A 57671-nucleotide genomic window follows, 5' to 3' on the forward strand; every position below is an offset into this window, starting at 1 on the left:
ATAATCAAAGCAATCACAGCAATTGCTGCCAAAATGTAAAACTTGTACATCTCCCAATAATCGGATGCTTCTAGTTTTACTTCTTTATTATTCATGATGTCGTTAATAACATCTTCTTTTTTAGCTGTATTTACAACTTCAATTTCATACGGTGGAGTTTTCAAAATCTCGTCTCCTACTTTAAATTCGAGTTCCGGAATGGTGTATTTTCCTTCTTCAAAAACGGCAAATTCAATATGCCTTTCATAGGAATTATCGTCGGTAGAAATGCTGTCTTTTATTTCTTCAAAATGAAAAGGTAAAAGCTCATTTTCTTGTGCCGCTTGAATTTTTTGACCATTCAGAAATTTAATTTTAATCACAAAATGGTCGGTTTCTCCCAACGCCAACATTTTTTTTTGCAGATTTGAAGTAATCATCTGCGAAAACGATAGCGACGAAATAAGTATAGATAGTATGAAAAGTAATTTTTTCAATGTTTTTTCTTTAATATTTTTGAACCGAAGTTCCACGATTTTTTTATTTAAAAAATTTATTTTTTCTGAAAATATTGATAGAGCATTTTCGAATAATCATCACCAGTTTTCATATTCATAAAACCTGCTGAAGCATCAGCAAAATCTTCTGTCAATTGTTTCAGTTTTTGTTTTTGAGCTTCAGCAAAAGTGTATCTCCACCTTGCATTAGAAGTATTTACATAGATTTCTTTTCCGGTTTCTGCATCTTTTAGCAAAGCATATCCCACATCCGGAATTTCATTATCTTTTTCATCAAAAACTCGAATTCCCAACAATTGATGTTTTTTGGAAGCTACCGCCAACATTTTAGAATCATAATCATCTTCAAAATCCGACAAAACAAATACGAGAGATTTTCTTTTAAAAACTCCCATCATATAATGAAGTGCGCCATCTAATTTTGCTTCGGAAGGCACATAATCTGCCATCAAAATACTAGAAATAATCGAAAGAACATGCTTTCTTCCTTTTTGTGGCGGAATCACTTTGTACACTTTGTCGGCATAAAGAACCAACCCCACTTTATCATTATTTCCAGCTGCGGAAAAGCCTAAACTTGCGGCAATTTCTGCTACATATTCTCTTTTCAGCTGATTTTTAGTTCCGTAATTCATCGAATTGGAAATATCAACCATAATCATCATCGTCAATTCACGCTCTTCCTCCATCACCTTTACAAAAGGTTCTTGAAAACGGGCGGTTTTGTTCCAGTCGATTCTTCGGATTTCGTCTCCAAACTGATATTGTCTTACCTCAGAAAACGTCATTCCCTGACCTTTAAAAGCAGAGTGATATTGCCCCATCAAAGAAGATTCTGTCTTTTTGCGGGTGCGAATTTCAATCTGTTTTACTTTTTTTACAATATCTTTTACTTGCATAATTTCAAATGTAACAATATAGCAATCTACCAATATAACAATCTAAAAATTAGTAAATTGTTAAACTGTTACATTGCTACATTAAACTTAAGGTGCTTGAATTTTCGCTAAAATTCTGTTGATGATTTCTTCGGTGGTAATTTCTTCTGCTTCTGCTTCAAAAGTTAGCCCGATTCTGTGTCTTAAAACATCTTGTGCTAAAGCTTTCACATCTTCAGGAATCACAAAAGCTCTTCCTTTCAAAAATGCATACGCTCTGGAAGCAATTGCCAAATTGATAGATGCTCTCGGTGAAGCTCCAAAACTGATGTAATTTTTAAGCTCAGACAAACCATATTTTTCAGGAAAACGGGTAGCAAAAACCATATCCAGAATATATTTTTCAATTTTCTCGTCGAGATAAATTTTGTTGACTAACTCTTTCGCTTCAACGATGTTCTGCAAAGAAATTACTGGCCTTACTTCTTGCGATTGCGACGTAGAAACCATTCTCATCACCGCTCTTTCATCCTCAAATTCAGGATAACCGATGGTACATTTTAGCATAAAACGGTCACTTTGCGCTTCAGGTAAAAGGTAAGTTCCTTCCTGATCGATTGGGTTTTGCGTTGCCAAAACAAGGAAAGGCTTCGGAAGCTTCATGGTTTCGTCGCCAATCGTAACTTGCTTTTCTTGCATTACCTCCAAAAGTGCAGATTGTACTTTTGCAGGCGCACGATTAATTTCATCCGCTAAAACGAAATTGGCAAAAACAGGCCCTTTTTTTATAGAAAAATCATTTTCTTTAACATTATAAATCATTGTACCCACAACATCTGCAGGCAAAAGATCGGGGGTAAACTGAATTCTAGAAAACTCACCATGCACCGCATCTGCCAAAGTTTTTATGGCTAAAGTTTTAGCAAGACCCGGAACTCCCTCCAAAAGAACGTGTCCGTTTCCTAAAAGCCCTACCAAAAGACGATCAACCATATATTGCTGACCAATAATTACTTTATTAATTTCTTGTCGGAGAAGCGTGAAAAAATAGTTTTGTTCCTTTACTTTTTCGGTAAGCTGTCGGATGTCTTCCGCTTGATGTATATCTGACATAGGTTTATTAAATAATCGGTAAATTTCTGATAAATACTTGCATTTGCCAACATAAGAAATGCTATTTTTGAGTTAAAGTTTGTTAAATCTACAACTCAAAATATATTAAAAAAGCCTAAACTCTTCGTTAAAAATTGTAGCTTCCACTTTATTAGACTATTTTTGGAGATTAAAATTCTGATACAATGAATTATCATTTTCAGGCGCACAGGCAGGTAAGAAAAAATCTCCTCCAGATTCTACAAGAAACTTCTCATGAAGACCTTCTTTTGATTCCGGATGGTTTTAATAATAACATCTACTGGAACATCGCTCACACAGTGGCTACCCAACAGCTTTTGCATTATTATCTAAGCGGAAACCCATTCCGGATAGATAAATATTGGGTTGAAACCTACAAAAAAGGCACCCTTCCCAATCTTCAAGTTGAAAAATCTGAAGTGGAAGACCTTGAATTTTTGCTCACAGAAACTTCAAAAATTTTAATGAAGGATTTTGATGCAGATTTGTTCTCAGATTACACGCCTTACACAACCAGTTTTGGCCTTGATTTAAAGAACATTCAAGATGCTATTATCTTCAACAATATGCACGAAACGCTTCATTATGGCTACATAATGGCGCAAAAAAGAGCGATTTTAGGAGAAAAATACTAGCAAGTTTAAGGTTTTAGGTTTAAAGTTATGGCAATTATTAATCGATTTGAAGATTTAGATATTTCGAAATTATCAAGGATACTTTGCCAAGATATTTTTGAAATTATCGAAAATACAAACTTAAAAAACAACTTTAAACTGAGTAGCCAAATAGATGGTTCTTCTGGCTCTGTAATGGATAACATTGCGGAAGGTTTCGAACGAAATGGCACAAAAGAGTTTATTAATTTTCTCTCGATAGCAAAAGCTTCCTGTGGAGAAACAAGGTCACAATTATATAGAGTTTTTGATAGAAAATTCATCGATGAACAAAAATTTATTGACCTGAAAGAACAAACAGAATTATTGAGCAAAAAAATTGGCTCATTTATTAATTATTTAAAAAATACAGAAGTAAAAGGAACAAAATTTAAGTAAGAAACAAAACATTTCGAAAACCTTAAACTTTAAACCTTAAACTTTAAACAATTTTATATGAAAGACGATTTTATTTTCGGGCTTCGTCCCGTATTGGAAGCTATTGAAGCCGGAAAAACCATAGACAAAATATTTGTACAAAACGCTTTGCAGGGAGAAATCTATGCAGAATTAAAAGCAGCTTTGGCTAAGAATAAAATTCGTCCGAACTACGTTCCGGTAGAAAAGCTGAACCGTTTTACGAGAAAAAACCACCAAGGTGTTGTTGCGTTTATTTCTGATGTACCTTTTCATAAAATTGAAAACATCGTTCCGCAACTTTTTGAAGAAGGAAAAACGCCTTTCTTATTAATTCTAGACCGTCTTACCGATGTAAGAAATTTCGGAGCAATCTGTAGAACAGCAGAATGTGTGGGGGTTGATGCGGTTATTATTCCAGAAAAAGGAGCCGCACCAATTAATTCTGATGCGATAAAAACTTCTGCAGGAGCACTTTATAACATTAAAATCTGTAAAGAACCGAATCTTGCACATGTTGTAGATTATCTTCAACAAAGTGGTATTTCAGTATTTGCAGCGTCTGAAAAAGCTCAAAAGTTGATTTACGACGTCAACTTTACAGAACCATGCGCAATCGTAATGGGAAATGAAGAAACAGGAATTTCTAAAGAAGTTCTGCACCATTCAGATGAAAAAATAAAACTTCCGATTGAAGGAAAAACACAATCTTTGAACGTTTCTGTTGCTTGTGGAGCGATACTTTATGAAGCTGTAAGGCAGAAATCCATCAAACCAATTCAATAATTTTAAATTTATTACATGAAAAATATAGCAGCATTTGCATTGCTTTCTCTAGCTTTAGTTTCTTGCAAAAAAGAAACAGCAACCATTACAAAAGTAGATCCTAAAACAGGAAAAACCATCACTGTAGAAGTACCTGCAGATTCTGTAAAAACAGTAGAAGCTAATCCTGCAATTAAAGATTCTCTAGGAGTTTTCAAGCAATCTTTCAAACTTAAAAAAGGAGACACCTACCCTCTTACAACATACCAGAGAAACATTTTAACAATGACCGACCCTTCTGGTAAAACACTTAATAAAACTTCTGAATCTACAGACGAAATGACTTTTGTGGTAAATGATGTAAAAGGAAATGTGTACGATATTACCATCAATTTAATTGGTAAAAGAAATTCAGAATCTGGACAAGGAAAAACAGTTTCTATCGATACTAAAGAAGCTGAACCTAAAGAAGAGCAACTAAAAATGTTTTGGATTATCAACAAAGCTTTAATGGGAAATAAACTTCAAATGAAAATGGATAATCATGGGAAAGTAATTTCTATTACAGGTTTTGAACCTATTTTCAAGAAAGTGGAAACTGCTGTTGCAAAAATCGTAAAAGAAAAAGCAGATAGAGACGGACTGATTTCTAGCTTAAAGCAAACATTTAATGAAGCTGTTTTAAAAGAGCAATTCAGTAAAAACCTTATGATTTTACCTAAAAAAGGAGCTAAAATTGGCGAAAAATGGTCATTAAGTGAAAATGCTGATCAAGCGGGAACTGTAAAGGTAACTTCTAATTATCAATTAAAAAGTGTTGGAAACGGGATTGCTGAAATCTCGGTTACTGGAGGAATTCCTAAGAAAACCAACAAGCAAAAACAGGAAGATATGACTCACAGTTTGAGCAGCGAACTTACTCAAAACGGAGTTATCAAATTTGACCAAAACACAGGCTGGATTACCCACCAAAACATCAATATGAAAACCACTCAGATTGAAACAATTTCTAAAGGAAATGAATCTAAATCGATGAAAAGCGTTTCTAATTCTACTGTAATGGTGAATCCTTCGAATAAATAAATTTGAGAATCTTAAAACTTTTTAGAAGATAAGTTTTAAGATTCTTCAGCTTTAAATATCAAGTCAGTCAATATGTCTTTCATAAAATATCTTTTTGAGCTTATTCTCATTACCATCGTGTTATTTTTCGTTTGGAATATTCTGAAGAGAATTTTCTTTAAGTCTTTCTATAAATTTACTGGTTTCAAACCACAGGAAAATGCACAAAGGCAGGAGACAAAAAATTCAGAAAAGAAAAACAATTCGCAAAAACTCAATTGGGATGCAGAAACTGTAGACTATGAAGAGGTTACAGAAACAAAAGAAAAGAGGTAAATTCATCAATATCAAAGATAATAACCATCAATATGGCAAAAAATAAAAACTTAGTTTACATTGCAATTTCAATCGTTGCATTCTTAGTTTTAGCATTTTTATATTCAACTCCTGTTTTTACAGGGAAGCAACTTTTCCAGCATGATATTGTTCAATATCGTGGCGGTGCTAAAGAGCTTATCGACTACCGTGAAAGTTTCGACAAAGAAACCTACTGGAGCGATTCTATGTTTGGCGGAATGCCCACTTACCAAATGGGAAGCCGTTTTGATGGCGACATCATTAAAAAAGTAGACAGCTATTTGAATATTTTACCAAGACCGGTTAATTATCTTTTCTTACTTTTTGCTGGTTTCTTCCTTTTGGGAATGGTTGCCGTTCGAAATTGGAAATATGCACTTATAGGAGCCACATTTTTCGGGCTTTCAACCTATTTCTATATCATTATTGCAGCCGGACACAACGGAAAAGTAAACACCATTGAATATTTTGCGCCTCTTTTAGCAGGAATTTTATTGGTCTATCTCCGAAAAAAATATGTACTTGGTTTTATTGTCACTACGCTATTTTTCGGGCTTCAAGTAGCTGCAAACCATCCGCAAATGACGTATTATTTGTTTTTAGGACTTGGGTTTTTATTCATTTCAGAATTGGTAAGAGCCATTCAGAAGAAAGTTCCGATGAAGCATTTCTTAATTTCTTCAGGAATTGTTGCTGGAGCTTTAGCCATCGGAGTTGGGATGAATTCACAAAGAATCATGGCAAACTCTGAGTACATTAAAGAAACAGTAAGAGGAAAACAAATCTTAAACACAGACTCTCATACTGCCGGAAATTCTGGTATGGATAAAGAAAGCATCTTAAACTGGAGCTACGGAAAGCTTGAAACGTTAAACCTTTTCATTCCAAGATTAATGGGAGGCGGAAGCAACGGACCAGAAAGCGAAAGAATGATGTCTGAAATCCAGGAATTGGTACAGCAAAATGTTACTTCACAAGCTGAAATGGATAGAATTTCTCAAGGTTTCGGTTCAACAACTTATTGGGGAGATCAACCGGGAACTTCAGGACCGGCTTATCAAGGAGCAGTGGTTTGTTTCCTTGCTTTATTAGGCTTTTTCTTTGCTCCAAAAAAATACCGTTACTGGATTTTAGGGGCAACTGTTTTAACTGTTCTTTTAGCATGGGGAAGCAACTTTATGCCACTTTCCGACTTCTTTATCGATTATGTTCCGTTTTACAGCAAATTCAGAGCACCATCTTCTATTTTGGTCGTGGTAGAATTGCTGTTCCCATTAATTGCGATTGTAGGTTTATACAAATTCTTCACAGATACAAAACTAACAGAAGAATACAAAAAGAAAATCTTGTTGTATGTTTCTGGTGGAACTTTAGGTTTGTTATTAATTCTTTTGGTTTTCGGAAAAGGAATTTTAGGTTTTGCTACCGATACAGAAAAGCAATATTTACCTCCTTTCCTACTCGATTATCTTATTTCTGAACGTTACAAAATGTTCAGTGCAGATGCCATTAAAGCCTTAATTTACGTAGCAATTACTGTCGCTGTTTTATTCTTTGGATTAAAGCAAAAACTTAATCAAAACATTGCTCTTTTAATTATTGGAGCTGTGAGTTTGTTTGATTTATGGACGGTAAATAAAAACTACTTAAACGACGATAATTATGTAGATAAAATTTTCGCTGAAAATCCTTTCCAAACTGAAGGAACAGATTATTTAGCTGAAAAAGTGGGCGATAATGCTAATTTACAATCTATTTTAGCTACAATTCCAGTGAACAAAACCTTGGAAACCATCGCTGAAAAAGATCCAAAACATTACAGAGTTTACAATCAAGTTTTGGGTGTAACTAGTGAAACCAATACCTCTTATTTTAGACCATCAATTGGAGGTTATCATGCGGTAAAACTAAGAAGATACGACGATTTACTAAATGAATATATCGTAAAAGCAGACAGTGTAAAAACACCGAAAATCTTAAACCTTCTGAATACAAAATACATGATTTTCGGAAATCCTTCCGAACCTCAAGTTGTACCGAACCCAAGTGCAAACGGAAACGCGTGGTTTGTAAGCGACATTAAATTTGTAAACAACCCGAATGAAGAGATTAAAGCCATTGGTGTAATCGATTCTAAAAAAACAGCCGTTATTAACAAAGACGACAAAAAGTATTTTGAAGGAAAAACAATTCAGCCAGATTCTACAGCTACTATTAATTTAACAAAATATGAAGCCAACGAATTAGAATTTAAATCGACTTCAAAGACGCCTCAATTGGCGGTTTTCTCAGAAATATATTATCCTCATGGTTGGAAAGTTTCTGTTGATGGGAAAGAAGTAGATTACGTAAAGGCAGATTATTTATTGAGAGCTGTTCACGTTCCTGCCGGAAATCACAATATTAAAATGGTTTTCGAGCCAGAAGTTATCGAAAAAGGAAAATGGATTTCTCTTCTTTGCTTCGCGCTGTTTATTATTTTAAGTGGTGTGGGAATTTTTATTTTAAATAAGAAGAATAATAGTTCAATAAAAAATGAAAAATAAAGCAAAAAGATTTTATCTATTTGTAGCTATTCTTGTATCCCAATTTGTATTTTCTCAACAAGATTGGAATACATTTAAATCAACTAATCTGAATTTAGAATTAAAATATCCATCATCTTTAAAAATAATGGATGACGAGATTTTTAATCTTAAATATAAACTTCCCAAAAAACCAGAGATCTGTTTAGCAGATGAAAGTTCAAAAATATCTTTAATTGGAGATATGAGGAATGAATCTGGTACAGACAAAGATTTAAATAATATATTAGAAAGTTCTAAACAACTAATGTTGTCGAAAAGAAGTGATATTAAAATACTTTCGAGCGGAATAAAAACTGTAAATAATAAAAAAATTGCATTTATTAAATTTCATTCTGAAGCCATTGACCAAAAGATATTTAATTACATATTTTTCACTACAATAAATGGAAAAATATTAATGTGCAATTTTAATTGTATTGAGAAAATTCAAAAGGAATGGGAGCCAATTGCAGATGAAATTGTGAATTCAATTATTATTAAATCGTAACGACGCCAGTGTTAAAAAGATAACCAAAAGTATTTATCTTCTGTCTCTTTTGCGGTTAAAATAAAACAACCATGTCTACAGATAAAAAAATCCTTATCATCACCTATTATTGGCCACCTGCAGGTGGTCCTGGTGTACAACGTTGGTTAAAATTTGCGAAATATCTACCCGATTTTGGCTGGAAACCGATTATTTACACACCAGAAAACCCAAGCTATCCTTTGTTGGACGAAAGCTTGATGAAAGATGTTCCCAAAGACATCGAAATGGTAAAAACCAAAATCTGGGAACCCTATCAATTGGCTGAAAAGCTTAATAAAAGCAACAAAAAGTTTAAAGCCGGACAATTTGATGTTGGCAAAAATCAAAGTTGGAAATCTAAACTTTCGATTTGGGTAAGAGGAAATTTTTTCATTCCGGATGCGAGAGTTTTTTGGGTAAAACCATCAACCACTTTCCTTGAAAAATATTTAACAGAAAATAAAATTGATGTTGTGGTTACTTCGGGACCGCCACATTCTATGCACTTAATTGGTTTAAATTTAAAAAAGAAACTTCCTAACCTAAAATGGATTGCCGATTTCCGTGATCCTTGGACAGAAATTTCTTACTATAAACATTTAAAACTTACCAAAAGTTCAGATCAGAAGCATCGTTTTTTAGAAAGTGAAGTCTTCAAAAACGCAGACATTACTTTGGCAACAAGCTATACCGATGCAGAAAATTTCAGAAAAAACGGAGCCAACGCAATTTGCATCACCAATGGTTTTGATGAAAGCGACAACACTAAAACACGACAACTCTCAGACACTCAAACGAGATTCACGTTAAGCTACATCGGTGTTTTAGAACAATTAAGAAACCCTGAAAACCTTTGGAAAGCTTTAAACGATTTGGTAAAAAACAACAGCGATTTTGCTGAAAAATTCAGCTTAAAATTCGTGGGAAGAGTTGATGATAAAATTCTTGAAAACCTCGAAAATTTATCATTAAAAAACCACATCCAAAACTTAGGGTACCTTTCGCATGGAAAGGCAGTTGAAGAAATGTCGAAAACCTCACTTCTTCTCATTACCAATTTCCCAAGTGAAGCTTCTAAAGGAATTATTCCCGGTAAAATTTTCGAATATTTGGCGACAGGAAAGCAAATAATTTCTTTCGGACCAAAAGACGCAGACGTCTCTCGAATTTTAGATGAAACCAATGCAGGACAGCATTTCTCGTATGATGATTCTGAAAAGCTTAAAAAATTTATTCTAGAAAAATTTGAGCTTTGGAAAACAGGAAATCTTGTTGACAATACGGAAAACATTGAACAGTTTTCAAGAAAAAACCTTACTAAGAAACTGTCAGAAATACTGTGAAAATTTCCTTCATGTAAAGACTCCTTTTCATGAAGGAAATTTTTAAATCGTCCATTGATCATTCACAATGGCAACAAGATAATATTTCCCTTGTATTTCTTCGAAAACCAAGCGCAAAACTTTCCAATCCATATAACTATTTTGGGCTGTACCAGGAAGATAATTCTCGGTAAATACATCCTTAACATATATTTTCTCGAGATTATTCTGCGAATTACCTTCCACTAAAAATTTATTGTAAGAAAATCTGCCTTCAGAATAATCATCAGCAAAAACCCATTGACTAAGGTAATTTCGAAGTGTCGCAGTAAATCTGTCTCCACTCCCATCCCTTTCGCCCCAAGTAAAAACCATATCAGAAGAAAGGTATCTATCGAAATCTGCTTTAGTAAAAACCTTATCAGTCTTCACAGTTACGTGCGCATACATAGAAAAACGCACCCCTCGATGAGGGCTTACAAACTTTGAAAGACGTGAATAGTTTCTTTTTTTTAGCAAAAATAAAATGGCATCATTTACTTCTTTCACTTTCTGAACCTCTGTTTTCTCAGCCATTTTTTGAGGCTCTAATGATTTTTTATTTTGAATCTTTTCTTCGCATGAAAAAAGGAAACAGAGAACCAATAACATCAATATTTTTTTCATAATATGTAATCTCTTGAAAGAATTTGAAAAAGACTTAGCAAAAAAAATTCCGAAATGGCAAGATTTTGCATGAATCCTTTTTAATAAAAACTTTTGATTGACTAAATTTGAAAAATGGAAATCTTAGATGTTCTCATTATAGGAGCTGGGCCAATAGGCTTAAACTGTGCTCTGGAAGCCAGAAAAAACAATTTATCTTACCTCATTGTCGAAAAAGGAACCATTGTAAATTCTTTATACAATTATCCTTTATACATGCGTTTTTTTTCGACGGCAGAAAAACTGGAAATTGATGAAATTCCTTTCATTTCAACCGCCCCAAAACCTGGTAGACAAGAAGCTTTAGAATATTATCAAGGAATTGCAAGACAGAAAAATGTAAATATTAATCTTTACGAAAAAGTAGAAAAAATCTCCAAAAACGACGATATTTTCACCGTTGAGACTTCAAAAGCAAACTATTTTGCTAAAAATGTAATTATTTCTACCGGTTTTTATGACATTCCAAATCTTATGAATATCCCGGGTGAAAATTTACCCAAAGTAAAACATTACTACACCGAACCTTATCCTTATGCAAAACAAAAAATTGTAGTGGTAGGTTCCAGTAATTCTGCCGTAGATGCAGCTTTAGAAACGTATAGAAAAGGCGCCGAAGTCACGATGATTATTCGTCATTCTGAAATTTCTAACAGTGTAAAATATTGGGTAAAACCCGACATAGAGAATAGAATTGCAGAAGGAAGTATTACCGCGCATTTTAACGCAGAAATGACTGAAATTAAAGAAAATTCTATCATTTTTAAAGATAAAAACGGAGAAATTCAAGAAATTGAAAACGATTTTGTATTGGCAATGACGGGTTATCTTCCAGATTTTAATTTTTTACAGCAAACCGGAATCGACCTTCAAGGAGATAATTTAAAACCTTTCTACAATGAAGAAACAATGGAAACCAACATCAAAAACCTGTATTTGGCAGGCGTTGTTTGTGGCGGAAAAGACACTCATCTTTGGTTTATTGAAAACTCCAGAATTCATGCAGAAATGATTGTGAAAAATATTCTTTCAAAATAAAAAAAAAGGAAGTTTCTAATGATGGAAACTTCCTTTTTTTGGTTCTTCACCAAAAATTCTGGAATATTAATTTTAAGATTCATTTTTTAATTTTTGATTTCTTGTTCTTTTGCCTTGAAACAAAAGAACCAAAAATTCAAGACCTGGAAACTCGGCTAAAATTCTGAAAAAACTCCTAAAATCTCCAAAACTCGGGCGGAAAGAAAGATTAGGCATTTAACAATTTTTTTGCCGCCACTCAAACAATGGAGATTTTTTAACGGAATTTTTTCAAAATTTTTTAACGCCTCCGTTTCCGATGTCAATTAAAAAATTGATTTCCACACAAAATGTCGAAGAGCTCTTTTTTTTACCTTTCAGAGTCGTTTTCTCGTCCCTTTAACATCCACGGAATAATGTAATAGAAAGCAATCGCTGTAATGGTAAGTACAACTCCTGTTGAGAACCATAAAATGGTAAAACCAAACTTTTCTGCCACGAAAGTTCCCAAAGAAGGCGTAATAATGAAAGACAGCGAAAATGCAATTCCCAAAAGTCCCATATAAGCTCCTTTATTGTGTGTTCCTGAGCGAAGTGAGGTAATCGTTGCCATAAATGGTAAAGCCCAAATTTCCCCCAAACTTAGTAAAGAAATTGAAGCTACTAACAACCAAAGTGAATTCCCTGCAGCCAACATTGCAAAAGCAACGGCACAGAAAAGAGTTCCCAAAAGCATAGTTGTTTTAAGTTTCAAATATCTTTCAGCGATTTGTACCATTATCATTTCCATAACCACAACGATAATTCCGCTAAAACCTAAGATATAACCGATGATTTCGGCGGATAATTTAGCTTCTTGTTTATAAAAAATCGTCAAAGTGTTCAACAATTGAAAGAAACAAACCGAAAACATAAAACACGCTCCCGCAAATAAAATAAATCGTACATCTTTATATGGAGAAACTGCTTTTACATCAGCTTGATTTTTTGCGATGTCTTTGTTTCTGTAACTTCTTTTTCTAAAGAAAAAAACGTACGTTAAACCCGCCAATAAAGCTCCAACAGCATTAGAATAGAAGAGAAAATCGTAGGAAATCGCTGCTAAAATTCCGCCAAGAGCAGGACCAACGGAAAACCCAAGATTCACCGCCATTCGGTTGAGAGAAAACGCTCTGGTAATATTTCCAGGTTTTGCATATTTGGAAACAGCAACAGAATTTGCAGGTCGAAAAGCCTCGCTTATCGAACTTTGTATGAAAATAATGGCTGCTAAACCTGCCTCAGTTTGAAAAAGCGGAATCAAACAAAACATAGGAACGCTTAAGAAAAGACTTAAACTTTGTACTTTAAACTCTCCTATTTTGTCGGTAATCATCCCGCCAAACCAAGAACCGACAACAGAACCAATCCCGAAAAAGCTCAAAACAATCCCCGCACTTTTGATGTCGAAATGCAAATGATCGGTCATATAAACTCCTAAAAATGGCAAAACCATAGAGCCCGATCGATTGATGAGCATTACCGTTGCAAGCATCCAGCTTTCTGGAGACAAACCTCGGAATGAATCGATGTATATTTTTAAAAGTTTCATTTTAGAATTAATTTTAAACACAAATAGCACAAAAATTTTCACACTAAAAACACAAATTTCTTTGTAAAAAATTTAGGCAAAAACTCCTGTATTTGTGGTATTTAAAAACAAAAAACAGGACTTAAAAAAAATTAAGCCCTGTTTGATTTATATTGATATAATTCAATCTTACTCTGGCTTATAAGAGTCTTTTAAAGTCACAGTTCTATTGAATACGAAGTTGGTATCCGTAGAATCTTGATCTTTTGTAAAATAGCCAATTCTCTGGAACTGAAGAGGTTCTCCCACTACAACGTCCTTTAAACTAGGCTCTGCAAACCCTTGAACTGTAGTTACAGACTCTGGATTGATGAAGTTTAGGAAATCTACATCTTTCTCTGCATCTGGTTGCTCTACAGTGAATAATTTGTCGTAATTTCTTACTTCAACAGGAATAGCATGCTTCGCAGAAACCCAATGAATGGTTCCTTTTACCTTTCTTAAACTCTCTTCTGTACCACTTCCCGACTTCGATTTTTCGTCGTAAGTAGCGTAGATTGTTGTGATGTTTCCGTTTTCGTCTTTCTCTACTCTTTCACCTTTGATGATGTATGCAGATTTTAAACGTACTTCACCTCCTAATTTTAGTCTAAAGAATTTATTGTTTGCTTCTTCTTTAAAGTCTTCACGCTCAATATACAGCTCTCTAGAGAACGGAATTTCTCTTGTTCCTGCATTTTCTTGCTCTGGGTTGTTTTCAGTTTCCAACCATTCTTCTTGTCCTTCAGGATAGTTTTCGATGACTAATTTAATAGGATCAACTACCGTCATTACACGTTTTGCAACTTTATTTAAATCTTCACGAACACAGAATTCTAGCAATTGTAATTCGATTAAATTTTCTCTTTTAGCAACTCCTACTTTTTCAATAAAGTTTCTGATAGAAGTTGGTGTAAAACCTTTTCTTCTCATCCCAGAAATGGTAGGCATTCTTGGATCATCCCAACCGTTTACTACGTTTTCAGCAATTAGCCTTTGTAGTTTTCTTTTGGAAGTAATCATATAAGAAACGTTCATTCTCGCAAATTCTCTTTGCTTGTTTTTCACTTTTCCTTCTTCATACACTTGGTCTAAATACCAATTGTACAATGGTCTGTGATTTTCAAACTCTAGAGAACAAAGCGAGTGCGAAATTTGCTCGATATAATCAGATTCACCATGTGCCCAATCGTACATTGGATAAATTTTCCAATCTGTACCTGTTCTGTGGTGAGGTTTGTTCAAAATTCTATACATAACAGGATCACGCATGTTCATATTCGGTGATACCATATCGATTTTTGCACGTAGAGACATTGAACCGCTTTCGAATTCGCCGTTTTTCATTCTTTCGAATAAATCTAAAGATTCTTCAACAGGACGATTTCTGTACGGAGACTCAACTCCCGGTTCTGTAGGATTTTTTCTTTGTTCAGTAATCACTTCAGAAGGTTGCTCGTCTACATATGCTTTTCCTTCTTTAATTAATTGAACTGCCCAATCGTAAAGCTGCTGGAAGTAATCTGATGCGTACAAAACTTTATCCCATTTGAAACCAAGCCATTCAACGTCTTTCATAATAGAATCTACGAATTCCTGCTCTTCTTTTTCAGGGTTCGTATCGTCGAAACGAAGGTTTACGGGAGCATTGTATTTTTCACCCAAACCGAAGTTGATGCAGATCGCTTTAGTATGACCTACATGCAGATAACCGTTTGGTTCAGGCGGAAAACGGAAACGAATCTCTTCTCTTTTGAGACCGTTTGCCAAATCATCTTCGATAATTTGCTCAATAAAATTGAGTGATTTTTTTTCTTCTTCCATTAAAATTCGCTTTAAGCTGTCGATTATTACGACAATTTGCAAATTTAGGAAATTTTAAAGTTCTGTGAAAACAGGAAATTGAATCTTATGAAACAAATATTTAAGGAGAATAAGACTATTAACTAATTTTATAATATACTAAGAAAAACATAATTTATATCATATATTAAATTAACATAATATAGTAGATTATAATTAAAAAAGTATTACTTTTACAGTACGACAACATCACAGAACTAAGACTATGAAAACGATTAAAAAACAATGGGTTATGATTTGGGAGTACCTCAAAAAAGCAATCTTTGTGGAAGATATTGTATAAAAAACACTCTTTTACTCTCTAAAAAACAGCTTTTCTCCTTTCAATTCTAAAGAACTTTCAAAATTATTAGTAAAAAGCCCACCCGTTCCTAAACCTTGAGGCATCTTATTATTTTTCAGAAAAGTATATTGTGCAATGGCATTGAGGCCAATGTTACTTTCTAGCGCAGAGGTAATCCACCACTGTATATTATATTTTTCTGCTAAAGAAATCCATTCGTCTGACCCGGAAAAACCACCAACCAATGCTGGTTTTAAAATAATATATTGTGGCTTAATTTCCTGTAACAGTCTTTCTTTTGTATCGAAATTGATTACCCCAATTAATTCTTCATCTAAAGCAATAGGAGTAGGAGTTTCGGCGCATAACTTTGCCATTTCTTGCCAATTCCCTGCTTTTATGGGCTGTTCAATTGAATGAATATACAAATCTGAAAGTTGTTGCAAAACAATTTTTGCATTTTCTGGAGAAAAACCACCATTGGCATCTACCCGAATTTCCAACTGCTCTGGAGCATACTTCTTTCGTAAATTCTTCAGAATTTCATGTTCAGCTTCCCAGTTTACACCAATTTTAAGTTTAATACAGCTAAAACCGTTTTTTAGTTTTTCATCGATTTGCTCTTCCATAAAAGCAATATCTCCCATCCAGATTAAACCATTGATAATAATTGGAGTCTTTCCGCTCGTAAATTCGCTTGGAAAATAAAGATTTCCTTGATATTTTAAATTTTGAATGGCTTGTTCGTATCCAAACCAAATTGAAGGAAATAAGGTTAGCTCATTTTTAATAGCATCTTTACCTGCATTTATATTCTCACAAAGCCACTTAAGTTTAGTTTCGTAATCTTCATTATCGTCAAAACTTAAACCTCTGAAAATAGCACACTCTCCTATTCCTTTTTTACCTTCATCAAAAATTTCTAGAATAAAGGTTTCTTTTTCATGCAAAACGCCGCGGGAAGTTCCTCCCGGGCGTTTGAATTCTAATAGATATTTAAAATATTCTGCTGTCATTTATTTTACACTATCAATTCTCATAAACTCTTCTGCTTTTTCTACCATTTCGGTACATCCACAGAAGAAAGGAACTCTTTGATGCAGCTCTGTTGGTTCAATTTCAAGAATTCTTCTAAACCCATCTGAAGCTTTAGCACCTGCTTGTTCTGCTAAGAAAGCCATTGGATTACATTCGTACAATAATCTCAACTTACCGTTTGGAGCTTGAGAATATGATGGATAAATATAAATACCTCCTTTCAACATATTTCTATGGAAATCAGCCACAAGAGAACCAATATACCTTGATGTATAAGGGCGATCTCCTTCTTCCATCTGGCAATATTTCAGATATGTTTTTACTCCTTGAGGGAATTTAATATAGTTTCCTTCATTAATAGAATAAATTTTCCCTGTTTTGGGGAATTTCATATTCGGATGAGAAAGATAGTAAGTACCTAAAGAAGGATCTAATGTAAAGCCATTAACCCCATTTCCGGTGGTATAGACAATCATCGTAGAAGAACCGTAAATTACATATCCCGCTGCAATTTGGTTAATCCCTTTCTGTAGGAAATCTTCTTTTTGAACAGGCGTCCCAGGTTCGGTAACTCTTCTGTAAATAGAGAAAATAGTACCTACAGAAACATTCACATCAATATTAGAAGATCCATCAAGAGGGTCAATAAGTACAACATATTTACTTAAATGCCCGTTTTCACCAGCTTGAATATCGATAAAATCATCATTCTCTTCTGATGCAATACCACAAACCACTTCTCTTTGAGATAAGGCTGTAATAAAGATTTCGTTGGCAATCACATCCAGCTTTTGCTGTTCTTCGCCCTGCACGTTTTGATTTCCGGCAGCGCCTGTAATATCAACAATTCCAGCTTTGTTTACTTCTCTGTTTACAATTTTAGAGGCTAATCTAATTGCACTTAAAAGTCTAGAAAACTCTCCGGTAGAGTACTGAAAATCGTCTTGTTTATCAATAATGAACTCACCTAAAGTCTGTAATGACTGCTCTGACATAAATTTTATTTTATAAACTGTTTTGCCAAATTTCGTAAAATTTAAATAAAATATAAAGTAAATGTTAAAAATTTAATTAGAAACTGGTTCTCAACACTTTAAAATAACTTTCTAAAAAAAAACATACTTTTTTTATTAAATTTTACTTAAATTAAATCCCCAAAAAACAACAATACACAATGATTTACTGTCTATTAGCAAAAATGAGTGAAAATCACCTCGCATAGAGAAGCCTTTCATATCTCGATGTAAATTAATAATTTTGACCCCCGGAAAAAACCAATAAACATTTTATCTAACAATTTTATTTTTAACAATTTAATGAAAATTTTCAAGTTTGGTGGTGCATCTGTTAAAGATGCAGACGGCGTAAAAAATGTAGCTGCAGTATTAGAAAGCCAGGGTTTTTCGAAATGTCTGCTTGTAATTTCTGCTATGGGAAAAACAACAAACGAGTTGGAGAAAGTTGTAGAACTTTACTTCAAAAAAGATAACTACCAAGCGGAAATTGAAAAGATAAAACGAAAACACATTGAGATCGCTGAAGGTCTCTTCCCGGAAAATCATGCAGTTTTTGCAGAAATTAATTTGTTTTTCGACGATATTGATTCTTTCTTAAGAAGAAACAAATCTCCAAACTATAACTTTGTTTATGACCAAGTGGTAAGTTGTGGTGAGATGATTTCTACTAAAATTCTAAGCGAATATTTGAACGAAATTCAGTTTACCAATCAATGGTTGGACGCGAGAGACTTTGTAAAAACAGACAATTCTTACAGAGAAGGTGTTGTAGACTGGTCTAGAACCGAAGAATTTATTTCAAATCTAAATAAAGAAATCTGCTACGTTACACAAGGTTTTATTGGGTCAGACGACAATAACTTTACAGTTACTTTAGGAAGAGAAGGTTCAGATTATTCTGCAGCAATTTTCGCATATTGTCTAAATGCAGACGCAATGACAATATGGAAGGACGTTCCGGGTGTGATGACGGGAGATCCAAGAAAATTCAGTGACGTAACTTTACTCTCGAATATTTCTTACGAAGAAGCAATTGAAATGGCCTATTACGGAGCGAGCGTAATTCACCCAAAAACTTTACAGCCACTTCAGCAAAAAAACATTCCTTTCTATGTAAAATCTTTCGTAGATCCTACAAAACCAGGAACTAAAGTTGGCGCATCAGAAAGCAACCAAAACGAAGAATCTTATATTTTAAAAGAAAATCAAACGCTCTTAAAAATCTCTACCAGAGACTTCTCTTTCATTGCGGAAGATCACATGAGCCAAATTTTTGCCTTTCTTTCTAAATATAAAATTAAAGTTTCTTTGATGCAGAATTCTGCAATTTCATTAGCTTTATGTTTGGAAGATAAATTCTTAAAAGCAGATGAGCTAAATGAAGAATTGCAAAAAGAATTTAAAACAGAATTGATAAAAAATGTATCTTTATTTACGGTAAGACATGCCAAAATGGAGAACATAGACAAGTTTTACCAAGAAAAAAATGTGCTTTTAGAACAAATTTCTAAAAATACATTACAAATGGTAACACAATAAAACTAATATCGACTTACAGTACATGAGTTTAATTTCGAAAAACGATCTTATAAAAGCTTCCGGATTGGGGCGCCTTGGTTTCCTTAAAAACCCAGTTGCTTCCGCCGTCATGAACCTCACGAAAATAAATGAGGTGAATAAACTTTATGACACCCTAAAAGATAAAAGAGATAAAGATTTTTTCGATTCTTTCGTGAAAGAAAGAAACCTAAGCTACATTGTATTTGAAGAAGATTTAGCTAAAATTCCTAAAACAGGACCATTTATTTTGGTATCCAACCATCCGCTTGGCGCGATTGATGGTATTTTGATGTGCAAAATACTTTCAGAAATACGCCCCGATTTTAAAGTGATGGGAAATTTTCTTTTAGAAAAGATAAAACCAATGGAACCTTACGTGATCCCGGTAAATCCTTTTGAAAAGAAAAAAGATGCCTACAACAGCGCATCCGGAATGCGTGGAACTTTAAAACACCTTGAAAACGGAGGCTGTGTAGGAATTTTCCCTGCAGGTGAAGTTTCAAATAAAAATAATCCTTACGGAGAAATCTTGGATAAAACATGGGAAAAACCAGCACTGAAGCTTATTAAAATGGCTAAAGTTCCGGTTGTTCCTATGTATTTCCATGCGAAAAACAGCAGACTTTTTTATCAGGTTGCCAAACTTCATCCCAACTTACAAACATTGATGCTCCCTGCAGAAATGATGAATGATCGTGAAGATCCAATAAGAATCAGAATTGGAAAACCGATCACTGTAAAAGCAATGGATGATAGTGAAACCATCGAAGAACTAGGCGAATTCCTAAGAAGAAAAGTCTACATGATGAAATCATACTACGAAAAGAGAAATTCTCTTGCACAGGCGATTAATCTTAAAAATCTCTCCTTAAAATTTCCTTTGTTAAAAGAGGAAAACATCGTTCAGAATATTATTGATGAAACTCCGAAAGAAGACATTCTAAAAGACATCAATAAACTGAAAGGCACAGACAAAATGTTTTTCAGCAACGGAAATTACGAGGTTTATTTTACAAGCTACGAAGAAATTCCTTCTGTAATGCGTGAAATTGGGAGACAACGTGAGCTTACTTTCCGTGCCGTTGGTGAAGGAAGCAATCTTCCTTTTGACCTTGATGAGTACGATAAACATTACCATCACCTTTTCCTTTGGGACAGTGCAGAAGAAAAATTGGTAGGTGCTTACAGAATGGCTCTTGGAAAAGATGTCATGAAAAAATTCGGTATTAAGGGCTTCTACACAAGTTCTTTGTTCGAGTTTGAACAAGACATCCATCCTTTCTTTAAAAAAGTAATCGAAATGGGAAGAGCTTATATTTGTGAAGAATATCAGCAAAAACCGCTTCCATTGTTCCTCTTATGGAGAGGAATTGTACATGTTTGCCTAAGAAATCCCGATCATAAATTTTTGATGGGAGGTGTAAGTATTTCGAATAAATTTTCTGAGTTTTCAAAATCTTTGATGATTGAGTTTATGCGTTCTAATTACTACGACAGCGCAGTTGCCCAATACATCACACCTAGAAACGAATACAAAGTAAAACTGAGAGACAGAGACAAACACCTGTTTTTCGAAGAAATGGAATCTGATTTAAATAAATTAGATAAAATTATTGACGACCTTGAACCAGAATTGAGATTGCCTGTTTTAATCAAGAAATACATTAAGCAGAACGCAAAAGTAATTGCATTTAACGTAGATCCCAACTTCAATGATGCGATTGATGGTTTAATGTACATCCGAATTAGCGATCTTCCCGAAAGCACGATTAAGCCTGTATTAGAGGAAATGAGTGAGCAAATAAGAAAGGAACAAGAAAATAATCAAACTGAAAATCAGTAAGTTTTTAACATTTATTAAAAAAAGTAGTATTAATATTTGCTTCATATATCAAAACTTACTACTTTTGCATCACTTTAAAACAACGAAGTAATAAGAACGGTTTCTTAGCTCAGTTGGTAGAGCAATGGATTGAAAATCCATGTGTCCCTGGTTCGATTCCTGGAGAAACCACTTGAGAAAAACCGCCTCACCAAAGGCGGTTTTTTCTTCCAAACTTCAACAATTGTTTAAAGTACAAAACCAAATGGTTTCTTAGCTCAGTTGGTAGAGCAATGGATTGAAAATCCATGTGTCCCTGGTTCGATTCCTGGAGAAACCACTTAAACCACTCTTTTTTTAAAGGGTGGTTTTTTGTTTTAAATATTCTTAAGATTCAAAATTTCTTCAGATTTGAATTACTACATTTGAATTATGAAAATCCTAATCATCGAAGACGAAACCGAACTTGCCAAAAGCATCGCCGAATATCTTGCCCAAGAAAATTACCTCTGCGAATTTGCTTCCACCTTCAGCGAAGCGATGGAAAAGATTGAAACTTTCGAATACGACTGTATCATCTTAGATATTATGCTTCCGGGAGGAAGTGGTTTGCAAATTTTAGAGGCACTCAAAAATCAGAACAAACAAGATGGCGTTATCATCGTATCGGCAAAAAATGCCCTTGAAGATAAAATTAAAGGGCTTCAATTGGGCGCAGATGATTATTTAACCAAACCGTTCCATCTTTCAGAATTAATGGCGAGAATCTACTCTATTATCCGAAGAAAACAGTTTGGAAATTCAAATATTATTAAACAAAATGAATTGGAAATTGACCCTTTGGCGAAAACAGTTTCCATTAATTCAAAAAATATTAATCTAACCAAAAAGGAGTTTGACCTTTTGCTTTTTTTTGTCGGAAATAAAAACCGTGTGATTTCAAAAAGTACTTTGGCAGAGCACATTTCAGGAGATTTTGCAGATATGCTCGACAATCACGATTTTGTGTATGCTCATGTTAAAAATTTAAAGAAAAAATTATCCGAAGCTGGTTGCAACTCGTATTTAAAAACGATGTACGGAACCGGTTACAAATGGGAATCTTCATAAAAAACACCGCAATGAAGCCACTTTTAAGTAAAACTACCAAGCCTTTTCTTATTTATGTACTGATTGTTTTTATCATTAGCATTCCGGTATATTATTTTGTAATCGACAGCATTTGGGAACACGAGCTTGATGAACACAACACCACTGTTGCCGAAAAAACCGCCTACGAATTTAATCATCAAAATCTGAGTGATGAAGAACTAATAAAAAGTCTGGACCTTTGGGGCAAAATTCAGCCCGAAACCAGCCTTGTTAAACTTCCAACTGAACCTAAAAACAAAGATTTTTATTACACTGTAGAAAAAAGCACTTCTTTTTCTCAGGACAACGCAATCGAACGATACCGAGTTCTAAAGAAAGTTGTATACATCAACAATCAACCTTTTCTTTTTACCATTGAAACCAATATTGAAGAAACAAAGGAAACCATCGCTGCAATTGGGATTGTTACTGCTTTATTTTTCTTCACCATTTTAATTGGGCTTATTATTTTGAACCAAAAACTTTCCGTTACAATTTGGCAGCCTTTTAGAAATAATCTTGAAAAACTTAAAACCTTTAACCTAAACCAACAAAATCAGATAGATTTTGAAAAAACAGACATTCAGGAATTTGAAGAACTTACTGCTTCTCATTTAAAACTTATCGAACACACTATTTCTGTTTTTAACACTCAAAAAGAATTTACCGAAAATGCGTCGCATGAATTGCAAACCCCTCTCGCAATAATAAAGCATAAACTAGATATTCTGCTTCAAGACGAAAACTTAACCGAAAAACAATATCAAATTGCAGAAGACATCAACAAAGCTTTGGGCAGAAGCTCAAGAATTAATAAAGACCTTCTTTTGCTTGCTAAAATTGAAAACAGCCAGTTTGAAGCCTCGGAAAGCATCAATTTAAAAGAAATAATTGAGCAAAGCTTACGAAATTTTGAAGAACATTTTAAGCTAAAACAAATAAAAATAAAAAAAGACTTACAAAGCGTTTTTAAACAAGGAAACATCAGTTTAATTGAAATTTTAAGCAACAATCTTTTGGTAAACGCAATTCGACACACCGAAAACAACGGGAACGTTTCTTTTACGTTGGATAAAGACAGTTTAATAATTTCTAATTCCGGAAAAGAAAAACTCGATTCTGAACATTTATTTAAAAGATTTGCGTCTTCACCGCAAAAAAGTTCCGGAAACGGTCTTGGTTTAGCTATTATTAAAGAAATCTGTATTTTCCATGGCTGGACTGTGGAATATCATTTTGAAAATGATTTCCATGTCTTTAAAGTAAATTTTTAAAAAGTGTATTAAATCAAAAAAACACAAAAATTCTGCATAAAAATGCAAATCTGAACCAAAATTCAAAATTTCTTCAAAATTGGGTCACAACTTTACATCAAAATTGTAAAGTATGCCATCAAAAATTAATTTAAACCCTTTTTTCAAGGGAAGATTCTCCTTGTTTTCATCGCTCTTTTTAGGCTATTTAGCCCTTTGCTTTTTAATAAGAGTTGTGTTTACCATTTGGTCTTTTAACGACCTTGAGCTCAATATTCTTCATATTCTACGCGCATTTACAACGGGTTTTATGTTTGATGTTTTTGCAGGACTTTCATTCTTTGCGTTGTATCTTTTTTACCTTCTTTTTCTTCCTAAAAAATTAATCGGAAGTATTTTAGATAAAGCCATTACCTATTTTTACACAGGTCTTATTCTTTTAATCATCTATTTCAGTTTATTGGCTGAAATTCCGTTTTGGGATGAATTTGGAGTAAGATTCAACTTTATTGCCGTAGATTACCTTATTTACACGTACGAAGTGATTGAAAACATCAACCAATCTTATCCTTTACCTTTAATTATCGGACTTTTGGTTGGTTTAATTGTCGTTACTTTTATTGGTTTAAAGAAATTTAAAATCTTTAAAAATACATTTTCAGATAAAAGAAATTTTGGAAAAAGACTGCAAGTTGCGCTTCCTGCTTTGGTTGTTTGCATTGGTTTATCTTTCATTTTAAAAAATAAACAAGCCGATTTCAGCAACAATATGGTCATTAATGAATTAGGGAAAAACGGAACTTTTTCTTTTATTTCGGCATACCAATCAAACGAGCTGGATTATAATACTTTTTATCCTAAATTGGAGGATAAAGAAGCTTATTCTGTCCTCAAACAGAATCTTTTACAGGAAAACCAAAAATATAAGAGTACAAGTTTTGATGATATTTCAAGATTCACAACAGCAACCGACGAAAAAAAACCAAATATTATTTTAATTGCGATTGAAAGCTTTAGCGCAGACTTTTTACAATCTTTCGGAAATACAGAAAATCTTACTCCGAACTACGATAAATTAGCCCAAGAAAGTATTTTCTTCACCAATTTATACGCCACAGGAACGCGTACTGTGAGAGGAATGGAAGCTTTAACACTTTGTGTGCCTCCAACTCCGGGAAACAGCATTGTGAGAAGACCAAACAACGAAAATCTTTCTTCAATTGCTACGGTTTTAAAGCAAAAAAATTATCAGCCTTATTTTATTTATGGAGGTGATGGATATTTTGATAATATGAATACTTTCTTTGGCGGACAAGGTTTTGACATTGTGGATAGAGACAGAGGAAATCCTTTATCTGATAATATTAAAACAAAAAGATACCCCATAAGAGACAACGAGGTAAGTTTTGAAAACGCTTGGGGAATTTGCGACGAAGATATTTACAAACAATCCGTAAAGTATGCAGATGCAAACTACAAACAGAAAAAACCTTTCTTCCAGTTTGTAATGACGACTTCAAATCATAAACCTTACACTTTCCCAGCCGGAAAAATAGACCTTGCTCAAGGGGAAAGAAATGCTGCGGTAAAATATACAGATTATGCTTTAGGAAAATTTATTGCCGATGCAAAATCAAAAACTTGGTTTAAAAACACAGTGTTTGTAATCGTTGCAGACCATTGCGCAAGTAGCGCCGGGAAATGGGAAATCAACATTTCAAAACATCATATTCCTGCAATAATTTATAATGTAGAAAACCAGCAACCACAAAAAATTGAAAGACTTGCTTCGCAAATCGATGTAATGCCCTCACTTTTTGGGTACCTAAACTGGAATTACACCACAAGTCTTTACGGAAAAGACATCAATAAAACCCAACCAGGAAGCGAAAGAGCTTTCCTAGGAAACTACAGAACGCTCGGATTGTTGAGAAACAATCTTTTCACCCAGATTGATGACCGAAAAAGAGTAAAACAATTTACCGTTTCAGGAAAAGACCAATCTTTGTCTGAGGTAAATTTCAAAAACGAAGACTTGGTAAAAGAAACCATTTCTTATTATCAAACCGCAAGCGAAAGATTCAAAAATGGCAAAATGAAAGCTAAATAAAAAACAACTCTTCTTCATTTCAATTTGAAGGAGAGTTTTCTATTACCTCAATATTATTAAAAAACTAAAAGTTTATTTTAAAAAAACTTTAGCTCAAGAATATTCATTCTTAATTGCAAATTTTAAACCCAACAAAAAAACACTTCAAAAACATCATGAAAAAAATATTGCCTTTATTTCTTTTTATCGCTTTTTTATCACCGAAAATTAAAGCACAAGACAGTTTGAAAATTGATTCAACACAATACGAAAAAGCATCACTCAAAATCTCAGATTATGATGACTCGCATCAGTTTACTTATAAAAAATTAATCGTTCCGAGTGTATTGATTTCTTATGGAGTTGCTTCTTTAAGCTTTCAACCAATAAGACACCTTAATCTTTCTACAAAAACCGAAATTCTCGAACACAAACCAGACCACGTTCGGCTCGACAATTATACACAATACGCTCCAGCTGCAATTGTTTATGGGCTAAATGCATTTGGTGTAAAAGGTGAACACAATTTGAGGGACAGAAGTATTATTTTAGGAACTTCCCTACTTTTTACGACGGCATTTGTTGTTCCGTTAAAACATATTGTAAAAGAAGAAAGACCCGACCAAACCAATACTCTATCTTTTCCTTCTGGTCATACAGCAACGGCGTTTGCAACCGCTCAGTTTATGTATCGAGAATATAAAAACACCAATATTATTTTGGGAGTTTCGGGGTATTCTTTAGCGATTTTCACTGGAGTTTACAGAATGTTGAATAACAAACATTGGTTTGGCGACGTGGTTGCAGGAGCAGGTTTCGGAATTCTTTCAACGGAATTAGCATATTGGCTGTATCCAAAAATCAACAATCTTTTAGGAGGTAAAAAAGAAAACGTACAAGTTATGATTACCCCTTTTTACCAAAAAGGAAGCGCTGGAATTGGTTTTGTGAAAAACTTTTAATCCTAAAAAATCATGCTGAATATCATTTTGCTTTTCTTAGGAACTGTGGTTGCGTTTTGGATAAGTGCAATTTGTGGCGGTGGTGCAAGTTTAATTTTAATTCCTTTATTGAATTTAATTTTGCCTTCATCTGTTGTCCCATTTTCTTTAACAGTGGGAACTTTGAGCAGTTCTGCTTCTCGAATTGCCGTTTTTAGAAAACATATCAATTGGAAAATTTTCTTTTGGTTTGTTCCCTTTTCTATTCCGGCGGTTTTTGTTGGAGCTTGGTTAATTAAATACATCAATCCTAATTATCTTCAACTTATTGTCGCTTTTTTCTTGATTTTAAATCTTCCTGAATTATTTAAATCTAAAAAAGAAAAGAAAACTTCTACCACAACTTATCCTACCTATCTTTTAGCCATCATCGGACTTTGTGCAGGTTTTGTTTCTGGAATTACAGGCGCAATTGGTTTGCTTTTCAATCGTTTTTATCTAAAATTTGGTCTTACAAAAGAAGAAATTGTTGCTACGAGAGCCGCCAACGAAATTTTTCTTCACCTTATTAAATTGATTATCTATATTTCGCTTGGGCTTTTTTCTCAAAAAGCTTTATGGATAGGACTTTCCATTGCTTTTGGAGCGATTGTTTCTTCGTTTACGGTAAAATATATTCTGCCTTATTTAAGTGAATTTCTTTTCAAAAAAATTGGTTATGCAGCGATGGTTGTTTCTGGTCTTTTTTTGTTTTTTGGAACAGGGAAAAAAATCATTCAAGATGATGGAATTGCATTTTCTACTCATCAAAAAGAATCTGTTTTTTCTTGGAGAAAAACCGATTTCGTTATTGAATTCGCTTACGACGATGGTTTTGAAGTTGAAAGACCTATTCGTTCCGACGAGCTTCCTTCAAATTTAAAATATGAAGAGTTACAAACCGAATACGATAAAATTCATCTAGAAAAAGTTTTTGCTTTTGGTAAAGAACCTTCTTTCGAATTTTACTGTTACAAAGCGGGAAAGCTCACCAAATTTGAGTTATAAACGCAGGAAAAAGTTAATTTAAGCAATTACGACTGTTATAAAATCAAAAATAAGTATCTTCGCCTATTCAATTTTTAAAGTAAAAATGAAAAACTTAGTTACCACTTTTTTCGTTCTTCTATTTTCATTCACATTTGCGCAGGAAGAAGGCATAAAATTCGACCAAAGCGCATTTAAAGACCTTCTTGCAAGAGCAAAAAAAGAAAAAAAACTTGTATTTATCGACGCTTACGCAGTTTGGTGTGGCCCGTGCAAAATGATGGACAAAAATGTTTTCACCCAAAAATCTGTAGGCGATTATTTCAATAAAAATTTTGTAAGCTCCAGAATCGACATGGAAAAAGGCGAAGGAAGAGAAATTGCGCAGAAATTTGCAGTTCGTTCGTACCCTACATTTCTTTTCTTAAACGGTGACGGCGAATTGGTTTCTCAAAACTATGGTTATATGGAACCTAGTTTATTTCTTTCTATGGCGCAAGAAGTGAATGCTGGAAACTCGAAAGAAGGTTCTATGAGAGAAAGATTTGCAAAAGGCGAAAAAAGCCCAGAATTTTTGATGAATGTAATGAAGTTGAATTCAAGCTCAGATTTTGAATTTGCTAAAAAAGCTTCAGAAAGATATTTTGCGAATAGAAATTCTAAAGAACCTTTAACTAAAGATGAAGTTGGGCTTTTGTTTTATTTCATTAAATCTTCAAAAGATCCTAATTTCAAAATTTTGATTGATAAAAAAGACGAAATCATTCCTTTTTTGCCAGAACAAAGCTATAACGAATACAAAAATCAGATTCTTCTTGCTGATGTAATGGAAACTGCAATAGACAATACAAATCATAAAATTAACGAGGAAAAATTCATGAGAGCTGCAGAACCTTTGGTTGGAAAAGAGGCTGCAAATACAAAACTTAATCAAATTAAATTAAGCTATTACGAGCAAAATGCTAATTATGCTGCTTACGAAAAAACAGCGTTAGAATATTATAAAAATCCAGATCTTTTTGAAGCAAATGAAACTTTAAAAGCAGCTTGGATTTTCTCTGAGCACATCACCAACAAAGCTTCGCTAAAAAAAGCTGCTGAATGGGCAGAAAAATCTGTAATGCGTGGCGAAACTCCCGAAAACACTTATATTTTAGCGAAATTATATTTCCTAATCGGGAACAAAGACCTTGCCTTAAATTTTGCAGAACTTTCTAACAGCATAGCAAAACAAAACGGAAAAGACGCTAATCTTTCTGAAGAATTAATAAAACAAATAAAAAAATAAAACATTGAAAAATACTCTATTTGCAGCTACAGCACTACTTTGCGCAGCGACTTTCAATGCTCAAGAAAATGAAGTAAAAACAACTGAGCCTGTTGTACAAAACCCAACTTCTGATAAAGGAATCAGATTAAAAGCAAACGCTTTATTTTTACCAATCGGTATTGTAAACGTTGCCGGGGAATTTCAGGTAAGTAAAAAAGTAACTTTACAAGGCGACCTTTTCGTTTCTCCTTGGAAATCTTTTTCTGGACACGAACTTCAATATTATTCAGCTTCATTTGAAGGAAGATATTATTTTAAAGAAGCTTTTAACGGGTTTTATCTAGGAGTAAACGTTGGAACATCAATTTACACTTTACAAAAGTGGAATTATTGGCCAGATGAACCATTTATCAATGACAATGGTGAAGTATTTACAAAATCTAATCTTTACCAAAAAGGATATTCTATCTTAGTTGGAGGAACGGCTGGTTATCAATTCAGACTTTCTGATAAGTGGTTTATGGACATCTACGGAACTCTTGGAACGTCTCAAGATTTTTATAAAGGATACGAAAGAGGGACAGGAAAAAGATATGATACTGTAGAAGGATATAACAAAAGTGGGGAGATTTTGCCATACAGAGGTGGCGTAATGATTACCTATAAATTAAAATAATTTCCATGAAACTATTTGGTAGAAACCACCTCATTATGAGTGCCATCACTTTCGGGATTTTATTTGCGATGAATTACGTAGGAAATACAAGTCCGGACAAACTGGAAGGCGCTTTAATGACTGCCGGAGCAGGTGTTATTGGGCTTACTCTAGGTTTGCTGATTTACAACAAAGGAAAAGGTGGCGATAATACTCCACAGAATTTTGATTAAGGTAAAACATAAGTTTACATAAACAATAATCGGCGGAACCAAAGGTACTGGTACGCTTGAAAACAAATTAAAACCCTTGAAAAGAGTTTCGTGTAATAACGGCTCTTTTCAGGGGTTTTCTGTTTTTAGCATATAGCTATTTGCCTGTGAAAATTTAAGATTCTTTCAACAGATTTCGTAAATGTTGGAATATTGTCGATACAAAATCTAACATCTTAATTTTAAAATTCGCTCGTATATTATGAAATATATTTTAATTAACCAAATTTTATTGCGTAATAATTTGCGTATTAATGAAAATTTTCGTATCTTTGCACCCCTCAAAAAACAAGGGTTAATACTAACTCAAAAATCAAATAATTTATGATAAAAACAAGATTTTTTGTCAGACACAAGTCTGGCGAAGGCGTTACGCCTATTTATGTAAGAGTAACAAACGGAAGAGCGTTTGATTTTAAAACTCCGACGAAAGAAACCTGTATTCCTTCTAATTGGGATAGCGATAATGGAACGATGAAAGAAAGATTTTTCGTCGAGCAAAAAGGAAAATTAGTTGAGAAAAGAGACGCAACTACAAGAGAATTGATACTTCATAGTAAAGAAATCAATGCAAGGCTTCAAGAGTTGGAAAAGAAGATTGAAAAATCTTTTAAAGAATCAGAAGGAGTTGAGTTTAATTTGGAGTGGTTGAAAAACATTATCAATCCGCCCGTTGTCAAAGAAAATGCTATTCCCGATGATTTCGTTGCTTACTGTGATGTTTTTACCGAGCAAAAGAAACACCATGTTAGCGAAGAATATTTAGGTAAAATAAAGCGTACAAGGGATATTGTTTCAGAATTTTTAAAGCACAGTAAAAAGAAAACGTTAAAATTCAACGAGTTAAATCAACAATTTGCATCCGATTTTGGAACTTATATGATTGAAGTTAAGAATTACGCCAAAAACTACGTTGCAAATTGTCTTAAACTTATGAGACTTGTTGCAAATCATGCAAAATTAAACGGAATCAAATTAAGCCCACAAATCAAAATGGTTAAATCAAAATTGGAAAAAACAATATTTCAAATTTTAACACCTGAAGAGCTAACTCTTATTGAGAAACATAATTTTGAGGATGCCGAATTGGATAATATTCGCGATTGGTTGATTATTTCTGTATATTCTGCGCAACGTATATCAGATTTCATGAGATTTACTACTGACATGATTAGTAGAGAAACAAACGATAAAGGGAAAGAAATGTGCTTTTTGAACTTTACTCAAGATAAAACAGGTCACGTTCTACATTTACCTGTTCACCCAAAGATTTTGGAGGTGTTAAACAAACGAGATTTTCAATTTCCACCCAAATATGATGAGGATAAATATAATTTATTAGTGAAAACCGTATGTAAGGATGCTGGAATTACCGAAATGTGTTACGGTGGAATTGAGAAAGGAAAAAGAAAAGTTTTTGGAAATTATCCAAAATATGAGCTTGTTACAAGTCATATAGGAAGAAGAAGTTTTGCGAGTAATAATTATGGCAAAATTCCTACTGCTCTTTTAATGATTGCCACGGGTCACAAACATGAGGGGATGCTTCTAAAATACATAGGAAAAGTAGACAACCAACAATCACACGCTTTAGCAAGTTATTTTTATGATTAATAAAAAGGTTTAAACAATAATATAGAATGAAAAAAATAATAGAAAATCCGCTTTTAAAGCACGATTTATTGTCAATTGATAAGTTTGTGTGCAGGTACGGAAATCTTGGATTTTTGCACCCTAAAACGAGCTTGAAAATGACATTTTTTGACTGTAACGAAGAAACAGAAATCTTGGAAAGTGAATTTGACGGTAACAATCATTTTCATGTGTGTTTTGTCAATTATGATGAGGTCTTACCAATTTTCGACTTCGGATTGTTTTACAATGCAATCGCTCCCATATTTTCGGATTTGTCGCACAATTTCAGAAAAGAATTGAGAGATTATTTATTAACTATTAACGATTTAAAAACAAAAAAACAAACTGCCTATGAAATAAAACTACATTTTATTAGTATCGGTGAAATTTTATCATCACTTGAAAACCTTAACTCAATTCAAAAAGAAGTTGTAGACTACTTTATGGCTCAATACAACAAGGAAATTGAGCATTTGGATAAATTATGCGTACAATATTCTGAATCATTTTCAGGCGATTCTGGCGTATCAAATGATGAAATACTACAATCTGTTGTCGATAGAATTGTAGCTGAGAAAACGGCTGATTTGACGGCTAAAATAAGTTCTTTGGAGAAAAGAATGCTACCTGAACTTTTATCAATCAAAGAAACTGCTGATTTCTTAGGGGTGGGTGAAACTACTTTTTGGAGAATGAGAAAGTCGGGATTGATTCCAGAGTATATGCTTGGAGCGCAAGTCTATTTTAAACCGCATGAGATTGTTGATTGTCTCGTAAAAACGAATTAACCTACCTATAAAGTAGGATTTTTCTATCCTACTAAACCCAACACCTAAAATTTTATTGGAAGATTTCAAGCATTAGCGAAGGCTTATGCTAGCCGCTGCTTTTGCTTGAAGTCTATTATTAACCTTTCCTTATTCCTATAATGGTTTGAGGGTCAAAAAAATATGTGAAAATGGCTAAGCAAGTCAAAGAGAAAGGCAAGAAAGAATTTGCGTTAAAGAAGAAAAGCAAATTTGAAAAGAAGTACACTTATTTAATGAACAGGATTTTAATCCCTTCATCAATAAAGAATTACATCGATGGAATCGTAGAAGTTGAGCCACCAAATTTCAAGTTGAAATTTAAAATTGAGTGGTTTTATTACATCATTAATACGCTTTTGAGAAAGCAAAATTCTTACAGTAATAAGGAGTTAGAGAATGCTTCGATTACCCTAAATGCTCAAATTATGAGAAGTTGGGTTTCCAATTGTAACGAATATATCGATTGGTTAATCGAAAAAAATGTTATTGAGCTTACAGATAATCATTCGGCAGGTTACAGTTCAAGAAAATATCGTTTTTCTGAGTTTATAATGAGTTTACTTGAAAAGGATTCACAAATAATTGTGACAGAGCTTGAAAATTTAGATTCAGGCAACATAATTCTTGAAAAATCGATTCAGGAATCATCTGTTTATGCAGAAAACGAGCATCTTTTGAAGTGGTTTGATGATAAATTGGTGATAGATTCTGAAGGTGCTAAAACCTATATTCAGGATTTGATATTTTATGAAAGTGAATATTTTGATTTAAAGTTTAAAAAGGTTCATTGGAATCACCAAATATTGGCTTTACATCATAAAGTTTTTTACGCAACCCGAAATGAGGAAAGTGATTTTCGTTTGCATACAGTTTTAACGAGCTTGAAGAAAATATTTAAACCTTTTGTTACTTATGATGGTCAAAAAATTATAGGTTATGATTTAAAAAATTCACAACCGTTTTTCTTGGTATTTCTGATAGAATCTATAATGAATAATAATAGTAAAATAGATAATATATTAGATAGAACTTATAGTAAATATTATTATAATACCTATATGTTGCAAAAAATCACTCAAACCCTTTGTAGTAAGGAGTTTCAGAGAGAGTATAAAATGTTCAAGTCTTGGGTGCTTGATGGCAATATTTATGAGAATATGACCGAGATAATTACACCTGATAAGCATTTGGGTAGGTATTATACCTACAAATATGATGAAAGACTAGAGTGTAAAGTTAGAGAAATACATGATAATCTACGAGGTATGATGAAAGGAATATTTTTTACGCTATTATTCTGTGGAGTAAAAACAAAAGACAAGCATTATCATACTTTCAAACGAGCTTTTCCGAATTTAGTAGGATTGATAGAGATTTTCAAGATGAAAAAGAACTCTGATTTTTCTAAGTTATTGCAAAATATTGAATCGGAGTGTATTATTGACTTAGTAACAAAGAAAATTGCGAAAGAGCATCCCAGAATGCCATTATTCACGATACACGATTCCATAAGTACAACAGTTGAATACGGAGATATTTTGAAAACTCTTATGCCTCGCTATGTGTATGAATACACAGGTTTAATACCTAAGATAGAAGAAGAAAAATGGAATGAACATGATTTTCAGACTGACTACCAAAAGAGAGTTGAATTACATCCCGAATGTTATGCTTATAATGGTTTTTGATTTGCTCTAGAAAAGCGATAAATAGTTTAATAGCGAGGTGAAAAGCATAGCTTTCCCAAGCTATGCTTTTTGTATCATAGAATAAGCGTGGGTTTAATTTTTATTTGCATATTTATAAATTAAATTATGGCTTCAATTTTCTTTTTCCATACCTCATGTATATATAGTATTTCAAACTAAAGCAATATTCTCGTAATACTTAGTTAAAAGAAATATAATTTTATTTTTCACTTTTTTAAGATTAAATTTGACTAGTTATATTTTTTAACGAACTATTAAACATTAAGTTATGAGTGAAAATAGTATAAAGAATCTCATTGATTCATTTAGACCACAACCGTTTAAGTTTATGGAACTAACTCTTGATGTAATAGAAGGTGACCCCAACCAACCTCGTAAAGCATTTGGATTTGGTGCTGGCGGTGATTATAACCGTCTAATGAAGTCAATTTCGCATTACGGGATTGAAGACCCTATAAAAGTAAGTGAAATTGAGGAAGGTCGATTTTTGATTATGGATGGACATAGGAGATTTTCTTGCGCAAAAGAATTAGAACTTGAAACTGTACCCTGTAGAGTATATCCTAAAATGAGCGAGGGGGAGTTTGAAGCTAGAAGATTTGAAATGCAAAATAATCGTAGAAGTTGGAAGCCTATGGAGAAAGCAAATGCTATTCATAAAATTAAAGTGGAGTATAAAGATGCTACCAAAAAGGAATTAGCTCATTTATTAGGAATCTCACCTGTACACTTATCTCATTATATAGGTTTGAGAGATATGAGAGTTGAATATTTAGAACTGATGTCTGAGCATAATATGAAAGAATATCAGCGTATTGCATTTATGCAAATGCTTCCTAGGTTAAGAAAAGTTCAACAATATGAAATAGATGATATAATAAAAATTTTGTTTCAAAAGATTAGCGATAATATAATTTTCATTGCTAGTGATTTTAAATCACTTTCAAAAATATTTACAAATGCCTCTGTTTATGAAGAGGAAATCTTAAAATTTCTAACAGAGCCATTAATGACCGTTAATGAGCTTATGGAAAAATCTCGACTTTCTGGGTTTTCTAGTCAGATTAAAATTTTAATAAAAGATTTAAGTACAAAAAAAAATCTAAATATAAATTTAACTGAAAAAGAATATGAGCTACTCAATGACCTTCATAAGTTGACAGGAATTTTTACGAATAATGCTGAATACCTCTCAACAGACTTCTAAGAAAGCGATTGCTTATTATCGACATTCTGCTGAAGACAAACAAGAGAATTCAGTAGCAATTCAACGTAATCATGTTGAGCAATTTGCCTATGAAAATAATATCATAATATTACATGAAGAAGTAGACGAAGGTGTAAGTGGGCTACTTGCCAATAGACCAGGATTTGAACGACTTTTTAAAGAATGGATTGAAAATCCTGTTGCACCATATTTTGATTATATCCTTGTTTATGATGTTTCGAGATGGGGGCGTTTCCAAGACCAAGACCAAGCAGGTCATTATGTGTATCTATGCAAAAAAAATAATAAAGAAGTTGTATATGTTTCGCGAGGTTTTCCAGACGTAGCGAATCAATTATTTTCGAGTTTAGAAATTTCTATTCAAAGATATATGGCGGCAGAATATAGTCGCCAATTAAGTGACAAGGTTTTTCACGGATGTATAAAAGTTTCACAACAAGGTTATTCAGCTGGCGGTAAAGCAGCTTATGGAATGACACGACAATTACTTGATGTCAATAAAAACCCAATAAGGATTCTAAATGCAAGAGAGCATAAGCAAATAGCTAATGAGAGGGTTACTTTCACACCTAAAAATGATGAAACAACAGAAATTGTTAGGAAAATATTTGATTTATTTGTGAATGAACTATTTTCTCTTACACAAATTGTCGAATATTTTAATCAAAAAGGAATATGTTCAGCGAATTTGAAAAAATGGGATAAATCAAAAATCATTAGAATTCTCACCAATGAAACCTATATTGGAACTCGAATTTACAATAAAACATGGAGTAGATTAAAACAAAAACCTGTTAAAAATAAGCGTTCGGAGTGGGTTGTAGTCCCAAATGCTTTTGAAGCTATAATTGACAATGATATTTTTAGAAAAGCTCAAGAGAGAATTTATTGGATGTATTCAAGTAATTGGCGAAAAGGTATATTGTCAATCAAAAAAGCGAGAAAAGATATTACTTCTGATGTAAAAAAATGGCTAATGAAGAAAGGGGCAAATGAATTTGAAGCAGATGAAATAATATTAGAACTTCCCATTATATATAGTATTAAGGTTGAAAACAAAATTTTTAATTATTGGTGTTTTTTGACTATCGAAAAATATCGTGCATATACCAATATATTAGGGATCAGTGTTAATTTTGATTCAAAAAAAACAATTGGAGAGCTATTTATACTATCATCCAAAAATTTCAGTATTTCGAACTTTTTTATTTTAACTGAGAGTGACTCAGAATATCATAAATCTAAACTTGAAGTTAACGATATAGAGAAAGAGATGTTGAATCTTTTGGTACAGTTAAAAGAATCACGACAATGGTTTAGAAAAAAGTATAAATTTCTTGAAAATTTATCATAATTTACACTACGAATAAATCAGCAATATTTATATAAAGTGAAATAAAGTAAAAACAGGCTCAAAAAAGCCTGTTTTTATTTTTAATTTTCCTAAATGCTGTAAATAGTAAAACAATAAATACTATAAACAACAAAAACCATAGAGCTTGTTCATAAATCGTAATTTTTCGGTTTACAATACACACATTTCATTTTGGAGCATTAAAAGGGTTTTCATTATTTTTCATAAAAACAGAGCCCATGCGTTTATACTTCATTTCTTTGCCTAAGACGCAAACTGAATACAAGCCATTCCCTTTTTGTTCTGAGATACGCAAGAAAACAACATCTTTTTCATCACAATCATTTTCTAAAGCAATATGTCTTCTAAGGTCTGAAATCGTAGCATCAGCCTTTTTCAGAAATGATTGGATTTTCTTATCAGGAATTGGTTCTTGATAATTTGCGGGAAAGTCGCATTTATTGTCCTTGCCTGTTTCTTGCGCAAAATAAAGTGTTGGTAACGCTAAGACAAGCGTAAATAGTAATTTCTTCATAATGACATTTTTTAGTGTTATTTATTTTGATTAATATTTAGTATTTTTTCCCTTTCTATACTCGCTTCTGCGTATGAATTAAAAATCTTTAGTTCTCTATCGGTGATATTATAAAAGTGATTTGAATATAACAATCTTTCCTTCTGAATTTGGTCTAATTTTTTGTACTTTTCATCTTCTGAAATGTCGGTGAGTTCAAAAATTTCACTTACATTTTTTTCATAATCATAATCTTCGTAATATTTATCTACTATATAGACGCTTTTTGTTTCTTTCGATTTTAGATAGAAAACAGCTATACAGTAGTATCTCTTATTTTCGGTAATATTTGGTGAGTAAGTTGATGAATCGCTCTTCATATTCTCAATAGATGAAGTTGAATCAACTATAAAATTTCTTTCTTTGGGAATTGAAGTAGAATCAACAGTATCGTAAATAGTATTTAATTCGGAAGATGTTTGATTGTTATTATAACTTATCAAGATTAATATAATTACCCCACCTAAAAACAAACAAATGAGACAGTATTCTAATATTGAAAAAGTTTTAGATTCATCTGTATCAATGATTGTTTTATTAGGTTTTTCTTTTTGCAGAGGTTTTTTTCTGTTTTTTTCAATGAAAGCAATCAAAGATTCGTCGTTATAACTAAAATCTTTGGGTTTAATATTGTTGTATTGATTCTTTGGGTTGGTTACTAAGTAAAATCGAAAATACTCTTCATCGTATCTTGGCTTTAGAATCGAATCTTTTAAGATAATATAAGCCTCTTGAATTTCATCATTTACTTTTTGATTGGAGTTATTAAACTTAGAAAGTTTTCTGTAAGCAAATTCTATTTCTTCTAAACTTGCAGTACTTGATATGTCTAATGCTTTGTAGTAGTCGTTAAAACCAATGTTGTTTTTAATTTGGGATTTATCTTTCCTCCAAATCCAAGCTAATCCAGCTAATAACCCTAATACAATAATACCGCCTAGTCCCCCTGGTCTATTAGTGGGTTTTGTGCTGGAAATTGCCGTTATGATAAATGAAGTAAACAGAATTGCAATAATGGTTGCTAATGTTTTTGCTGTCTTGCTCATGTGGATTTTTATTTGTGTCAATCCAACGAAAAAAGCAGATGAACTCCACTGCTCTCGTCAAGAAGGTCGGCTAAAACCTAAGCACAAAAAACAGGAAGCCACCTGCCGTAATAGCAAGTGTGCTTACTTGTTTTGCTTTCTGTGCTTTGAAATAAATTAGCCGTTTACTTGAGCGTTAGCAAAAAAGTTTTCACTTTTATCGTTGATGTCCTCTAAAAATAACTTAATAGCTTTTTTAGATAAATTTTTCTATATCAAAAATTAAACCGTTTTAAATGTTAATAGTTTGCAAAATTAGAAATTTATTTTAATCATAAAAGTCTCTATTCATAAATTCATTTGCCCTTCTAATAGATTCCTGTCTTATCCTTTCTTGTTCACTTGCGTAATTAGCTTTAACTTCTTTAGGTGTTTTTATAATACCTAATGACTTTAGCCTGTATTCAACACTTTGTTTGCTCGTTCCAAAATGATTAGATAAGTAGTCTATATAAGTATGAAAATCCTTTCTATTTTGTTCTTGATGGTCAATATAGATTGTACCTTGATTTCTACTAACGCCCATTCTTATTTGTAGCTCAATTAATCTTGCTAATATTGAAGTGTGAGGCATTAAAATTGCCGAAGCAAAGCTGTTAGCCTGCCATTCAATCCAATTCTTATCATTTTTCAATTCATATTGCTGAGTAAAGATATTGTGTACTGAATCTTTAAAATTATTGTAGACCGTTTGATTCATTTTAAGATTTCTATGTAAAATGAAATGTGCAATTTCATGCGCTAGAGTGAATGAGAAACGTTCTGTACCAACAATTGTGTAATCTATTAAGATTTTATTGCATTGCGAATCAAAATAACCTAACAGTTTTGTTCCGTCATTATTTAAAAGGTTGACATATTCTACTTCGAGTTGATATTTCTTTTTTAAATAATTAGTTAATTGTTTTAAATCTAATTTATGTGCACCTGCCAAGATAGAGCTATCAAATTCATTCAAAAATGTATTTGCTATATTTTGTATTTGTTGTGCTGAAAATTGTTTTAGTCCTTCTATTTTTTTCGGAAGTAGCGCATTTTCAATGGTTTTTCTGATTTTCTCATCCAACTGAATGTCTTTTTCATTTTGATTCTTTAGATTATCAGTTCTATGTAAAACGATATTGTAATCATTGTCATTTACTTCAATCAGCATCATACCATAAGATTTAACAGTTTCTAATGCACCACTTTGTAGACGATTATTAGAAACAAAAACTCCTTTTATTGCAAAGCCTTCAATTTGACTTATGTATTCTGCAAATGTAGCGACATCGCTAACAGGTACTGGACTCGTATAGTTTTTACATTCGATTAAATACAATAAGGTGGGATTCTTTGCCTTTGGCGGGGTGACCTCAATAGCTAAATCAAAAATAATATCTGCTTTTCTTCTAAAAGAATAATAGGGTTTCTTTCGGTAAATTTTACAATACTTTGGTATAAGCCCCAAGTCATTATTTTTTAATGCTTGTTCAATAATGTTGTAAGATTTATCTTCAAATTCATCTCCGAGTTTTACGGTATTCATGCAATATGGTTTCTTGCAAATGTAAATACATTAAATTTTACTTCAAAATTGGGTTATTCACATTATATGTATTGTAATAGTACCCATATTAGTCTTAGGGGGAGGGTCTAAGACGGGTTTTTGCCATACCCCCACCTTTGAAAAATCGGTCAAAAGTTTTTGGGACGGTCTAAAAACCTCTACACTTTTTTTGAACATTTTTAGACTACAATCCAAAGTTAGAACAGGTTTCAAGAGGTTTTCTACGAATTCAAGATATTATTACTGTTTCATTTAAAAGTATGCTAATTTTAGAACATTTGGCACAGTTTTCGACTACTAAAAGACAACAAAAAACCCCGTCAATATTGGAACTATTGAGCGGGGAGTGTAAAAAATTCTAACGCTAATTAAAACTTATCTACAATGACAAAGTTACAAAATTGTTTGGAGGACTTCCAAATCTATGTCGGAACGTACAAAAAGTACAACGAAGGGAGCATTTACGGAGAATGGCTTCAATTATCAAATTATTCAACTTATGACGAGCTTTTAGAAGCTATGCAGGAACTACACCAAGACGAGCAAGAACCCGAATTTATGCTACAGGACTACGAATGCTCGGAGTTCTTTATCAAACAAAAGCTAATCAGCGAAAGCCATCTTTCAGTAGATGTTTACGAAATAGCCGAGCAAATCAATAATTCAGATTATGATTTCGAGGTCATAGAAGCCTATGCGGATTGCATGAATTATTATCATAAGGACATTGCAGACCTATTGGATAGCCTTTCGGATTCGTATTATGGTGAGTATAATTCAGATGAAGATTTTGCGCAGAACATTTTAGAACAGGACGGCTCTATTCCTGAAAACCTACCTTCTTACATTTACATAGATTGGGAAGCAACCGCAAGACATTTGATGTATGATTATATGAGTTCTAACGGGTATTATTTCAAAAACTAATTACAATACTAATCTTTGCACCTTGCTTAAATGCAGGGTGCTTTATAACATTTACAATTATGAAAGCACGATATATTAGAGTCAGTACAGGAGCGCAGAACACCGCAAGACAGGAAGAGAAACAGGCGCAGGGCGAAAAGGTTTTTATTGATGTTATTAGCGGTTCTACATCTTTCAAAGACAGAGAACAGGGAAAGGAACTGATAAAAGCAATTGAAAATAATGAAATCAATTATGTTTCTGTGAGTTCAATTGACAGGTTAGGACGTAACCTCTACGACATTCTTACTACTTTGGAATTTTTCAAAGAAAAGGGCGTTATTCTCAAAGTCGATAATCTTGGAATAGAAAGCCTAATCAAAGGAAGGGAAAATCAGGCTTTTAAACTGATTATTTCTGTTATGGCTAACATAGCCGAAATGGAGCGAGAAACCATTTTAGAACGTCAACGAGAAGGAATTGCACTTGCCAAAGCTCGTGGAACTTATAAAGGGCGTGAAAAAGGTTCTACGGAAAGTATAGAAGATTTCCTTTTCAAGTACAAAGAGGTAATTAAAAACCTAAAGAAAGGAAATTCTATCCGAGATACAGCCAAAATTTGTAATGTTAGCATTGGGACTGTTCAGAAAGTCAAAAATAATATGTGAAAATTTATTCATCATCCGTATAGTTTTTCTTTTCGTCAATGGAAATAATTTCATCCGCTTTTAAATCATCCTCAGTATCGACATATTCATAAATTATTTTGTCTTCATACTGAGGTTGTACATTTAAAAATAAGGTTCCAGTTTTATCAAAATCTCTTGCTAATAATTTCCATTCAATGGGTATAATATATTCTTTACATAATGGTATAATAAATGCCTCAAAGTACCTATTATCTTTTTGGATTAATGGTTTATTATCTTTGGGTGTGTAAGAAATTTTATTACCAGTTATATAAGTCCTCTTGTATTTTAAAAATCCTATATCAATCATTCCCATAGGTCCTGTTCCTAACTGGTCTATAATTTCTTTGTGGTCACCCACCACTCTAAATGTCACTCGCCAATCTTCAATAACTACTGAGCCAGTGTTTTGCATAATCAGTTCAAAACTACATATAGCTTCGTTAACTTTTCGTGAGCTAAAATTACTTTGAAGTATGGGTGGCTGGTAACCAATCATTGAAAGTTTTCTCATTATTTCTGCATTAAATAGTGGTGAAATTCCTATATCTAATTTTTCAACCTCAGGTTCTTTTAATTTATATCGTTTTATTTTTCTAACACATTTTGGATTGATAATCAGTTCGTTATCAAACTCATTCAAATAAACTTCAAAATCAAATTTAGTTTTATGTGATTTATTTGCAACCCAAAAATTATATGTGTCCAAATTTTCATCAATTAAATCAGCAATATCTTCCCAGCAGAATAAGAGAATTTCAAAATCACCATTTTCTCTACTTTCAATGTCTTTTAGACGTATAAGTTCCTCGATTTCAACATCCTTATTCATTGTAGTGGCAAAAATAAAAACTTCAAGTTTCGGATTAAAAGTTTTTGCTTTTGCTATCTCTATTTCAATTTCAGCTTTTTTAAGTTTGGCATTAGTATAATCATCTTTTCCTTTACATTGTATTCCCCAATAGGAATTTTCACCTTTCGGTATTCCATACACGTCAACCCCTGATTGTGATTGACCACTTCTCCCATTTTTTTTAATTTTCGTAGGTATCTCCCAAATCTCACCCCATAATTTTTTACAGAGGGTTTCAAAGTCTTGCCAATTTTCTGGTTTTTGAATAGATTTCTTCATATTAGGTCTAATATTCAAATATACAACGTTTTTAATTCCAATATTTAGGATAAAGATTACAATCACTTTAAAATATCACTAAAATCAAGGGTAGACCACTCAAAGAAAAAATAATTCTCATTATCAACACATCTAAAAGTAGCCGAAAAGCTACCATTTTAAGTAGGATTAAAACTATAGTCAGTTTAAAATTCTATATGTTTAAAATGGTACTCCATTTCAGTACTTGATTATTGTTATCATTGCTAAAGTTATCAATAAATATGTCGCTGTCATATATAAAATTGTATATTTACATCTAAATTCTTTTATAGGGTTTGAAATTTGAATGTCGGTAAAATGTTGGAATTTTTCCAAACAAAAAAATCGTAATCTACCATTAATAGGCTGATTACGATTTTTAATGGCGGAACCAAAGGTTCCGCCGATTATTGTTTCAAACTATTCAATATCAATCTTGATAAACAATATATTTTGTTCTTACTTTGGCAAATTTTTCTAAGCCATGTTTCCATGAAGCTTTTATTTCTTCTTCAGATTTTCCGGCGATAATTTGTTTTCTTAAATCATCGGTTCCGGCAAGTTTATCGAAAAATAAATTACTCAGAAAAAAGTTTTGACTTGGGTTCTCGTAATTTTTATATGCCTTCAAAAGCCATTCAAGATTTAAGGCTCTTACATCTTTAGAATATTCTGAAAGGTTTTCGCCAAAGCAAAGTTTACCATTTAAGAAAGGGTCTTTTGCTCCGCTTGTAGGTTGTGGCGTAAATTGATAAGGTAAAGATTTCGTCCAAGGTGAACCATAAATTTGAAATGGCAAAGCAGTTCCTCTTCCTACAGAAACTTGTGTTCCTTCAAAAAAACAAAGACTCGGATATAAATTAATTGATTTGTCGTTCGGTAAATTTGGGGAAGGTTTATCAGAAATTGTATAGCGTTGCTTTTTATGGTAATTTTTCATTTCCACCAAAGTATATTTCGCTTGAACTCCCTTTTTCAGCCACTTTTCACTGTTTACCATTTTTCCGTATTCACCGATCGTTAATCCATAAACAACAGGAACTTCGTGCATTCCGACAAAACTTTCCCATTTTTTCTTTAAAACAGGACCGTCAATATAACCGTCATGCGGATTTGGTCTGTCCAAAACAATAACTTCCACATTATTTTCAGCACAAGCTTCCATCACATAAGTAAGTGTAGAAATATACGTGTAAAATCTTACACCAACATCTTGAATATCAAACAAAACCACATCAACACCTTTCAATTGCTCTGGTTTTGGCTTTTTGTTACTTCCATAAAGAGAAACAATCGGAAGTCCGGTTTTTACGTCTACTCCATTTTTTACCTTTTCTCCAGCATCGGCATCACCACGGAAACCATGTTCTGGTGCGAAAATAGATTTAATATCCACATGATTTTCGACTAAAAAATCTACAAGATGCGTTTTGTTGCTCAGCAAACCTGTTTGATTGGTTACCACAGCAATATGTTTTCCTTTTAATAAAGGAAGATATATTTCGGGTTGGTCTGCCCCAGTTTTAAATAAATCTTGTTCGGTACTTTGCGAATAACCAAGATTGAATGTTCCTAAAAAAATTAGGCAAATAAGAAGTAAATCTTTAATTTTGAAATCTAAATTCATAAGCTTGAAATTTCCTTTATATTTCTCCAGAAAAATAGCGTTTTCCAAAGATAACAAAAATAACCTTTCACGGGTGATTATCGTAATTGGCAGACTTTCAGTAGCCATCGGAATTATCGTTTCTCTCATCACCATTTCTACAGGATACGGTTCTAAAAAAGCGATTAAAGAAAGATTGGCAGATTTTAACGGGCATTTGAATATAAAATCTACGCGTTCCAACTCGTCTTACAACACCTCTGTTTTAGATAATACAGGTTTAAATATTCAGAAAATCACCCAACTTCCTGATGTTGCGGCAGTGCAAAAATATGCGACTGTAACTGGTATTATGCGTACCGAAAAGGATTTTGCAGGTATTATATTTAAAGGAATAGGAACCGATTTCGACAGTCTTCGTTTTAAGAAATTTATACTGGAAGGAACGGGTCCAAAATCTGCTGGAAAAGGCTATGATAACGGCGTTGTAATTTCAGAAAAAATAGCGAATGACCTTCATCTAAAACTTCACGACAGCATTGTAACGGTTTTCTCTAAAGCAGACCAACAACCCATTTACAGAAAATTTGACGTTACCGGAATTTATAAAACTGATATTAAAATGATTGACGACCAAATGGTTTTAGGAGACATCAATCATGTAAGAAAAATTCAGGATATGAAGCCTGAAAAAATGGGTGGTCTAGACATTTTTTTCCATAATGTAAACGATATTGAAAAACCTCATGCCGATATCGAAAAGTATATTGGTTATAAAAACTATATAGAAACTGCCATCGAGAAGTATCCACAAATTACCGACTGGATAAGCATTTTCGATATTAATATTGCCTTAATTATTGCGATTATGCTGATTGTGGTAATCATCAATATTATTATGGTACTTCTCATTTTGATTATTGAAAGAACCAATTCTATCGGGCTTTTAAAAACTTTAGGAGCTACCAACTCGCAAATCAGAACCACATTCATCAATTATACTTTAATTATTATGATTCCAGGATTGGTTTTTGGGAACGCAATAGGACTTTCTCTTTTGTTGGTTCAACGATATTTCGGAATTATAAAGCTTAACCCAGCCAATTACTACGTAAGTACCGTTCCTGTAGATTTAGACCCTTTTGCGATTATTTCTATCTCTTTAGGTATTTTAATTATCTCTGGTTTGGCATTGATTATTCCGAGTTATTTAATCAGTAAAATTTCTCCGGTAAAAGCAATTAAGTATAATTAATCATTGCAAAGAGTTTTAGAACTTCATTGCGAGAAGGAACGACGAAGCCCTCCGTTCAAAATAGTCCCGAAAGTTCTACAGATTGCTCGGTACCTCGCAGTGACACGGTAAATTTCCTTTTCATAAACCGAATTACTAAACTTTTATCTATAATTCTGTTTTTATTGGTTTTTATTTTTAAATTTCCAAAGTAATTTAACATTTATATTATTTAAAATTGTTGCAGATTTAAAACCTTAAAATCTAAAGGTTTATCTTTGCAGCTCAAGAAAAAAAATTATGAAATACGCAAACAATATTCTCGAAACTATTGGTAACACGCCTTTGGTGAAGCTTAATAAAGTTTTGGGAGAAGACTTCCCAGCCTTGGTTTTAGCAAAAGTAGAAACTTTTAACCCCGGAAATTCTGTAAAAGACAGAATGGCTCTGAAAATGATTGAAGACGCCGAAAAAGACGGAAGACTAAAACCTGGAGGAACCATCATTGAAGGAACATCGGGAAATACAGGAATGGGATTGGCTTTAGCTGCAATTATAAAAGGTTACAAATGTATTTTCGTAACCAATTCTAAACAATCTAAAGAAAAATGCGACATTTTGCGTGCTGTTGGTGCAGAAGTAATTGTTTGTCCTACAGATGTAAAACCTACAGACCCACGTTCTTATTACTCTGTTTCTAAAAGATTAGCCACAGAAACTGAAAACGGTTGGTACGTAAATCAATATGATAATTTATCAAACAGAACCGCTCATTACGAATCTACCGCTCCTGAAATTTGGGAACAAACTGAAGGAAAACTTACTCACTTCGTTGTTGGAGCCGGAACAGGAGGTACCATTACAGGTTGTGGAAAATTCTTCAAAGAAAAGAACGAAAACATTAAAGTAATTGGTGTTGATACATACGGTTCTATCTTAAAAGAAATTCATGAAACGGGTGAAATTAATTTAGGAAACGCCTATACTTACATTACAGAAGGAATTGGCGAAGATATCCTTCCTGAAAACTACGACATGTCTGTGATTGACCATTTCGAAAAAGTTACGGATAAAGACGGAGCTGTTTACGCTAGAAAACTAGCAAAAGAAGAAGGAATTTTCTGCGGATATTCTGCGGGAAGTGCGATTGCATCATTGGTTCAGATGAAAGATCAGTTTACAAAAGATGATGTTGTTGTCGTTTTACTTCACGACCACGGTTCTCGTTACGTTGGGAAAATTTACAACGACGATTGGATGCGTGAAATGGGTTGGCTAGACTAATTTCAAATTCTATAAAACACAAAACTCAGAGCTTTGCTCTGAGTTTTTTTTATGGTAAAAATGTTTACACAGAAACTATGCTAACTTATTTTCAATTGTTTTCTTAAGTAAAGAAAAATCGCTTCCGGAAACTGATTTCTTAGGAAACATATAACTGTATTTGCCTTCTAGAGCGATATATTTTTCGGTTATTTCAAAAGCTTGAAAATCTTTCCACTCGCTGGTTTCCTTTTCTCCATCAATATTTACGGTGAAAAATTCATCGTCAAAAGTAACTTCGTAAACTTTGCAGTTTTCAAGTTTTTGAAGATAAACTCCCACATGCTTTTTCCATCTTGAAACTTTGTTTACACTTACCGAAAGGAACACCGCACAAAGCAAAAAAAGAAAACTTACAAAGTATAAAATCCCAAATTTTTCTTTGCTTAAATCATCCTTAAAAATGAACAAAATTGCCATAATAACCGCTACAACAACCGTGGTAATCGTCTTTCCTTGTGTGTCTGCAGAAAAAAATAGACTTCCTTGGTTTCCACTAAAGTATATTTCTTCAAAATCTTTTCTCTGAGGTTTTATAACGACCTTTTTCTCCGTATTCATGGTCTTTTTTTTTCGTGAAATGCAAATATAGGATTGTTTTAAGAAAACCAAACTTTTGAAAACTTAAAAACGTTCAATAAAACATTAAAAAGCCTTCCCAAAAGCCCTATTCTAGAAGTTTTCGGTATATTTTAGAAGAAAAAATATTGGTTTTTCATTAGCAAAAAAAATACATTTGCCGTGTTGAAGAGGATAATATGCACTGCATACATAATGATTTATTTTCCTTAAAAATGCAGGCTTTTCACAACTCAAGCTCTTTCTGTTTAAAGTAAATCTGAAAAAAAGATAAAAATGATTAAAAACCCTTTACATAACTTTCACATTCCGGTTATGGGACTTGCTTATACGATAGACACGCCTTTTCGTGTGGCTCATTTAGGCATTTCTTCCGTAGTTTCTATAATTGATGATGAAATTGTAGAAAAAATGAAAAATTTTTACAGTTCAAAATTCAATTTAAATTATGCGCCGGTTTCTACGAAAACCCAAGATTATCGAGCCAAAAGAATCACAGATTATTTGGATATGATGGAAGAAATGGTAAACCAAAAATTCCAAAATTTCAAAGAAGAATTAATCAGCAAAAAAGAATCTTTAAAAAACTTTATCGATATTCTTCCGGACACCTCATCTATTAAAGAAGAACTTCAGCAGTTTTTTTCTCAAAAGGAAAATCCAGCTTTAGCTTTAAAAAATTTCGTCGAAAAACATCTTTCTCCCGGAAACATCGATGTAAACATCATGACGAAGGTTGATAAAGATAATTACGAAAACAACGAGCAACTTCCTGTTATTTTTAATGATGCTCATGCGTCGCTGCGTGGTTTTGCACAAAGTAAACTTTCTGCTTCTCTTGTACTTTCTGCAGGGATGAATCCTAGATTGTACAGCTATTTGGAAGAATTTGAAGATTTTTATCCAGACCAAAATGGTTTTATCAAAAAGAAAATCATTCTAAAAGTGAGCGATTTCAGGTCAGCGATGATTCAAGGACAATTTTTAGCTAAAAAAGGATTATGGGTTTCTGAATACAGAATTGAATCTGGCTTAAACTGTGGCGGTCACGCTTTCGCAACCGAAGGTTTATTGTTAGGACCAATTTTGGATGAATTTAAAACGCGAAAAAACGAACTGAGCGAAGCTGCACATTCGCTAATGACAAACGCTTTGGAAGGAAAACAAAGAATTGTTCCTTCAAAACCTTTAGAATTAAAAATTACCGTTCAAGGTGGTGTTGGAACTTCAGAAGAACATCAATTCTTACTTGATAATTACGATGTGGATAGTGTTGGATGGGGCTCACCTTTCCTCCTTGTTCCCGAAGCAACGGCTGTTGATAAAGAAACAAGAGCACTTTTGGCTACCTCAAAAGAAGAAGATTTTTACTTAAGCAATCTTTCACCTTTAGGCGTTTTGTTTAATACGGTAAAAGGAACTTCCAACGAAAAATTAAGAGAAGAAAGAGTACAAAAAGGTCGCGCAGGAAGTTCTTGCCCGAAAAAACTTTTAGCGCTAAGTAAAGAATTTGGTGAAGAAGGAATTTGTACGGCGTCTAAAAAATATCAGGATTTAAAGCTTCAGGAGCTTGAAACAGAGAGCCTAGAAACTGCCATGAATGAAGAAACAATCTTGAAAAGAAAACAGGAAATTACCGAAAAAGCCTGCCTTTGCGTAGGTCTTGTAAATGCCGCTTATATGGAAAGCAATCTTGAAATAAAAGGCGAAAAACAGGGCGTGGTAATTTGCCCGGGACCGAATCTTGCCTACTTCGATAAAGAAGTTTCTCTCAAAAAAATGATTCAGCATATCTACGGAAAAACCAACATTATTTCCGATGAAAACAGACCCAATATGTTTATCAAGGAATTAAAAATGTATGTGGATTATTATCTGAAAAACAGTACAGAATCTTTAGAAGCAAAAAACACGACACAAAAAAAATGGAAGACTTTCAGGCAAAACCTCATCAAAGGAATAGATTATTACGAAGAGCTTTTTAAAAATTCTACATTCTTTAAAAACGACGCAGAAAATATAAAAATGCAACTCCGAAAATACCAAAATTTATTAGCTGAAGAGCTTGTTTGCTAAAAAAAACAGAAGAAAAATTACATTCAAATTTTAAAAAAAAATCCTGCCTTTATTTGGGCAGGATTTAAAATTTAAAAGAAAATCTACAAGGAATATTACTTCCTCTAAGAACTTTTTTTTAATTCTTTCTCATCATTCAGTTAAAGCACTTTTTTTTATTACAAAAATACCCGACAACAGGGAAATTTCGTTCAGTATAAATACGTAATTTTAAAATTCTATGCTTTTATAAGTGCTTTATACAGGAATTTTCTACGCAAAAAATCAAATAATTGCTGATGGACTTTTCTTATTGCAAAATCAGCTTTTATGTTTAAAAATTTCTGCAAAAAATGAGTTTATTTTTTATACAGCGGAAGAGTGAACCAGAAAGTACTTCCTTCATTTATCACACTTTCTACGCCCATTTCGCCTTCATGTTTTTCTATAATTTCGCTACAGATATAAAGTCCTAAACCTAATCCTGAATACGCTTTACCAGAGTAGTCTGCGCGATAATACCTATCGAATAAACTTGAAAGCTTATTTTGCTCAATTCCTTTTCCATAATCTGCTACAGAAATCTTCACATAGTCTTCCAGAACTTCTGTAGTAATAAGAATCTGCATAGATTCTGAAGCGTATTTCACTGCATTATTCACCAGATTGATTACCACTTGATCTATCCTGTGTTCATCTGCAAAAACTTCTATGGTAGGATCTCCCTGCAGAATAAGGTTGTATTTGTTTTCTGCCCTTATGTGGCTGCAACTGTTGAGGAGCATTTCGTGCAAATTAAACCATGTTTTCTCTACTTTCAACTGTCCTTGGCTCAGCCTTCTTACGTTGAGTAAACTGTCTACCATTTCGGACATCTTCACCACAGATTTTACTGATTGTTCGATTAATTTGAGGTGTGTTTCTGAGAAAGGTTTGCTTTTTAATCTGTCTAGAAGCTGCAAAGATGCTTTTAAGGCGGTAAGAGGTGTTTTAAGTTCATGACTTGCAATACTCAGAAAATCGTCTTTGCGCTGCTCGAAGAGTTTTTTTTCTGTAATATCTACATTTACCCCCACCATTCTATCTGCAACACCTTCTTCATTATACCTTGGTCTTCCGTGTGCTTCGATCCAATGAAGAGATCCGTCTTTCCAACGCACAGGATATTCTGCTTTGTAAATTCCGTTGGTTTTGATTGCTTTCTGCACAAGACTTTTAATTCGTTCTCTATGTTCAGGAAGCATCGCCTCGAATAAATCGCTATACGCAAATTCTTCGTCTGGAGAAAAGCCATAATTACGTTTAAATTGGTCGGTACTAGTCATTTTCCCTGTTATCAAATTTACTTCTGTAGAACCCAGTCCACCTGCATCTAAAGCAATTTGAAGACGGGTATTCACTTCATCCATCTCCTTTTTTGAAACCACTTGCTCGGTAACATCATTCGCAACAATTAGTATTGATTTTTCTTCAGAAGAATTATCTGTGCGTTGGTATACAAAATTAATGTAGCATTCTCTCGTTTCACCATCTATTTGCAAATCTAATCTATGTTCTTTACCGTAATAAGATTCTCCGGTAATATAAACGTTTTTAAGAATTTCTATAAAAGGTTTTATTCTTTCTTCGGGAAAAGCAATATGTAAAGGAAGCCCCACCACAGATCGATCTTTTGCCCATAATCGTAGCATCATATCGTTTACCGAATCAATCACCAAATCTTTCCCTTTGAGTGAGGTAATAGCGACTGGAGATTGCTCTATCATGGTTCTGAAGCGTTTTTCACTTTCATTTAAACTTGTAATCGTGCGGCTAAGATGTTCTTCGGAAGCAATTAGCTCTTCGTTTATTACCATGAGCTCTTCATTGGTGGCTGCATATTCTTCGTTAATCGCCAACAATTCTTCATTAAGCTTCTGTTCTTGTATAGATTTTTCTTCTACCATTTGCCATGCAGCCATTCGTTCAGAAACCTCAAAAGCGGTGTGAAGGATAAATTCAGTCTTTCCTTCATCGTTTAAGATTGCTTTGTATTCGAAGTCGAAATAAAACTCTTGTAGTTTCCCATCTATTTTGAGTGTAGCAGGCGTATCTTTTGCGAAATAGGTAACACCAGTATTCCAAACATTTTTTAAAATATCTAAAAAAGGTTGGCCTTTAAGCTCAGGAATAGCATCAATAAAATTTTTACCTACAACCGAACGATCTTTTCCCCAAAATTTAAGCATCATGCCATTGGCGCTCAGTATTTTAATATCGGCTCCAGAGTACACTGCCGTTGCGTTGGGCGACTCGAAAAGCACACTCAGTAATTTTTCTGGTTTGATGTGGTCGGGAGCGTTCATGTAAATTCAGGAATTGTTTGTAAAAGTAATTAAAATTCTTCTGTTTTCTGTATAAATTTCTTGCTTTGCAAGATCTATTCCTTAGTTCTAAAAACTTATTATAAATTTCACAGCAATATGATACTAAAGTTCTTTTATAACCGTTACTAAAAGGATTTTGAATAGTTTTTAATGTTATGCTTAATAATTATTTTCAATATCTTTACTACGAAATAAAAACAAATGCAGATACAATATGTGAGAAATGCCGTTTCTGTTGCGGCAATATTTTTGAGTACCGCGATGTACGCGCAGGAAAAACACTCGGTAAGTGGCACTATTAAAGACCAAAGCAACGGTGAACTTGTAATTGGTGTAACTGTAAAAGTAGCAGAAGACCCCACCATTTCTGTAGTTGCAAACGAATATGGTTTTTATTCTCTCTCGCTTCCTGCGGGTTCTTTTACTCTTATTATTTCTAATCCTGGTTTTAAAGATTTTCAGAAAAGTATTACCCTAGATTCTGATGTAAAACTAGACATCGAACTTCAACAAGACAGAATAGAAAAAACAGAGAAAACTTCTACCATAGATGAAGTAGTTATTACGGGAGTAAAAAAAGATAAAAATCTCTCTACGGCACAAATGGGAACCGAAACTTTGAGCATAAAACAAATCGATAAACTCCCTGTTTTGTTTGGGGAAAAAGATGTACTGAAAACCATTCAGCTTTTGCCGGGAGTTAAAAGCAATGGTGAAGGAAGTAGCGGTTTCAGTGTTCGTGGGGGCGCAACAGACCAAAACTTAATTCTATTAGATGAAGCTCCGGTTTATAATGCTTCGCATTTACTGGGATTTTTCAGCACCTTCAACAGCGATGCTTTAAAGGATGTAAGTATTATTAAAGGAAACAGTCCGGCTCAATATGGCGGAAGATTGTCGTCTGTTTTGGATGTGAAAATGAAAGACGGAAACAACAAAGACTACAACGTAAATGGTGGAATTGGTTTAATAAGCAGCAGACTAAGCGTTGAAGGTCCTATTCAAAAGGAAAAATCTTCATTTATTGTTTCAGGAAGGAGAACGTATGCAGATGTATTTTTAAAAGCAACAGATGATTTTAAAGACAGCAAACTGTATTTTTATGATTTAAATTTAAAAGCAAACTATCAAATAAATAACAACAATAGACTTTATTTGTCGGGATATTTTGGGAGAGATGTTTTAGGTTTAGGAGATACTTTTTCTAGTGATTGGGGGAATACCACCGCAACTTTACGCTGGAACAGCATTATTAGCAGCAAACTGTTTTCAAATACATCATTTATCTACAGCAACTACAATTATAATGTAAGTTTAAGCAGTAATGATAATACTTTCGGACTCGATTCTCAAATCGAAGACTGGAATTTAAAACAAGACTTTTCTTGGTTTGCAGGAAATAAACATTCTGTGAAGTTTGGGTTACAATCCATTTACCACACCATTACACCAAGTAGCGCATCTGGAACAAGTGTAAGCAGCTTCCCGAGAAACCCTAGATATTCTTGGGAAAATGCACTATATATTAATGATGATTATAAAGCGACAGAAAAATTAACGATTAATTACGGGGCTAGACTTTCTATGTTCAGTGTTTTAGGAGGAGATACTTTTAATACTTACGAAAACGGAAACCTTGTAGATTCTGAATATTTGGAAAAAGGAAAATTCGGGAAAACATATATTAATGTAGAACCAAGAATTACCGCTAATTATAGAATTAATGAAGTAAGCAGTGTAAAAGGAGGATATTCTAGAAACACGCAAAATCTTCACCTTTTAAGCAACAGCGGTAGCGGAAACCCAACCGACCAATGGATTGGAAGCAGCTATACCGTAAAACCTGAAATTGCAGACCAATTGAGTGCAGGTTATAGCAGAAACTTCAACAATAACAATTATGAAATTAATGCAGAGGTTTATTACAAATCGATGCAAAACCAAATTGACTATAAAAACGGAGCTCAAATTACCTTCGATACTGCGGCAGACGTAGAAAGCGAGTTGCTTTTCGGAAAAGGAAGAGCTTATGGTTTAGAATTAATCGCCAAAAAGAAAAGCGGAAAACTCACCGGATGGATTTCTTATACTTTATCTAAAACGGAAAGAAAAATAGACGGCATCAACAACAACGAATGGTACAACGCAAGACAAGACAAAACGCACGATTTATCTGTGGTAGCGACGTATCAACTCAACCCAAGATGGTCTTTTTCTGGCTTATTCCTTTACAGCACAGGAAATGCAGTAACTTTCCCAACCGGAAAATATGAATTGAATGGGGAAACTGTATTTCAATACAGCAGCAGAAACGCCGACAGAATGCCTGCTTATCACAGAATGGATTTAAGCGCAACCTACGAACCGGCTTCTAATAAAAGATTTAAAGGTTCTTGGTCTTTTGGAATTTACAATGTGTACGGAAGACAAAATGCCTACACCATAACCTTCGAAGACAATCCAGACAATCCTGGAACGACGAGAGCGATACAGACTTCTCTGTTCAGATGGGTTCCAAACATTACGTATAATTTCAAATTCTAATCTTATTATGAAAAATATAGCAATCCTAATTTTGTCACTTTTTCTTTTCGTTTCTTGCGAAAAAGAAATCGATTTAGATTTAGAAGACCAAAGCGGACAAATCGTAATCGAAGCCAATGTAACCGACCAAACTGGTCCTTATTATGTGAAAATCACTAAATCTGTGGCTTTCACGCAGACCAATCAATATCCTGTGGTAGAAAATGCACAAGTTGTTTTAAGTGATAATACCGGCCAAACCGAAACCTTACAATATGCAGGGAACGGAGTTTACCAAACCTCAACTTTTGTAGCACAATCCGGAAGAACCTACACTTTAAAAATTCAAGCCGAAGGAAAAGAATATACAGCACAAAGTACAATGCCAGAAGCTGTTTCCTTTGATGGTTTAGACCAAGATTCTTTCGTGGTTGGTGGTACAACGAGTTATACATTATTGCCGCAGTTTAACGACCCTTTAGCTTTAGGAAATCGTTATCTTTTTGTGTACACCGTAAATAACAATCCGAAAAAATTCTTTTGTGAATTTTCCGACAATGTAAATAACGGTTTGCCCAATCAAAGACCTTTAATTTTACCCAATGATGAAGGTGATCCCGATGACATAAAAGTAGTGGCAGGAGACACTATTCATGTTGAAATGCAGTGTATAGACAATTCGGTGTATTTGTACTACTCTGCTCTTCTGCAACTTTCAGGGGGTGGTCCCGGTGGTGGAATTACCCCAACCAATCCGCCAAGCAACATCAGCAACGGAGCTTTAGGATATTTTTCAGCACATACAGTGAGAACGAGAAGTACGGTGATTAATTAAAATTATTCTCAAACCGCTTCAACACCCATAAAATAATGAAGGGCAGATTGTAAAAATCTGTCCTTTTTTATTACTTTGCAGTATAAATCACCAAGATTGAAAAAATTAATATCCATTACCTGTCTCATTATACTTCTTGTGAACTGTTCTAAGAAAAACAAACAGCTTCAAAATACAGGAGAAGACATTGAAAGCTATGTAAAAGCCCGCAAATTGAGAGATTCTGGAAAGACAGATTCTGCTTTCTACTACTACAATATTGCCAAAATACAATATCAGGTGATGAAAGACTCAATGGGAGTGGCACAATCGCTGATCAACATGGCTATCATTCAAACCAATCAAGCAGATTATTTTGGAGGTATAGAAACATCTGTTTTAGCTGAAAACTACTTGAAAAAACTCAAAGCCGAAAAAGCGAAAGACTATTTAGGCAGAAATTACAACAATATCGCCATTGCTTCATCTCGTCTTAAAAACTTTGATGACGCCCTTGTTTACTACAAAAAAGCATTAGATTTTGCCCCGAAAGAGCTTCATCCAATTTTGTACAACAACATCGGAGACGCTTACAATTGCTTAGGCAATTACCAAAAAGCAATTAATGTACTAAACCAAGGAGCAAAAGGTTCGGATAGTTTAAATTTGGCGCGGGTAATTACCAATCGAGCAATGGCAAAATTTCAAATCAATTCTGAGAACAGCCCATTAAAGGATTTTCGTGAAGCTTTGAAAATAAGGCAGAAACTAAATGATCAAACTTCTCTAAACTCGAGCTATGCAGCACTTTCAGATTATTATAAAAAAATAAACAAAAAAGATTCTGCATTATTTTATGCAGAAAAAATGCTGCAAACTGCTAAAAATATCAACAATGCAGATGATGAACTTGAAGCTTTACAAAGATTGATCTATCTTAATCATCAAAACTCTGCCACCTTCAGCAAAATATTTATCGAAAAAAACGATAGTCTTTCTACGGCAAGATTAAGAGCAAAAAATCAGTTTGCATTAATAAAATCCAACATCGATAAAACAGAAACAGAAAATAAAGAATTGGCTTTAAAAAACATAGAAAATGAGCAAAAAACACTATTTACCAACATTATTGTTGCCGTTCTTTGTTTACTTTTAATATTCGGGTGGTTGTATTTTAACAAAAGAAAAAAACTTCAGCAAAAAGAAAAAGAACTTGAAGTAAGAAAAACCGAACTTAAATATTCTAAAAAAGTACACGATGTTGTTGCCAACGGAATTTACCAAGTGATGACCAAGCTTGAAAACCAACAACAAATTAGTTTAAACGAAACTTTAGACGATTTAGAAGAAGTTTACAATAAATCTAGAAACCTCTCTTACGAAGGCAATTCTGAGAGTTTCGAAGAAGAATTCAGTGATAAAATAAGAAAACTTGCCTCGTATTTTAAAAATGAAAATACTGAAACCTATCTTGCCGGAAATGATTCTGAAATCTGGAAAAACATTAATCCAAATTTAAGATCAGAAACCTATCAAATTCTTCGTGAACTGTTAGTCAACATGAAAAAGCACAGCAAAGCAAACCGTGTCATTCTTAAATTTTCCAGACAAAATAATAAATTACAGATTAATTACATCGATAATGGAGTTGGAATTAAAGAAAATAATTTTCTTAAAAACGGGCTTCAAAATGTGGTTTCCCGTATTGAAAATTTAAACGGAGAAATTACTTTTGACACCAAAACCGAGACAGGTTTAAAAATCAATTTTTCATTCCCTGTTTCTTAAAATAATTTCTGATGTTTAAAAAAATACTTATTGCCGAAGATCACGAAATCATCAATCTTTCTGTACAAAATACAGTGAAAGAATTGCAGATTCCCATTGCAGATCACGTATTTTACTGCGACGATGCTTTAGAAAAAGTAAAGAAAAGCATCCGTGAAAACGCCGTCTACGATCTTATTATTACCGATCTTTACTATGATGAAGACCATCGCCCACAACGGCTTAAAGACGGAAAAGCAATGATAGCCGCAATAAAAGAACTACAACCAGAAATAAAGGTGATATTTTTCTCTGCTGAAAACAAATCAGGCATTATCGATTCGCTTTTTAACGAACTGAATATCGATGGTTTTGTAAAAAAAGGAAGACACGACGCAAAAGAGCTTAGAAAAGCTATCCAAGCAGTTTCGAATGGTGAAAAATATCTTTCTTTAGACCTCAAAAACGATATTAAAAAACTGAACAGTTTCGAGTTTACAACTTACGATATTACGTTGATTTCGCTTCTTTCACAAGGAGTTTTACAGAAAAATATTCCGGTTTATCTACAAAACAACAACATAAAACCGCACAGTTTAAGCAGCATAGAAAAAAGACTAACTTTATTAAAAGAATCACTAAAAATAAACAACAACGAGCAACTAGTCGCTTTCTGCAAAGACCTTGGTGTGATCTAACTATTTCTTATTTTTGCACACTAAGATTATGGCTATGAATACACTTTCTTCCCACCCTCAGTTTTGCCTTGTTGATGATTTTTCAACTCTTGTTTCTACAAAATTTGAAGGAAACGTAAATGCATTATGCTGGAAAAGAAATCTTGAGGGAGATTTTGAAGAAATTGTTTCTAAACTTCAGTTAAAAGATAATATTACAGAAGTTTCTGTTGAAGATCTTTTGGCTTTAAATCTTTCAGAAAAAGGAAAAACGGCAAGAAAAACCATTCTGGAAGACATGCAAC

Annotated in this window: 50 protein-coding genes and 2 tRNA genes (2 of these 52 running past the window's edge); 36 read left to right on the forward strand and 16 right to left on the reverse strand. The window is 33.4% G+C overall.

The window, feature by feature from the left end:
• The 3 genes from AC2A1D_RS02205 to AC2A1D_RS02215 all read right to left on the reverse strand — a co-directional run.
• Positions 1-476, reverse strand: the 5' portion of a protein-coding gene (locus tag AC2A1D_RS02205) for a BatD family protein (RefSeq protein WP_484042032.1). The gene continues 421 nt to the left of window position 1, outside the view; 476 of the gene's 897 nt are visible here — the first part of the coding sequence; the start codon lies at positions 474-476; the stop codon falls past the left edge of the window.
• 56 nt (positions 477-532) lie between these two features.
• Positions 533-1396: a DUF58 domain-containing protein gene (locus tag AC2A1D_RS02210; protein WP_484042033.1), complete on the reverse strand. Its 864-nt coding sequence runs from the start codon at positions 1394-1396 to the stop codon at positions 533-535.
• A gap of 87 nt (positions 1397-1483) precedes the next feature.
• Positions 1484-2488 carry an AAA family ATPase gene (locus tag AC2A1D_RS02215; protein WP_484042034.1) on the reverse strand — a complete coding sequence of 335 codons (1005 nt, stop codon included), beginning with the start codon at positions 2486-2488 and terminating at the stop codon, positions 1484-1486.
• Between the two features lie 185 nt (positions 2489-2673).
• Here AC2A1D_RS02215 and AC2A1D_RS02220 point away from each other — a divergent pair, with 185 nt between their 5' ends.
• The 8 genes from AC2A1D_RS02220 (at position 2674) to AC2A1D_RS02255 (ending at position 10202) form a co-directional block, all read left to right on the forward strand.
• Positions 2674-3144, forward strand: coding sequence for a DinB family protein (locus AC2A1D_RS02220; RefSeq protein ID WP_484042035.1), 471 nt, complete (start codon positions 2674-2676; stop codon positions 3142-3144).
• A gap of 27 nt (positions 3145-3171) precedes the next feature.
• A complete protein-coding gene (locus tag AC2A1D_RS02225) occupies positions 3172-3561 on the forward strand; it encodes a four helix bundle protein (RefSeq protein WP_484042036.1) in 390 nt (129 codons plus the stop codon).
• 57 nt (positions 3562-3618) lie between these two features.
• Positions 3619-4365 (forward strand): 23S rRNA (guanosine(2251)-2'-O)-methyltransferase RlmB, encoded by a 747-nt coding sequence (rlmB, locus tag AC2A1D_RS02230; RefSeq protein WP_484042037.1) that lies wholly within the window; start codon positions 3619-3621, stop codon positions 4363-4365.
• 15 nt (positions 4366-4380) lie between these two features.
• Positions 4381-5427, forward strand: a complete 1047-nt coding sequence (locus AC2A1D_RS02235; protein WP_484042038.1) for a DUF6263 family protein — start codon at positions 4381-4383, stop codon at positions 5425-5427.
• Positions 5428-5499: 72 nt separating this feature from the next.
• Complete coding sequence (locus AC2A1D_RS02240; RefSeq protein ID WP_484042039.1) at positions 5500-5742, forward strand: hypothetical protein; 243 nt, start codon at positions 5500-5502, stop codon at positions 5740-5742.
• A gap of 32 nt (positions 5743-5774) precedes the next feature.
• On the forward strand, positions 5775-8309 hold the full coding sequence (locus AC2A1D_RS02245; protein ID WP_484042040.1) for a YfhO family protein: 2535 nt from the start codon (positions 5775-5777) through the stop codon (positions 8307-8309).
• Positions 8299-8838 (forward strand): hypothetical protein, encoded by a 540-nt coding sequence (locus AC2A1D_RS02250; protein ID WP_484042041.1) that lies wholly within the window; start codon positions 8299-8301, stop codon positions 8836-8838. Before AC2A1D_RS02245 ends, AC2A1D_RS02250 begins: the two co-directional genes overlap by 11 nt.
• A 71-nt stretch (positions 8839-8909) precedes the next feature.
• Positions 8910-10202 carry a glycosyltransferase family protein gene (locus AC2A1D_RS02255; protein ID WP_484042042.1) on the forward strand — a complete coding sequence of 431 codons (1293 nt, stop codon included), beginning with the start codon at positions 8910-8912 and terminating at the stop codon, positions 10200-10202.
• A gap of 42 nt (positions 10203-10244) precedes the next feature.
• Here the strand turns inward: AC2A1D_RS02255 and AC2A1D_RS02260 are convergent, their stop codons facing one another.
• On the reverse strand, positions 10245-10757 hold the full coding sequence (locus tag AC2A1D_RS02260; protein WP_484042043.1) for a hypothetical protein: 513 nt from the start codon (positions 10755-10757) through the stop codon (positions 10245-10247).
• Positions 10758-10961: 204 nt separating this feature from the next.
• Here AC2A1D_RS02260 and AC2A1D_RS02265 point away from each other — a divergent pair, with 204 nt between their 5' ends.
• Positions 10962-11924 (forward strand): YpdA family putative bacillithiol disulfide reductase, encoded by a 963-nt coding sequence (locus AC2A1D_RS02265; protein WP_484042044.1) that lies wholly within the window; start codon positions 10962-10964, stop codon positions 11922-11924.
• A 72-nt stretch (positions 11925-11996) separates the two neighbouring features.
• Here the strand turns inward: AC2A1D_RS02265 and AC2A1D_RS02270 are convergent, their stop codons facing one another.
• From AC2A1D_RS02270 to fbp, 5 genes are all read right to left on the reverse strand, one after another.
• The gene (locus AC2A1D_RS02270) at positions 11997-12140 is read right to left on the reverse strand and encodes a hypothetical protein (RefSeq protein WP_484042045.1); all 144 of its coding nucleotides are present in this window, start codon (positions 12138-12140) and stop codon (positions 11997-11999) included.
• 133 nt (positions 12141-12273) lie between these two features.
• Positions 12274-13494, reverse strand: a complete 1221-nt coding sequence (locus tag AC2A1D_RS02275; protein WP_484042046.1) for an MFS transporter — start codon at positions 13492-13494, stop codon at positions 12274-12276.
• A gap of 168 nt (positions 13495-13662) precedes the next feature.
• Positions 13663-15336 (reverse strand): glutamine--tRNA ligase/YqeY domain fusion protein, encoded by a 1674-nt coding sequence (locus tag AC2A1D_RS02280; protein WP_484042047.1) that lies wholly within the window; start codon positions 15334-15336, stop codon positions 13663-13665.
• Between the two features lie 333 nt (positions 15337-15669).
• Positions 15670-16674 carry an o-succinylbenzoate synthase gene (locus tag AC2A1D_RS02285; protein WP_484042048.1) on the reverse strand — a complete coding sequence of 335 codons (1005 nt, stop codon included), beginning with the start codon at positions 16672-16674 and terminating at the stop codon, positions 15670-15672.
• The gene (fbp, locus tag AC2A1D_RS02290; RefSeq protein ID WP_484042049.1) at positions 16675-17691 is read right to left on the reverse strand and encodes a class 1 fructose-bisphosphatase; all 1017 of its coding nucleotides are present in this window, start codon (positions 17689-17691) and stop codon (positions 16675-16677) included. It abuts the gene before it with no gap.
• Between the two features lie 321 nt (positions 17692-18012).
• On the opposite strand from fbp, the gene AC2A1D_RS02295 reads away from it, so the two are divergent.
• The 17 genes from AC2A1D_RS02295 to AC2A1D_RS02375 all read left to right on the forward strand — a co-directional run bounded on the left by AC2A1D_RS02295 (position 18013) and on the right by AC2A1D_RS02375 (position 36466).
• Positions 18013-19251 (forward strand): aspartate kinase, encoded by a 1239-nt coding sequence (locus AC2A1D_RS02295; RefSeq protein ID WP_484042050.1) that lies wholly within the window; start codon positions 18013-18015, stop codon positions 19249-19251.
• Between the two features lie 22 nt (positions 19252-19273).
• On the forward strand, positions 19274-21115 hold the full coding sequence (locus AC2A1D_RS02300) for a lysophospholipid acyltransferase family protein (protein ID WP_484042051.1): 1842 nt from the start codon (positions 19274-19276) through the stop codon (positions 21113-21115).
• Between the two features lie 98 nt (positions 21116-21213).
• Positions 21214-21286: transfer RNA gene (locus tag AC2A1D_RS02305), tRNA-Phe, on the forward strand.
• Between the two features lie 75 nt (positions 21287-21361).
• Positions 21362-21434: transfer RNA gene (locus tag AC2A1D_RS02310), tRNA-Phe, on the forward strand.
• Positions 21435-21526: 92 nt separating this feature from the next.
• Complete coding sequence (locus tag AC2A1D_RS02315) at positions 21527-22204, forward strand: response regulator transcription factor (protein ID WP_484042052.1); 678 nt, start codon at positions 21527-21529, stop codon at positions 22202-22204.
• A gap of 11 nt (positions 22205-22215) precedes the next feature.
• On the forward strand, positions 22216-23499 hold the full coding sequence (locus tag AC2A1D_RS02320; protein ID WP_484042053.1) for a sensor histidine kinase: 1284 nt from the start codon (positions 22216-22218) through the stop codon (positions 23497-23499).
• Between the two features lie 112 nt (positions 23500-23611).
• Complete coding sequence (locus AC2A1D_RS02325) at positions 23612-25588, forward strand: LTA synthase family protein (RefSeq protein ID WP_484042054.1); 1977 nt, start codon at positions 23612-23614, stop codon at positions 25586-25588.
• A gap of 155 nt (positions 25589-25743) precedes the next feature.
• Positions 25744-26529, forward strand: coding sequence for a phosphatase PAP2 family protein (locus AC2A1D_RS02330; RefSeq protein ID WP_484042055.1), 786 nt, complete (start codon positions 25744-25746; stop codon positions 26527-26529).
• Positions 26530-26541: 12 nt separating this feature from the next.
• Positions 26542-27555 (forward strand): sulfite exporter TauE/SafE family protein, encoded by a 1014-nt coding sequence (locus tag AC2A1D_RS02335; RefSeq protein ID WP_484042056.1) that lies wholly within the window; start codon positions 26542-26544, stop codon positions 27553-27555.
• A gap of 85 nt (positions 27556-27640) precedes the next feature.
• The gene (locus tag AC2A1D_RS02340) at positions 27641-28822 is read left to right on the forward strand and encodes a thioredoxin family protein (RefSeq protein ID WP_484042057.1); all 1182 of its coding nucleotides are present in this window, start codon (positions 27641-27643) and stop codon (positions 28820-28822) included.
• 4 nt (positions 28823-28826) lie between these two features.
• Positions 28827-29480 (forward strand): DUF3575 domain-containing protein, encoded by a 654-nt coding sequence (locus AC2A1D_RS02345; protein WP_484042058.1) that lies wholly within the window; start codon positions 28827-28829, stop codon positions 29478-29480.
• Positions 29481-29485: 5 nt separating this feature from the next.
• Positions 29486-29692: a hypothetical protein gene (locus AC2A1D_RS02350; protein WP_484042059.1), complete on the forward strand. Its 207-nt coding sequence runs from the start codon at positions 29486-29488 to the stop codon at positions 29690-29692.
• A gap of 363 nt (positions 29693-30055) precedes the next feature.
• Positions 30056-31345, forward strand: coding sequence for a phage integrase SAM-like domain-containing protein (locus tag AC2A1D_RS02355; protein WP_484042060.1), 1290 nt, complete (start codon positions 30056-30058; stop codon positions 31343-31345).
• Between the two features lie 26 nt (positions 31346-31371).
• Positions 31372-32154, forward strand: a complete 783-nt coding sequence (locus AC2A1D_RS02360; RefSeq protein WP_484042061.1) for a helix-turn-helix domain-containing protein — start codon at positions 31372-31374, stop codon at positions 32152-32154.
• A 170-nt stretch (positions 32155-32324) separates the two neighbouring features.
• Complete coding sequence (locus AC2A1D_RS02365; protein WP_484042062.1) at positions 32325-33863, forward strand: hypothetical protein; 1539 nt, start codon at positions 32325-32327, stop codon at positions 33861-33863.
• A 289-nt stretch (positions 33864-34152) separates the two neighbouring features.
• A complete protein-coding gene (locus AC2A1D_RS02370) occupies positions 34153-35091 on the forward strand; it encodes a ParB/RepB/Spo0J family partition protein (protein WP_484042063.1) in 939 nt (312 codons plus the stop codon).
• On the forward strand, positions 35063-36466 hold the full coding sequence (locus tag AC2A1D_RS02375) for a recombinase family protein (protein WP_484042064.1): 1404 nt from the start codon (positions 35063-35065) through the stop codon (positions 36464-36466). Before AC2A1D_RS02370 ends, AC2A1D_RS02375 begins: the two co-directional genes overlap by 29 nt.
• A gap of 187 nt (positions 36467-36653) precedes the next feature.
• Here AC2A1D_RS02375 and AC2A1D_RS02380 read toward each other — a convergent pair whose 3' ends face one another.
• The 3 genes from AC2A1D_RS02380 to AC2A1D_RS02390 all read right to left on the reverse strand — a co-directional run bounded on the left by AC2A1D_RS02380 (position 36654) and on the right by AC2A1D_RS02390 (position 39653).
• Positions 36654-37001, reverse strand: coding sequence for a hypothetical protein (locus AC2A1D_RS02380; protein WP_484042065.1), 348 nt, complete (start codon positions 36999-37001; stop codon positions 36654-36656).
• A 17-nt stretch (positions 37002-37018) separates the two neighbouring features.
• On the reverse strand, positions 37019-38086 hold the full coding sequence (locus AC2A1D_RS02385; protein ID WP_484042066.1) for a J domain-containing protein: 1068 nt from the start codon (positions 38084-38086) through the stop codon (positions 37019-37021).
• A gap of 307 nt (positions 38087-38393) precedes the next feature.
• Positions 38394-39653, reverse strand: coding sequence for an ImmA/IrrE family metallo-endopeptidase (locus AC2A1D_RS02390; protein ID WP_484042067.1), 1260 nt, complete (start codon positions 39651-39653; stop codon positions 38394-38396).
• A gap of 405 nt (positions 39654-40058) precedes the next feature.
• On the opposite strand from AC2A1D_RS02390, the gene AC2A1D_RS02395 reads away from it, so the two are divergent.
• Both AC2A1D_RS02395 and AC2A1D_RS02400 read left to right on the forward strand, forming a co-directional pair.
• On the forward strand, positions 40059-40601 hold the full coding sequence (locus AC2A1D_RS02395) for an antirestriction protein ArdA (RefSeq protein WP_484042068.1): 543 nt from the start codon (positions 40059-40061) through the stop codon (positions 40599-40601).
• A 59-nt stretch (positions 40602-40660) separates the two neighbouring features.
• Complete coding sequence (locus tag AC2A1D_RS02400; protein ID WP_484042069.1) at positions 40661-41248, forward strand: recombinase family protein; 588 nt, start codon at positions 40661-40663, stop codon at positions 41246-41248.
• A 4-nt stretch (positions 41249-41252) separates the two neighbouring features.
• Here the strand turns inward: AC2A1D_RS02400 and AC2A1D_RS02405 are convergent, their stop codons facing one another.
• Positions 41253-42401: a hypothetical protein gene (locus AC2A1D_RS02405; protein ID WP_484042070.1), complete on the reverse strand. Its 1149-nt coding sequence runs from the start codon at positions 42399-42401 to the stop codon at positions 41253-41255.
• 451 nt (positions 42402-42852) lie between these two features.
• Positions 42853-44049: an exo-beta-N-acetylmuramidase NamZ family protein gene (locus AC2A1D_RS02410; protein WP_484042071.1), complete on the reverse strand. Its 1197-nt coding sequence runs from the start codon at positions 44047-44049 to the stop codon at positions 42853-42855.
• 4 nt (positions 44050-44053) lie between these two features.
• Here AC2A1D_RS02410 and AC2A1D_RS02415 point away from each other — a divergent pair, with 4 nt between their 5' ends.
• Together AC2A1D_RS02415 and AC2A1D_RS02420 are read left to right on the forward strand one after the other, a co-directional pair.
• Complete coding sequence (locus tag AC2A1D_RS02415) at positions 44054-45283, forward strand: ABC transporter permease (protein WP_484042072.1); 1230 nt, start codon at positions 44054-44056, stop codon at positions 45281-45283.
• Between the two features lie 279 nt (positions 45284-45562).
• Entirely contained in the window at positions 45563-46546 is a 984-nt protein-coding gene (locus tag AC2A1D_RS02420) for a PLP-dependent cysteine synthase family protein (protein ID WP_484042073.1), read from the forward strand.
• Positions 46547-46621: 75 nt separating this feature from the next.
• Here the strand turns inward: AC2A1D_RS02420 and AC2A1D_RS02425 are convergent, their stop codons facing one another.
• Positions 46622-47146 carry a YcxB family protein gene (locus AC2A1D_RS02425; RefSeq protein ID WP_484042074.1) on the reverse strand — a complete coding sequence of 175 codons (525 nt, stop codon included), beginning with the start codon at positions 47144-47146 and terminating at the stop codon, positions 46622-46624.
• A gap of 294 nt (positions 47147-47440) precedes the next feature.
• On the opposite strand from AC2A1D_RS02425, the gene AC2A1D_RS02430 reads away from it, so the two are divergent.
• The gene (locus tag AC2A1D_RS02430) at positions 47441-49240 is read left to right on the forward strand and encodes a hypothetical protein (protein ID WP_484042075.1); all 1800 of its coding nucleotides are present in this window, start codon (positions 47441-47443) and stop codon (positions 49238-49240) included.
• Between the two features lie 338 nt (positions 49241-49578).
• On the opposite strand, the gene AC2A1D_RS02435 is transcribed toward AC2A1D_RS02430, so the two are convergent.
• Entirely contained in the window at positions 49579-51564 is a 1986-nt protein-coding gene (locus AC2A1D_RS02435) for an ATP-binding protein (protein ID WP_484042076.1), read from the reverse strand.
• A 222-nt stretch (positions 51565-51786) separates the two neighbouring features.
• Between AC2A1D_RS02435 and AC2A1D_RS02440 the strand changes: the two genes are divergently transcribed.
• The 5 genes from AC2A1D_RS02440 to AC2A1D_RS02460 all read left to right on the forward strand — a co-directional run.
• Positions 51787-54129 (forward strand): TonB-dependent receptor, encoded by a 2343-nt coding sequence (locus AC2A1D_RS02440; protein WP_484042077.1) that lies wholly within the window; start codon positions 51787-51789, stop codon positions 54127-54129.
• A 7-nt stretch (positions 54130-54136) separates the two neighbouring features.
• Complete coding sequence (locus tag AC2A1D_RS02445; protein WP_484042078.1) at positions 54137-54943, forward strand: DUF4249 domain-containing protein; 807 nt, start codon at positions 54137-54139, stop codon at positions 54941-54943.
• A gap of 96 nt (positions 54944-55039) precedes the next feature.
• Positions 55040-56710 carry a tetratricopeptide repeat-containing sensor histidine kinase gene (locus AC2A1D_RS02450; RefSeq protein ID WP_484042079.1) on the forward strand — a complete coding sequence of 557 codons (1671 nt, stop codon included), beginning with the start codon at positions 55040-55042 and terminating at the stop codon, positions 56708-56710.
• Between the two features lie 11 nt (positions 56711-56721).
• Entirely contained in the window at positions 56722-57387 is a 666-nt protein-coding gene (locus tag AC2A1D_RS02455; RefSeq protein WP_484042080.1) for a response regulator, read from the forward strand.
• A 34-nt stretch (positions 57388-57421) separates the two neighbouring features.
• A protein-coding gene (locus AC2A1D_RS02460) for a DUF1826 domain-containing protein (protein ID WP_484042081.1) crosses the window boundary here: on the forward strand, positions 57422-57671 show its beginning. Its footprint extends 446 nt past the window's final position; 250 of the gene's 696 nt are visible here — the first part of the coding sequence; the start codon lies at positions 57422-57424; its stop codon lies beyond the right edge, outside the window.

It is taken from the genome of Chryseobacterium sp. HNCC26DJ239 (assembly GCF_057180445.1).

Coding starts and splice junctions, on each gene's coding strand:
- AC2A1D_RS02210 (WP_484042033.1), bottom strand. CDS start 1,396: ATGCAAGTAAAAGATATTGTAAAAAAAGTAAAACAGATTGAAATTCGC.
- AC2A1D_RS02215 (WP_484042034.1), bottom strand. CDS start 2,488: ATGTCAGATATACATCAAGCGGAAGACATCCGACAGCTTACCGAAAAA.
- AC2A1D_RS02220 (WP_484042035.1), top strand. CDS start 2,674: ATGAATTATCATTTTCAGGCGCACAGGCAGGTAAGAAAAAATCTCCTC.
- AC2A1D_RS02225 (WP_484042036.1), top strand. CDS start 3,172: ATGGCAATTATTAATCGATTTGAAGATTTAGATATTTCGAAATTATCA.
- rlmB (WP_484042037.1), top strand. CDS start 3,619: ATGAAAGACGATTTTATTTTCGGGCTTCGTCCCGTATTGGAAGCTATT.
- AC2A1D_RS02235 (WP_484042038.1), top strand. CDS start 4,381: ATGAAAAATATAGCAGCATTTGCATTGCTTTCTCTAGCTTTAGTTTCT.
- AC2A1D_RS02240 (WP_484042039.1), top strand. CDS start 5,500: ATGTCTTTCATAAAATATCTTTTTGAGCTTATTCTCATTACCATCGTG.
- AC2A1D_RS02245 (WP_484042040.1), top strand. CDS start 5,775: ATGGCAAAAAATAAAAACTTAGTTTACATTGCAATTTCAATCGTTGCA.
- AC2A1D_RS02250 (WP_484042041.1), top strand. CDS start 8,299: ATGAAAAATAAAGCAAAAAGATTTTATCTATTTGTAGCTATTCTTGTA.
- AC2A1D_RS02255 (WP_484042042.1), top strand. CDS start 8,910: ATGTCTACAGATAAAAAAATCCTTATCATCACCTATTATTGGCCACCT.
- AC2A1D_RS02260 (WP_484042043.1), bottom strand. CDS start 10,757: ATGGCTGAGAAAACAGAGGTTCAGAAAGTGAAAGAAGTAAATGATGCC.
- AC2A1D_RS02265 (WP_484042044.1), top strand. CDS start 10,962: ATGGAAATCTTAGATGTTCTCATTATAGGAGCTGGGCCAATAGGCTTA.
- AC2A1D_RS02270 (WP_484042045.1), bottom strand. CDS start 12,140: ATGCCTAATCTTTCTTTCCGCCCGAGTTTTGGAGATTTTAGGAGTTTT.
- AC2A1D_RS02275 (WP_484042046.1), bottom strand. CDS start 13,494: ATGAAACTTTTAAAAATATACATCGATTCATTCCGAGGTTTGTCTCCA.
- AC2A1D_RS02280 (WP_484042047.1), bottom strand. CDS start 15,336: ATGGAAGAAGAAAAAAAATCACTCAATTTTATTGAGCAAATTATCGAA.
- AC2A1D_RS02285 (WP_484042048.1), bottom strand. CDS start 16,674: ATGACAGCAGAATATTTTAAATATCTATTAGAATTCAAACGCCCGGGA.
- fbp (WP_484042049.1), bottom strand. CDS start 17,691: ATGTCAGAGCAGTCATTACAGACTTTAGGTGAGTTCATTATTGATAAA.
- AC2A1D_RS02295 (WP_484042050.1), top strand. CDS start 18,013: ATGAAAATTTTCAAGTTTGGTGGTGCATCTGTTAAAGATGCAGACGGC.
- AC2A1D_RS02300 (WP_484042051.1), top strand. CDS start 19,274: ATGAGTTTAATTTCGAAAAACGATCTTATAAAAGCTTCCGGATTGGGG.
- AC2A1D_RS02315 (WP_484042052.1), top strand. CDS start 21,527: ATGAAAATCCTAATCATCGAAGACGAAACCGAACTTGCCAAAAGCATC.
- AC2A1D_RS02320 (WP_484042053.1), top strand. CDS start 22,216: ATGAAGCCACTTTTAAGTAAAACTACCAAGCCTTTTCTTATTTATGTA.
- AC2A1D_RS02325 (WP_484042054.1), top strand. CDS start 23,612: ATGCCATCAAAAATTAATTTAAACCCTTTTTTCAAGGGAAGATTCTCC.
- AC2A1D_RS02330 (WP_484042055.1), top strand. CDS start 25,744: ATGAAAAAAATATTGCCTTTATTTCTTTTTATCGCTTTTTTATCACCG.
- AC2A1D_RS02335 (WP_484042056.1), top strand. CDS start 26,542: ATGCTGAATATCATTTTGCTTTTCTTAGGAACTGTGGTTGCGTTTTGG.
- AC2A1D_RS02340 (WP_484042057.1), top strand. CDS start 27,641: ATGAAAAACTTAGTTACCACTTTTTTCGTTCTTCTATTTTCATTCACA.
- AC2A1D_RS02350 (WP_484042059.1), top strand. CDS start 29,486: ATGAAACTATTTGGTAGAAACCACCTCATTATGAGTGCCATCACTTTC.
- AC2A1D_RS02355 (WP_484042060.1), top strand. CDS start 30,056: ATGATAAAAACAAGATTTTTTGTCAGACACAAGTCTGGCGAAGGCGTT.
- AC2A1D_RS02360 (WP_484042061.1), top strand. CDS start 31,372: ATGAAAAAAATAATAGAAAATCCGCTTTTAAAGCACGATTTATTGTCA.
- AC2A1D_RS02365 (WP_484042062.1), top strand. CDS start 32,325: ATGGCTAAGCAAGTCAAAGAGAAAGGCAAGAAAGAATTTGCGTTAAAG.
- AC2A1D_RS02370 (WP_484042063.1), top strand. CDS start 34,153: ATGAGTGAAAATAGTATAAAGAATCTCATTGATTCATTTAGACCACAA.
- AC2A1D_RS02375 (WP_484042064.1), top strand. CDS start 35,063: ATGCTGAATACCTCTCAACAGACTTCTAAGAAAGCGATTGCTTATTAT.
- AC2A1D_RS02380 (WP_484042065.1), bottom strand. CDS start 37,001: ATGAAGAAATTACTATTTACGCTTGTCTTAGCGTTACCAACACTTTAT.
- AC2A1D_RS02385 (WP_484042066.1), bottom strand. CDS start 38,086: ATGAGCAAGACAGCAAAAACATTAGCAACCATTATTGCAATTCTGTTT.
- AC2A1D_RS02390 (WP_484042067.1), bottom strand. CDS start 39,653: ATGAATACCGTAAAACTCGGAGATGAATTTGAAGATAAATCTTACAAC.
- AC2A1D_RS02395 (WP_484042068.1), top strand. CDS start 40,059: ATGACAAAGTTACAAAATTGTTTGGAGGACTTCCAAATCTATGTCGGA.
- AC2A1D_RS02400 (WP_484042069.1), top strand. CDS start 40,661: ATGAAAGCACGATATATTAGAGTCAGTACAGGAGCGCAGAACACCGCA.
- AC2A1D_RS02405 (WP_484042070.1), bottom strand. CDS start 42,401: ATGAAGAAATCTATTCAAAAACCAGAAAATTGGCAAGACTTTGAAACC.
- AC2A1D_RS02410 (WP_484042071.1), bottom strand. CDS start 44,049: ATGAATTTAGATTTCAAAATTAAAGATTTACTTCTTATTTGCCTAATT.
- AC2A1D_RS02420 (WP_484042073.1), top strand. CDS start 45,563: ATGAAATACGCAAACAATATTCTCGAAACTATTGGTAACACGCCTTTG.
- AC2A1D_RS02425 (WP_484042074.1), bottom strand. CDS start 47,146: ATGAATACGGAGAAAAAGGTCGTTATAAAACCTCAGAGAAAAGATTTT.
- AC2A1D_RS02430 (WP_484042075.1), top strand. CDS start 47,441: ATGATTAAAAACCCTTTACATAACTTTCACATTCCGGTTATGGGACTT.
- AC2A1D_RS02435 (WP_484042076.1), bottom strand. CDS start 51,564: ATGAACGCTCCCGACCACATCAAACCAGAAAAATTACTGAGTGTGCTT.
- AC2A1D_RS02440 (WP_484042077.1), top strand. CDS start 51,787: ATGCAGATACAATATGTGAGAAATGCCGTTTCTGTTGCGGCAATATTT.
- AC2A1D_RS02445 (WP_484042078.1), top strand. CDS start 54,137: ATGAAAAATATAGCAATCCTAATTTTGTCACTTTTTCTTTTCGTTTCT.
- AC2A1D_RS02455 (WP_484042080.1), top strand. CDS start 56,722: ATGTTTAAAAAAATACTTATTGCCGAAGATCACGAAATCATCAATCTT.